This is a genomic window from Brucella sp. H1_1004, assembly GCF_047308065.1.
Lineage (GTDB): Bacteria > Pseudomonadota > Alphaproteobacteria > Rhizobiales > Rhizobiaceae > Brucella > Brucella pseudogrignonensis_B.
Genome location: NZ_JAYKZA010000001.1, coordinates 981,241 through 1,038,911 on the forward strand (window position 1 = coordinate 981,241; position 57,671 = coordinate 1,038,911).

Genomic DNA, 57,671 nt, shown 5'->3' on the forward strand with positions numbered 1-57,671 from the left:
AGACGGCAATTTATGATATTTCCGCCGCTATCGTCTATTTGCCCAATGGCGAAAAGCTCGAAGCTCACTCGGGTATCGGCTACATGCGCGATAATCCTAAATTTGTTGATCAGAAAATGCGCGGTGCAACGCCGCCAAGCACCTATAACCTGCGCATGCGGGAAAGCCTCTTTCACGGCGTGGAAGCTGTTCGGTTGCTCCCGGCCAATGGACGCAATCCCCACAATCGTGATGGTCTTCTGGCGCACACCTATATGCTTCGTCGTCCTGGTGATTCCAATGGCTGTGTCGTGTTTAAAGATTATGCGCGGTTCTTGAGGGCCTTTAAACGTGGTGAAATTGACAGAATGATCGTTGTGGAAAATAGTTCAAGTATTTCTAATAAAAGATATATGTAGTCTATTAACAATAATGATATTTTTAAAAATATATTGTTGATTTTTAAGTCTAGCTTCTGAAGTATTATTCAAATTCATATTTTGAAAATATTTCAGAAAGGTATCGTCTTGAGTATCACGAGAGAATATTTAGGGGTTTATGGTGCATTATCACGCCGCTCCTTTCTGAAGGCTAGTTGTGCCGTGCCCGTTGGTGGCGCGTTATTTGCGTGCGGTTGTGCGCCGCATCAAGTCTTTTCAGCAGAAGAGACGCAGTCTGAAGCTTTGACCACATTGGATAAAGCGATTGTCCCCGGCGAATATCTCACAAAGGGTAAACGTTACCGGCAGCTTGCCTATGATAATGGTTTGCCATTGATCGTGCGCGAAGATTTGGCGCCCGCACTCGACAAGCGCGACGCCAATCGAAAAGCGCTGGTGGCTTTTGCCCAAATTACTGACTTGCACATTATCGACGCATCCTCTCCCGCTCACGCCGCATTTATGCGGCAATATGGTGGACCAAACGCAAATCTTGATGGTGCGCCGTTGGCTAATGCTTGGCGACCGCAGGAAACACTCACCGTCCAAGTGCTAGATGCTATGATCAGGCGCATTAATCAAATAGGCGCTGGACCGATATCGAAGCGGAAATTCGACTTCGCAATATCGACAGGTGACAGCGCCGATACGCGAGCGATGCATGAACTGCTGTCTGTTCTGACGGTTTTGAACGGCGGTTCTGCGATAATGTCAGCCAGCGGTGCCGCCTACATCGGTGTTCAGGATAATAACGTTTTTTCTGAAGAGACGTATGATGCTTATTGGCATCCAGAGCCTCAAACGGGAAACGTAAAGGCGGATATTTGGAAGCGCGCTTATGGTTTTCCTGAGGTTGAAGGTTTTCTGTCATCTATTAGCCAGCCCATAAACGCTGAAGGCTTTAAAATGCCTTGGTATTCAGGCTTTGGAAACCACGACGTCCTTGATTATGGTGTCTTTGGTGGTGGTGGAATTTCTGAATTCATATCAACGATTAGTACGTCAAACCGGGTCTTGATGGGACTGCCGAAAGGAATGCAGCCTGAGATGTTCTTGGGGGCGGTGAGTAAAGTTTTACCGGGGCAAATGGCGCAAATGATGAACGAAGTTCCGAGCGTTCAAATTATGCCTTCCGAAATGCGTCGCCCTTTTTCAAAGATGGAATTTATTCAACAACACCTGGATGCCAAGGGTCCGTTTGGCCCAAATGGCCATGGCTTTACGCAGGAAAATGTTGAGCAGCAGAATGCTTATTATCAATTCCAAATGGCAGATGGGGTCGTCGGTATCATGCTGGATACGACCAATCCCAATGGTGGTCCGGATGGCTCCTTGGATGTCGATCAAGCCAATTGGCTTGAAAATCAGCTTCGGAATTACTCGTCATCCTATTATCTTGAGGATGGTTCGCTAATCCGAACCGATAATCGAGATGCTTTGATTACGATTTTCTCTCATCATAATTCTATTACCTTTGATAATATGAAGCGCGCGCCTGCGGGAATGCCCGATTTGGAGCGTTTAGGATCTGCCGCTTTTCTGGCGTTATTGGCGCGTTACCCAAACGTTGTGCTTTGGGTAAACGGGCATACGCACTGCAACCGTATATGGAGCCATTACGACCCTTTGAATAACGGTCACGGCTTTTGGGAGATTAATACCGCAGCTCATATCGATTATCCTCAACAATCCCGAACGATTGAAATTTTGGATAATCGCGATGGCACATTGTCCATCATTGCAGTCGTAATTGATCACTCATCCCCTGATGCGATCAAGCGTAGTGGGCTACAAACATCACAATCGCTTGCTGCATTAAGTCTGGAGCTCGCTCTGAATGATCCGGCGCTTGATCGGGCATACCGTCTGGGTGCTCCGGAAGATTTGAACGTAGAACTTATAATAAAGAAACCTTTTGCTTAAGGAAGGCTGGCTATTTGGTTCGATTGTTAAAAGCTGGTAACAAGAGATTTGTTGTGGCGGGGTTCTTTATGGTTATTAATTATCTGTGTAGCGATTTTACTTTTAGCAATCTCTGTAGCAGGTAAGAATGTTTGGTCTGAAAGTCAGTTTGAACCATCCGTATCTGGCCTATCGCGATAAAAGCTTTTATCAAAGCTCGCGCGAGGTTCCCGAAGAAATGCCAGTTGCAATGAGTTACAATGGCACCACTCATGCCGTAATGATGGCAACGCCTGCTGATCTGGAAGATTTTGCACTTGGATTCAGCTTAACGGAAGGCATTATTTCCAGCATTTCCGAAATTGAAGATTTAGGCATTGAGGTCTTTGAAAAAGGGATTGATATGCAAATGCGACTGTCTGCCGAGCCGGGGAATGCGCTGGCTGCACGGCGCAGATTTATGGCCGGTCCTGTTGGTTGCGGATTATGCGGCATCGATTCAATCGATCAAGCTTTGCGCCCGTTATCTGCGCTTTCTGCCGAGACGTTACGGTTTCAACATCGATCCATCATAGATGCCATGGATGCGTTGGCTGCAGCACAAAAGTTGAATGCAGAAACGAGGGCCGTCCATGGTGCAGGTTTCTTCATTCCGGGCGAGGGGCTTTTTGCAGTTCGCGAGGATGTCGGACGCCACAACGCTTTCGATAAGCTCATCGGTGCAATGGCACGCGCCGGAAAGGTCGCAGAGCAGGGCCTCGTTGCGATTACCAGCCGCGTGTCTGTTGAAATGGTGCAAAAAGCTGTGATTTTGCGCGTTCCATTGTTGGCCGCTATTTCTGCGCCTACGGCATTAGCGATCCGCACTGCAGATGAGGCGAGGCTGACGCTCGCAGCGCTCGTTCGGGGTAATGACTTCGATGTCTATTGCCATCCTGAGCGCATTCTCGGTGAGTAACCGACCTCGCTAAGGCAAGGTCGGTTATCTTGATTAAGCGTCGATCTTACCAAGCGCTTCGATGCGTGCGCGTTCGCTGACGATCTGCAGCGCGGCATGTGCAGCTTCCACACCCTTCACCTTGAAATGGTTGAAGAAGAATTCATGGTGCTCTTTGCTGTCATGGTAATGATGCGGAGTGAGCGACACGCTGAGCACCGGCACTTCGGTTTCAAGCTGCACTTGCATCATACCGTTGATAACGGCGGTAGCTACGAAATCGTGACGATAAATACCGCCGTCAATCACGAACGCCGCGCCAACAATTGCCGCATAGCGGCCTGTCTTTGCAAGCGTCTTGGCATGAAGCGGAATTTCATAAGCGCCGGGAACGTCGAAGACTTCAACTTCCACATTGGTCCCAGTTTTGGCAGCTAGTTCAGCAATGAAGCTTTTGCGCGCTTCGTCGACAATATCCGCGTGCCAGCGCGCCTGAATAAAGGCGATTTTAAAGGATGTCTTGTTCGGATAGCTCTGGTTCATAGGTTCCTCACGAAACTAGAATCAGGGCGCACAAAGGAACGCAACCCCGCACAAAGCCAGGTTAAACGCTCTTTCGCTCTCTTCCATCCGGACTTTAACCGTCGGCTCCGGCATCTCACCGGATCTGCTGACCCTTAAACAAATGGTCTAAATGACCTTTATTTAAGGCGCTCGCGGGCTCGAAGATCGCTCTTCATACCGCCGGTGGGGAATTTCACCCCGCCCCGAGAACAAACCCGCACACCATTGTGCGAGTGAGCGAAAACTAGGCTTTCCTTTGGCCGATGTCTAGTCACCACACGGGAAATTTATGCTGATCTGGCACTGGATGAGCGTTGAATTTTTCAGATATCCGCTAACGAGTAATATACCGCTATAAGAAATATTTTTTCGTACACTAAGATGCTCAAATTATTTCGTTTTTTGGATGATTTTCTCGCTTTAACGTTGCAGAGTTTGGGTCTCCGTGAGCTAACTGTATTGACACACATCAGGTTTCTCGGCCTATTCTAGGGGCACATCTTGTCTGAAATGAAAATGTTCAACGAAAAAAGACAACGTTGTCAATCGCAGGTGGAGCTGCGGTGGAATAATTGGGATGGAGGTCTCAAAGCAGATTGAATGCGCTTTTGGATGCGTGGGGCAACGACCTTATGACAGCATCCGACAAAGTTTTGTTTTGTAGCGTTCTACGGGAGGTAGACATATGCATAAATATTTTAAAATGGCCGCTATGGGTACGGCTGCATGTGCAATGCTTGCCACAATGGCGCCTGTTGCACATGCGCAGGATAAACAAAACGTAGAGGTTCTGCATTGGTGGACCGCCGGCGGCGAAGCCGCAGCGCTTGATGTTCTCAAAAAAGATCTGGAAGCTAAGGGGATTAGCTGGACAGACATGCCAGTTGCAGGCGGTGGCGGCACAGAAGCGATGACTGTCCTTCGCGCCCGCGTTACAGCTGGCAATGCTCCGACCGCCGTGCAGATGCTCGGTTTCGACATTCGAGACTGGTCTGAGCAAGGTTCGCTTGGCAATCTCGATGAGGTTGCGGGCAAGGAAGGCTGGGACAAGGTTATTCCAGCACCTTTGCAGGATTTTGCGAAGTATGATGGCCACTGGATCGCCGCACCTGTGAACATTCACTCCACCAACTGGATGTGGATCAACAAGGCAGCCCTCGACAAGGCCGGCGGCAAAGAGCCAACCAATTGGGATGAACTGGTTGCTCTTCTCGATAATTTCAAAGAACAGGGCATTACGCCAATCGCACATGGCGGCCAGCCATGGCAGGACGCAACAATTTTTGACGCGGTTGTCCTTTCCTTTGGCCCAGACTTTTACAAAAAGGCTTTCATCGATCTCGATCCGGAAGCACTTGGCAGCGATACGATGAAGCAGGCCTTTGACCGCATGACAAAGCTGCGTTCTTATGTGGATGATAACTTCTCTGGTCGTGACTGGAATCTTGCTTCAGCAATGGTCATCGAAGGCAAGGCTGGCGTTCAATTTATGGGTGATTGGGCTAAGGGCGAGTTCGTGAAGGCCGGTAAAAAGCCGGGCGAAGATTTTGTTTGTATGCGCTACCCGGAAACCCAGGGGGCGGTAACCTTCAACTCCGATATGTTCGCGATGTTCAAGGTTGCTGATGATAAGGTACCAGCACAGCTTGAAATGGCTTCTGCTATCGAAAGTCCAGCGTTTCAGTCGGCCTTTAACGTAGTCAAGGGCTCTGCTCCTGCCCGCACCGATGTTCCAGATACCGCTTTTGATGCTTGCGGCAAAAAGGCCATTGCTGATGTGAAAGAAGCCGCAGAAAAGGGCACGATGCTCGGCTCCATGGCGCATGGTTATGCAAACCCGGCTTCCGTAAAGAATGCGATTTACGACGTTGTAACTCGTCAGTTTAACGGCCAGCTTTCGTCGGATGACGCGGTCAAGGAGCTGGTTTCGGCCGTTGAAGGTGCGAAGTAGGCAGATCAAATGTGCCCGGATTTTTCCGGGCACATGCAGCTTATTCTTATAAATCTTTGAAATATTGGCGAGTATTTCGTCAGACACATACAAATTGCAATAAGCGGCCAATAATTTGCCGCGCAAACAACAGTCCGCATCTGAAACGCGCCGCATTGAACGACGGCCGCCGGATGCGCAGCGCAGAAATGGGTGGCGCACATATGAAGCGTAATAGCCGACTACAGGAACTGGTGCCGAAGCTGGTTCTTGCGCCCAGTTTTTTGATTGTCCTTGTCTTTGTATATGGATTTATCATTTACACTGGCGTTCTTTCCGTCACCAACAGCCGCATGTTGCCATCATATGGGTTTGTCGGGCTTTCGAATTACGAAAAATTGTGGGCCTTGCCGCATTGGTGGCGCGCTATCACCAATCTCGCGATTTTTGCATCGCTTTACATCATTATATGTTCGGTCATCGGCCTGTTTCTAGCCATTCTGCTTGATCAGAAAATCCGTGGTGAAGGCTTTTTGCGTCCGATTTATCTTTATCCGATGGCGCTGTCGTTCATCGTGACAGGGACGGCCTGGAAGTGGTTCCTTGATCCAGGTATTGGCCTTGAACATACGATGCGCGTTTGGGGGTGGGAAGGATTTACCTTTAACTGGATTAAGAGCAATACAATGGCAATTTATTGCCTTGTCATTGCAGCTGTCTGGCAGTCGTCCGGCTTTGTTATGGCGATGTTCCTTGCGGGCCTCCGTGGCGTAGACAATGAAATCATCAAAGCGGCGCAAATCGACGGTGCTTCCACGAGCACTATTTACCGCCGTATCATAATTCCTTTGATGCGTCCGGTATTCTTGTCGGCTTTTGTGGTTCTCGCGCATCTTGCGATCAAGGCTTATGATCTTGTGGTTGCTTTGACCGGCGGCGGACCGGGGCAGGCCACCGAACTCCCGGCAACATTCATGTATTCTTACACATTCACGCGCAATCAGATGGGCATTGGTGCCTCTTCCGCGATTATTATGCTCGTGATGATTTTCTCGATTATCATCCCCTACCTTTATTCGGAAATTCGCGGGGGAGCGCGGTCATGAGTGCTCCGACCCAGGAAAATGCAATCAACAGCGGCAAGCTAACCCGCGCCTTGATCTATTCGGCGTTGCTGCTATTTGCGATCTATTATTTGCTGCCGCTCTATGTAATGTTGGTAAATTCATTCAAGCCATTGGATGAAATCCGTCAGGGCGGCATGCTAAGCCTGCCACAGCAATGGACGATTGAGCCATGGCTTTCGGCATGGTCAACGGCGCAGATTGGCGTGCAGCCAACTGGCATCAAGCCATTCTTTATCAACTCAATCCTGATGGTTGTGCCTGCCGTTGCTATCTCAACAATCGTGGGCGCTCTAAACGGCTATGTGCTGACGAAATGGCGTTTTCGCGGCTCGAATATCTTCTTCGGCCTGCTATTATTATCATGTTTCATCCCGTTTCAGATCGTGCTGATCCCAATGGCGCGTGTGCTTGGTATGCTTGGCATTGCAGGTACAATCTGGGGGCTGATCCTTGTTCATGTGGTCTATGGTATCGGTTTCACGACGCTTTATTTCCGCAATTATTATGAGGCGTTTCCGACCGAACTGGTTCGCGCTGCACAGATTGACGGTGCAAGTTTCCTCCAGATTTTCCGGCGTATTCTTTTGCCATCATCAGGACCAATCATCGTTGTGTCGGTTATCTGGCAGTTTACCAATATTTGGAACGACTTCCTTTTTGGTGCTTCCTTCTCGGGTGCAAATTCAACGCCGATGACGGTTGCGCTCAATAATCTGGTTTCCTCCTCGACCGGGGTTAAGGAATACAACGTGCATTTCGCAGCTGCCATTCTCGCCGCTCTGCCTACGCTGATCGTCTACATCGTTTCCGGGCGCTATTTTGTACGCGGCCTGATGTCCGGTGCTGTTAAAGGATAAGTCTGTTATGTCATTTCTAAAAATCTCTAATCTTTACAAATCCTACGGCAGTGTCTCGGTTCTTAAAGATATCAATATCGAAATTGAAGAAGGTGGCTTTCTTGTTCTGGTTGGGCCGTCTGGTTGTGGCAAGTCTACGCTGCTCAATACCATTGCCGGACTTGAGCCGATTACATCGGGCGATATTTCTATCAATGGGCGCTCAGTATCGGGCCTTCATCCTTCTCAGCGTGATATTGCGATGGTGTTTCAGTCCTATGCACTCTATCCGAATATGACTGTTGCGGGGAATATCGCTTTCGGTATGGAAATTCGTAAGGTCCCAAAGCCAGAGCGCGATAAGGCTATTCAGGAAGTGGCCGACATTCTCCAGATCGGCCATCTTCTGGATCGCAAACCGAGTCAGCTTTCCGGTGGTCAGCGTCAGCGTGTTGCGATGGGGCGTGCGTTGGTTCGCAATCCGCAGGTGTTTTTATTCGACGAACCGCTTTCAAACCTTGATGCCAAGCTGCGTGTTGATATGCGCACCGAAATCAAGCGTCTGCATCATCGTATGAAAACGACGATTGTTTACGTGACGCACGACCAGATCGAAGCCATGACGCTCGCAACGAAGATCGCGGTTCTCAAAGACGGAATCTTGCAGCAGTTTGGCACGCCAGCGGAGATTTATAACAATCCAGCAAATATGTTTGTGGCCGATTTTATGGGTTCGCCAGCCATGAACCTTCTCACAGCCAGCGTTGAAAAGAATGGCGCCGATTTTTCTGTGCGGCTTGCGCAAGCGGAAGGCGAGGCCTTGAAACTTCCGCTCGTTAATGCACCGGAAGGGCTTGGCGATTATGTCGGTAAGGATATTATTTTTGGAATTCGTCCAGAAGCACTCACAGACCCGGATGGGGCAGATCGTAATGCGCAATCTATCATCGAGGGCGATTGCCTGATTGATGTGGTTGAGCCTGCGGGTTCAGACACATTCGCCGTTACGCGTATTGGTGGCAAACAGGTCGTAGCGCGTTTGCGTGCTGACGCGCGGATTGTTGCTGGCCAGCGTTCGCGCCTCGCATTCAATCTCGACAAAGCTGTATTTTTCGATCCCCAAAGTCAGGAACGTATTCGTTGAATACAAATGAAAAGAGCGCTCCAAATAACTCGGGAGCGCTCTTTTTCATGCTTGCCTGGAGGGCAAAATCAAACTGTTAGGGTCTCGCACTTAACGCAGGAAGTCTAACCCCAGAAGACCAATCGCCAGCGCCGTGTTCAGGGAAACGATCATCATTCCATAAACAAGTGCGGTTCTAGTAATGTCATTCATTTTCTACCTCCTTGAACCTCGACGCTGTTGCATCCGGTTCTAAAGCTCGAGAACATAACGAAATGTAACAGTCTGTTACGAGGGGCGCAACCCATTTCTCAGAAATGTGAACGATTGTAACGTCGCGTGAGGAAATATCTTTTCAGAAACGAAGAGCTGTTTGCGGCACTCACCGCATTGTGAGCCAAGTCTGTCTGGCAAATTATTGCCAGACGCTACATAAAAAGCGAGATATGATCGACGAGCTAAGTCGACAGTAATTGACTGCTTTTATTCGGAATTCCCGTGAACCGCATCGTTCCTCTCGTGTTGGCTATCGCTCTTTTCATGGAGCAGATGGACTCCAACGTCATTTCAACGTCGTTACCAGCAATTGCAGCTGACATCGGCACAAGCCCGATTGCCTTAAAACTCGCGCTGACTGCTTATCTGGTCTCACTCGCAGTTTTTATTCCGGTGAGCGGTTGGATGGCAGACCGATTCGGCGCAAAGAATGTATTTCGTGCTGCAATCGCGGTGTTTGTGGTGGGGTCGGTTGCTTGTGCTGCGTCGAACTCATTGACTGCTTTTGTTGTCGCGCGTTTCTTGCAGGGGATGGGCGGTGCAATGATGACGCCGGTTGGGCGCTTGGTGTTGATCCGCTCGACGCCGCGAAGTGAACTGGTGTCTGCAATGGCATGGCTGACTATACCAGCAATGGTTGGCCCGTTGGTTGGCCCGCCTGTCGGCGGGTTTATTACCACCTTCTTTTCATGGCACTGGATATTCCTCATTAACGTGCCGATCGGACTTCTGGGCATCTGGTTTGCAACACGTTTTCTGCCGGACACTGATGAGCGCATTCTCAAGCCGCTGGATTGGCCGGGATTCGTTCTGTCTGGCGTTGCGATGTCGGGCGTCGTATTCGGTTTGTCGGTCGTCAGTCTGCCGGCACTGCCGCCAATCATTGGTATTGTTATTGTGGCTGTCGGCTTGGTTTGTGCTGCTCTGTATATTCTACATGCGCGGCGCGTGACCGATCCGCTGCTCAATCTAAAGCTCTTCGATAATCAGGTTTTTCGTTCGGCGGTTTTTGGCGGCAGCGTGTTTCGTTTGGGCATTGGTGCAATTCCATTTCTATTGCCTTTAATGTTTCAGCTCGGCTTCGGCATGACGCCGTTCCAATCCGGCATGATGACGTTCGTTTCGGCAATTGGCGCAATCAGCATGAAGTTTGGTGCGAGGCAGGTGTTCAATCTGTTTGGCTTCCGCCGCACGCTTATGTATGGATCGCTAATTTCGGCTGGTTTCATTGCCGCCAATGGACTTTTTTTCCCCGAAACGCCTTATGGTGTTATTATCGGATTTTTGTTGATTGGTGGTTTTTTCCGCTCGCTGTTTTTCACAGGCGTGAATGCTTTGGCTTTCGCTGAGATACCGGATGCCAAGACGAGTCAGGCGACACCTATCACGGCGGTCGCGCAACAGGTCTCAATTGCATTGGGAGTGGCGCTTGCGGGTGGCATTCTTGAACTGAGCACGGCAATCCGGCAGGCACCGTTACAGCTGGCCGATTTCCATATCGGGTTCTTCGTGGTCGCGTTGGTATCAGCGACAGCAATTTTCTGGTTTGCTCGACTAGCCCCGGATGCTGGTCACGAGCTTTCAAGCTCAGCAAAGTTAAACCGTAAAGGCAATGCGGCTGGGGCTTTGGAAGAAGCAGGACTGTCTAATGGTAAATAAAAAGGCGGCTTTGAAAGCCGCCTTGATGGTCGTTTTTAGCCTTTAAAGTCACGTGCGAGCAAATAAAGCTCGACGGACTCAGCGCGCGATGCCGGTGGCTTGATGTGATGCACAGATTTGAATTTCTGTTTAAGCATCGCCAGCAGATCATTTTCTGTGCCGCCCTGAAATGTCTTTGTCAGGAAGTGGCCGCCGGGTTTAAGAACCGACACCGCAAAGTCCGCAGCAACTTCACAGAGATGCACGGTACGCAAGTGATCTGTGCGGCGATGGCCAGTCGTTGGTGCTGCCATATCTGAAATCACCAGATCAGGCTTGTCGCCAAGCGCTTCCATCAGTTTTTCGGGTGCTGCGTCATCAAGAAAGTCCATTTCCAGCAAAATAACGCCGGGAAGCGGATCAACATGCAGATAATCGATGCCAACAACCTGCGGGTCTTCATCTGTAGAGCCAACGATTTTAGCCGCAATTTGCGACCAGCCACCCGGCGCTGCACCGAGATCGATGATTTTCTGACCTTTTTTCAGGAGGTTATAGCGATCGTTGATTTCGATCAGCTTATAAGCTGCGCGCGAACGATAGCCATCCTTCTTCGATTGGTGGACATAGGGGTCGTTCAGATGGCGTAGCAGCCACCGGCGAGACGATTCCTTGATCGTTCCGGCTTTCTTCTTCACGCGAACGCGAAGATTGCTGGTTCCGGCGCCGCCGCGTCCGCCCGTTTTGGTGCCGCTCTTGTTTCCGCCTGCTTTGCTCATCTTAGTGCCTGTTTCTTACGTCGGTTTTGCCGCCAGCTTTGACGGTTGGCGCGCGGTTATGGCGCCAGGCACCGTCACGCGACATGAGTTCGGTCAATATGCCTTCGCGCAATCCGCGGTCGGCAACGAGAAGCTTTTCACTCGGCCACACATTGCGTATGGCATCAAGAATAGCACAGCCTGCAAGCACCAGATCAGCTCGATCGGCCCCAATGCAGGGATTGGCAACGCGCGCTTCAAAATCCCATGACAGCAGACGTTGCGTCATCTGCGTCACGTCTTCTGATCCCATCCACATACCATCGACGCGCCGCCGATCATAGCGTTCAAGTCCGAGATGAATACCAGCAAGCGTTGTCACCGTTCCAGATGTGCCCAACAGATGAAAGCGCGAGCTCGCCGTCAGGTTTCCGAGACAGTTGCGTTCTGCAAAACCGGAAAGCAAGTCTGTGACATGGCCTACCATTGCATCAAAGCTATCCTGCGTGACATTGCGACCACCGAAACGTTCGGCAAGCGTGACAACACCAACGGGCAGGGAGGTCCATGCCATGATGTGCTCAGCAAGTCTTGGAGAGCGACGCTGAGACACATCGATCAGTGCGATTTCCGACGAGCCGCCCCCGATGTCAAATAGCACGACCGCATCCGTTTCGCGTGTGACCAGCGTTCCGCAGCCAGATACAGCAAGGCGGGCTTCCGTCTGGCGGTCAACGATTTCGAGTTCAAGCCCGGTTTCTGTGCGAACGCGCTCGAGAAACTCTTCGCCATTGGCAGCTGAACGGCAAGCCTCGGTCGCAATCAAACGGGAACGTTTGATTTGACGGGATTGAAGCTTGTCATGGCAGATCTTCAAAGCTTCGATAGCACGTTGCATCGCGTGCTCGCTCAGCCGTCCGGTTGAACTCAGACCTTCGCCAAGTCGTACAATGCGCGAGAATGCATCCACAACACGAAATTGCCCGGGGCGCGTTGGTGATGCAATCAACAGGCGGCAATTGTTTGTGCCGAGATCAAGCGCCGCATAAAGCGGTGCTTCATGTGGTGCATGATTGCGCAGGCTATGCGTGTTGGCGGATTGGCGCTTTAATGGCTGTAAAGCGCTACCCGCCATTTCTGGTCGGGCGGCGGTGTTTTGCAGCTTTGCACCATTATCTGAATTTACCGGCGTGCTTCCCTGCTGGCGGGCCTGCTTCTTTTTACGGGCGCGCCTGCGACGATTCGATATTTTACCGCCGGGCTTTCCATCTGCCGATTTAGTATCTGCATTCGGTGTTTCAGCCATTGCTGGCTTTTGGCCGCGAGCATCCGCATTACCGGGAGATTTACCACGGTTGCGACGGCGCGCACGCTTGCGCTGGCTTTGCGAGCCCTTGTTTTCTGTGTCTGAGCGTCCTGAATCGGGGGCTTTCGCTGCCTTGCCGACTTCTGGAACGGCATGCTTACGCGATTTGCGCTTGCCGTTCTCGGACGGATTCCGAGCCTGCTGGTTGCCCGTTTGTCCGCCGGACGCCCCTTGTTGCGCCATTCCTGCGGGGCGCTCCTCGGGGTTTTTCAAGGTTTTTATCCTTATGGCGCCGCGCGAACCATTACAGGACGCAAGCAAGGCGCTTCAATTTTTACGTTGTCCTTAATGTAGCAGCGCTTTGGGTATTTACCAAGGGGCAGGCGAGGACCAGTCGTGGGAAATTGATAAAAGGACGCAGGAATCTGATATCACCCATATGAATAGGGGCTCTTGCTGTCTGCAAAAGCCCCATCATCAAAATCAAAAAAGTTTTTTAGTTCAAATGTCGTAGCTGTGCGCGGCATTGATTGTTGCCACGAACTGCTTGGTCCGTTCGCGCGCCGGTGTAACGAAAATATCATGTGCAGTGCCGGTTTCGACAATATTGCCAGCTTCCAAAAACACAACATTCTGCGCGATTTTTGAGGCAAGCCTCAGGTCATGAGTGGCAATGACCATGGTTGTTCCTTCCTGAGCAAGCTTGCTCAGTACGTCAACAACTTCCGATGCCAGTTCTGGATCGAGAGCAGATGTAGGCTCGTCGCAAAGCAGAACGCGCGGCGACGGCGCAAGTGCACGCGCGATAGCGATGCGCTGTTGCTGGCCACCAGAAAGTGTTGCAGGCCAAGCGTCAGCCTTGTGTGCCATGCCCACCTTTACAAGCAGTTCCATGGCGCGTTCCTGCGCCTTTGCCTTAGGCCATTTGAGAACGGTCACGAGACCTTCCATAACGTTCTGAATTGCTGTCTGATGGGGGAACAATTGGAAATTCTGAAACACCATTCCAGTCTGACGGCGGATCGACTGGATCGCCTGCCAGCTTGGCTTGCGGTCGGGATCAAGGGTTATGCTTTGGCCGCCCAGTGTTAATGTTCCGGAGGTCGGAATCTCCAGCAGATTGATGCAGCGCAGAAGCGTGCTTTTACCACCACCCGAAGGGCCAACGAGCGCTGTAACAGTCCCTTCGGCGATTTTGACGTTGATGTCATTAAGGATCACAACGTTATCAAAGCTTTTGAAGATGTTTTTCAACTCGATCATGAATTTGTCTCCAGCGTTCCGCCATAGCGTCTGAAACGCTTTTCAAGGCGTCCCTGAAGGTTGGACAGGATCGTGCTGAGCAGCAGATAAATGAGCGCAGCTTCGATATAAAGAACAAGCGGCTCATAAGTGGTGGCGACGATACGTTGTGCAGACTGGAACAGTTCCGGCACTGTTATCGCGGCAGCGAGTGATGTGTCTTTTACGAGCGAGATGAAGGTGTTTGATAATGGCGGAACGGCTGTGCGCGTGGCCTGTGGAAGAACTGTGCGTGTGAGCGCCTGGCGCCAACTCATCCCGATGGAATAAGCTGCTTCCCACTGACCTTTTGGAACTGCGGAAATAACGGCCCGAATGACTTCGGAACTATATGCGCCAACATTGAGTGAGAAGCCGATGACAGCTGCGGTGAAGGCATCGAGATAAATGCCAGCGCTTGGAAGCCCGTAGAAAATGACGAAGAGCTGCACCAACATTGGCGTGCCACGGAAAATCCAAACATAAAAACGCGCAACAAGAGATACCCATATGGGCGCAAACAAACGCACAAGCGCTGTAATCAATCCGAGAGACAGCCCGAAAATGAATGACAAAAGGGTCAGGGGGATGGTGAATTTGATACCGGCCCAAAGCAGGGTGGGCAGGGAATCCGCCATGAGTTGAAGCCAATCGGGCACGTGTCGAATTCCTTAGTTGTGATCGGTCCTGAACGCTGAATTATCAGGCTGTAACATATAGACCATAAAATAAAGCCGGAAACGGGTCCCGGCTTTATTTAAATGCACTATCCAGAGCTTACTTCGAAACGTCCTGGCCGAAATATTTCTGCGAAATCTTGTCGTAAGTGCCTTCAGCCTTGATGTCGTCCAGCGCCTTGTTGATTGCACCGACCAGATCGTCATCCCCCTTGCGAACGATGATGCCGGAAGCCGTCGCGTTTTCCTGTTCAGCAACGACTTTTACAGGAGCTTTCGGCTGCTGCTTCTTAAAGTCAAGGTAGGAAAGGCTGTCATTGAGCGTTGCATCCGCGCGGCCCGTCACAACAAGCTGGATCGACTGGTCAAAACCGTCTGTGGCGACGAGTTCAGCACCGGCTTCGGTTGCAAGTTTACCATAGTTGCTTGTCAGAGACTGGGCAGCTTTCTTACCCTTGAGGTCAGCAAAGTCCTTAATGGTATCGTTCTTATCATTAACAATGAGGACGACCTTGGAAACGATGTAAGGATTGGAGAAGTTGAACTTCTTCTGGCGTTCTTCGGTGATGCCGACCTGATTGATAACGGCGTCATAACGATTTGCATCGAGACCAGCAATGAGACCATCCCATTTGCCTTCCACGAATTCGGGTTTCACGCCGAGCTTAGCGGCGACAGCTTCACCAATTTCAACATCGAAGCCTACGAGCTTGTTGTCTTTATCGTGGAATGTGAATGGCGCATAGGTGCCTTCTGTGCCGATTTTGAGAACGCCCGCCGCCTTGATGGCGTCGAGATTCTCACCTGCCATAGCGGTCGAGAACAGTGCTGCCTGGAGGACGCCGACTGTTGCGAGGATTTTTGCGAACTTCATTTTAAGGTCACCTGTAAAAATATTCGATGTGATTAAAATACAGGAATTATTTTCTAATGATGCGTCGAAAATGACCCAAAAGATGCATCGAATAAAAAATATTTCTATTTTATATGCTCTATAAGCAATATGAATCCATATATAGATGAATTGTAATTTTTGGTTCTATTCCATTTTAGAGATAATAGACGGCGATACGATTTCCGCCAACAGTTTCGACGGCAATTTCCATTTCGTAAATATCGCGCAGAATATCTGGTTGAATGAGCTGTTCCGGCGTCCCCTGATGCGCCACCTTACCTTTGCGCATGGCAACGATATGGTCGGAATAACAGGAGGCGAAATTGATGTCGTGCAGCACCAGAACTACAGTTTTGCCCAGATCATCCGCTGCACGCCGCAAAAGCTTCATCATCGACGCTGAGTGTTTCATGTCGAGATTGTTGAGTGGCTCATCCAGGAGAACATAGTCTGTGTTCTGGCAGAGAACCATCGCCACGAATGCGCGCTGGCGCTGGCCGCCCGAAAGTTCGTCGAGAAAGCGGTTGCCCAGCTCTGCCAGTTCGAGATAACCGATTGCTTGATCGACGTGAACAAGATCTTCACGGGTTGGACGTCCCTTGGAATGCGGATAACGTCCGAAAGTTACCAGATCGCGCACTGTGAGGCGCGCGTTAATGGCATTGTCCTGCCTTAGGATTGACAGCCTTTTTGCCAGTACGTCGCCGGGTGTGGTCGATACATCCAGCCCATCGATGGTCACGCGGCCTTTACACATGGGAAGAAGGCGGCTGACCATGGAGAGCAGGGTGGATTTTCCGGCTCCGTTTGGTCCGATAATCGAGGTAATACCGCGTGCGGGCAATCGCAGCGTTACATCATCAACGACGATTGTATCGCGGTAGGATTTACTGGCCTGGCTTATTTCGATCAACGTGCGTTTCCCCTGACGAGTAGGATGATAAAGACGAGCCCGCCCAGGAACTCGAAAATGACACTAAGCGCGGTATTAAACGCGAAGACACGCTCTAGAATGGTCTGTCCGCCGACGATGCAAAGGATTGCCAGCAATACGGCGATGGGCAGGACGATACGATGTCTGGATGAACCTGTGATCATGTAAGCCAGATTGGCAACCAGCAGTCCGAAGAAGGTGATGGGGCCGACAAGGGCTGTGGAAACCGCAACGAGGATTGTGACGATCAGCAGAATGCGGTGCACAACGCGACGATGATCGATGCCGAGATTGATAGCTGCATCGCGTCCAAGCGAGAGCACATCGAAGACATTGATAAAACGTAGCCCGTAAAGCGTCACCACCGCCACGATAATCGCAGCCAGCAATAGAATGTCGCCATTAACGCTATTGAAATTCGCAAAGAAGCGGTCCTGAAGCACGGCAAATTCATTCGGGTCAATCATGCGCTGCATGAGGTTTGATGCACTTCGAAAGAAGACACCGAATACGATGCCGACAAGCATAACCAGATGCAGACTGCGCGCCCCTCCTGAAAACAGCCATGCATAAAGCGTGCTGGCAAAAACAACCATGATTGCCGTTTCGGCAAAAAAGCGGCCATTAGGGCCGATCCCGTTGACATGGATAGCGCCAAACGCGAAGACCGCGAATGTCTGAATCAGGATATAAAGCGCATCGAAACCCATGATTGAGGGTGTCAGAATGCGGTTGTTGGTGACTGTTTGAAAGAGAACAGTAGAGACAGCAATCGAGTAGGCGACGAGTATCATTGCGGCGAGCTTGGTGCCTCGGAAGCTGAGGATGAACGACCAGCTGCCCTTTGCGCCCAGCGTCATGAAGGCTGCGCAGGAAAGAATGACGAGGATTGAAAGAAGAGTGATGATGAAGCCAGAACGTTTAAGCAAGACGTGATCCCCGACGCAACAGCAAGTAGAGGAAGATGGCGCTGCCAACGACGCCCATCATCGTACCAATAGGGATCTCATAGGGAAAGCGGATGAGCCGCCCGATAATATCGCAGGCAAGCACCAGTCCCGCGCCAAGCACGGCAACCCACGGCACAGCACGGCGCATATTATCGCCAATAAACATGCTGACCACATTCGGAACAATCAACCCCAGAAACGGGATCATACCCACCGTTACCACGACACTGGCGCTAACCATCGATACGATGATCAACCCCAGCGTTACGACACGGCGATAGTTGAGGCCGAGATTGGTGGTGAAATCTTCGCCCATACCCGCCACTGTGAAACGATCAGCCGCAATATAGGCGATGACGGTGAGGGCGAATGAAAGATAAAGCAACTCATAACGACCGCGCAGCACGCCTGAGAAATCGCCCGTCGTCCACGAATTCAGGGATTGGAGGAGATCAAAGCGATAGGCGATGAAAGTCGTGACTGCACTGATCACACCACCTAGCATAATGCCGACAAGTGGCACCACGAGTACCGAACGTAATGGAATGCTGCGCAGGATGCGCAGAAAAAGGGCTGTACCAGCAAGGGCCGTAACGGAGGCGACCAGCATCTTGCCGAAAACCGATGTTTCAGGCGCAAACAGGATGACGAGCAGGATGCCGAGGCTTGCAGATTCAACGGTCCCGGCTGTCGAGGGTTCAACAAAACGGTTGCGGGTCAACATCTGCATGATCATGCCGGCAACGGCCATCGACATGCCTGCAAGGATAATCGCAAGCGTGCGTGGTATGCGGCTGATCAGTAGCACTTCCGTCGCGCGATCTGTGCTGTTTGCGCCAAACAGCGTGTTAAGCGACACATCGCTGACGCCGATGAAGAGGCTGATAAAGGCCAGGACCACGACCAAAATTATAGCTAGGGCGAGTGCCTTCACGCTAAATTCCTGTTCTCTTGCCTTGTCATGAAGTCGGGCCATGACTGCGCGGCCCGACCTGACTGGGTTAGAAAATGTTACTGGGCCTTGCTAAAGGCATCCGAAAGCTGCTGGATCGTGCTGTGCAGCGCACCAAGCCCGCCACCGACGAGATACCAGTTCTGGGCGTTCAAATAGACGACCTGATCATTTTTCCAGGCATTTGTCTGGCGCACGAGTTCATTATCGAGCAACTGCTTGGCGGACGTGCCTTCACGGCCAATAGCTGCGTCACGATCAATTACGAAAAGCCAATCCGGATTGGTCTCAAGGATAAATTCGGAGCTTATGGGCTGCCCATGATTGCCAACAGAAAGATCAGGCGCCGCTGGTTCGATACCGAAACTGTCATGCAATACGCCGAAACGCGAACCCGGACCATAGGCACTGATCTTGCCGCCTGAGGTCAGGATCATCAGGCCCTTGCCTTTGCCTTTTGTTCTTTCGTTTAGCGCGGCGAGTTCGCTGTTGAGCTTATCTACTTCAGCTTTGGCTTCCGCTTCCTTGCCAAAAATCTGGCCCAGCTTTTCGATATTGGCTTCGGTGCCCGAAATGAATTCCTTGGCTGGAACAGTCAGATCGATGGTCGGTGCAATTTTTGCGAGCTCACCATACTTTGCAGCCGAGCGACCACCGACAATAATGAGATCCGGTTCTGCTGCATTGACCGCCTCATAGTCCGGCTCAAACAATGTGCCGACTTTTTCGTAATCGGCACCGTCATATTTCTTGAGATATTCCGGGTAAGCAATGCTGCCGGGCACGCCGATAACTTTCACGCTGAGACGATCAAGATTGTCGAGGGTTGCAAAATCAAACACCACGACTTTCTCTGGATTGGCCTTAACCGATGTCTCGCCTTGCGCGTGTTTTACCGCGACATCAGCCGCATGTGCACCAGAAGCAAGTGCCGTCGCAACAAGTGCTGCGCCGAGCAGACGGGAAAAATGTTGGCCGAATTTCAGCATGGCGTTCAATCCTTTCGTCAATCCTGTGTTTTATAGTCCGGTTTTCCGCGAGTGAAATCAGGAAGATGATAATTCAGTGTTTTTCGGCGCTTGGCTTTTCATCAAGCAGGATAAATCTCAAACTGTCTTCAACAGTCAGTGGTATCATCGATCCGTGGCTTTCATTCTCGAAGCGACGATAGGCAACCTCAAATCCCGGGAGTTGTTTCAACTCAGTCTGAATGTCTGCACCCGATGGCCCGCCGCGCAGCTTCTTCAAGCGCTCCATGTCTTCCTTTGACTGGCCGGGACGTTCGCCGCGCTTTCCAGAGTTTTCAATCAACAGACGGATGGGGCTTGGGTTAGCCTTAAATGCTTCTACGAACTTGTTCTTGTCAGCGAGAATGGAACGTCCATTCCACCAGATCGATGGGTCGGCAGATGCATAGGTCTGGAAAGAGCCTGTGTGGTTAAAGAGCGCATAAAGCGTGAAAAGACCACCAAGTGAATGTCCAAACAGGGCCTGTTTGCCCTTGTCGATGATAAAACGCTTTTCAATTTCCGCTTTCACCTGATGATTGATGAATTCGAAGAAAGCATCACGTCCGCCGGTGTTTGGAATATTCGTTTGAACAGGAATGAGTTCATCAGGCGTTGGTGGCGTAAGATCGAAATAGCGCAGGCGGACGATTTCGTCTTTGTCTTCAGTCGGATAACCAATGCCGACATAAACCGAATTAAGCTTAGGATCTTTCTCCATAAGCTTTGCAGCAATCGGCAGCATGCGATTGCCGTCCGTCATATAGACGACAGGAAACCCTTCTGCAGGGGCTTTTTCAACAGGAGCTGCCACAAAAATTCGATAATCAATACCGTTCGCTTGCAAGTCAAATGAACTGACTTGTGGTGTTTGAGCATGCGCGGATGCGCTCACGAGGATGCTTCCGAACATGAGACAGACCTTTAGAATGATATTCTTCATTTTGCTCATGAGAGCATCCAATTCATAAAAATGACGCCAGCCAAAATCGGCTGGCGTCTTTGCGTATTCTAGAAGCGCGATGTCATGCCGAGCCAGAGACGACGGCCTTCGACCACGTTGTTGGTTTCATCCACAGTGACCTTCTTGTCGAAGATATTGTAGACAGCCGCATTCAGCGTCACGTTTTCACTGAATTCATACGAGCCACCGAAATCAAGCGTGGCATATCCCTTGTATTTGCGCGCAATGACTTGTCCGCGGCTGTTGTAGGCATAGGGTTCGCCGACTGTGCCGATACGAAGACCGGCATTGATTTCTGAACCGTGATAGTTCGCAGCCGTCCAAGCCGTTAAGCCATCTACGGGGGTGTCCCAATCCGCGCGGATGCTACCCATGTGCTTTGGTGTGCGGGCCAACGGTAGGCCTGCATATTCACCAGTTTTCTGTTCCGAATGGGTGTAAGTATAATTTGCGCGCAGCTTGATCGTGTCGGTCGCTTCCCAGTCAGCCGTCAATTCGACGCCCTGAATGACAGCTTCGTCAATGTTATAGCTGTAATAAAGGACATAGTTCGGGTCTTGAGCCCAGCGAAGTGGCTGACCAGTGATTGGATCGTACTGGATGTTGCTGGCGATCTTATCTTTGAAATCAGTGTAAAAATAAGTTGCGCCGAGACGCAGACCCTGCTGATTGTCCCAGAGTGCACTGGCTTCATAGCTTGTGCTTTTTTCTGGCTGGAGATTCGGATCGCCAATGATGACGCCGCAGTTTCCAGTTGGACCATAGGTACAATTGCCGCCGCCGGTGGTATAAGCATAGCCCGGCGCAATGGTGCGCAGTTCAGGTGCACGGAAACCCGTTGAAATGCCACCCTTGATAGTCAGCTGATCGGTTGCATGCCAAACGGCATAGCCTCGTGGGCTCCAATGCGAACCGTAGATTTCATGGTGATCCATACGCAGACCGCCGGTGAGGGCGAAATCTGGTGTGATCCACCATTCATCCTCAGCAAAGAGCGCCCACTGCTTAATCGTGAACTGTTCGTCTAATCCGGTACGACGACCAGGGTTCTGATCTGTCAGGGTGCCTTCGATGAATTGGCTGCCCGTTACGAGCGTATGGTTGCCATAAAGCTCGAAGGGCGTCGTAAACTTACCATCAAGTGTTGAATTGCGGATGTGCGGTGAACGCAGGTTTTCCACGAATTCGCTGCGCGTATTATTCCAGCTGAAATTCGTTCTTTCAGCCGTTTCCTGCATGAAGGAGAATTCGGAAGTCGTTGGACCCCAACGGCCAGTATGACTGATAGACCAATGGTTGCGGTCATTAAGATTGTAAGCATCAACAGGCGCAGTGCTGTTGGTGGAGACTGGATTGATCGTGTTTCCAACCGAAGAGTCACGGCGTAAGCGTGTCTTGCCTGCTTCAAAGACAATGTCGTGATCCGCATTTGGTGTGATGGTTACACGACCTGTAATGTCGATGTCTTTTTGCTCAGGCGTACCACTGATGATCTGGTCTTCCTGACGCTTCATACCACGTCCCCAGAGCTGCACACCAACGAGGTTGGGTACGAGCGGGCCAGTTATGTAATATGAACCCTGATAGGAATTACCGTACTTGGAATGCTGCTGGACTGTCGTGTCGACACTGAGCGAGCCGCTCCACTTGTCTGCAACTTTTTTGGTAATGACGTTGATAACGCCGCCCATCGCGTCTGAACCATAAAGCGATGACATTGGACCGCGAATGACTTCAATACGCTCAATAGCATTGGCTGGCGGCAGGAAACTTTGCTCAAAGCCGGAATTGCCGTTGGTACGCGCATCGCGTGTGCTTTGGCGCTTTCCATCGACGAGTATAAGCGTGTAGGTGCCGGGAAGACCGCGAATGAAGATATCACGTTCAGCAGCGGCACCAGTTACGGCAACGCCTTGCACATCACGCAGTGCATCGCCAAGATCACGATAAGCACGTTTTTCGAGTTCTTCACCTGGAATGACTGAAATGCTGGCTGGTGCATCAGTGATGTTTTGTTCAAAACCTGTTGCCGATACAACGATCTGATTAAGTGTAATGCCACCCCCAGCATTCACCTGTTCAGCCGCTTGCGCCTCAGCCTGTTTCTTTTTGGCAGCTTCTTCCTCTGCCTTGGTTAAGGTCTGTGCGAAGGAAACGGTGCCGGTCAAAACAAGTGCAGTGGAAAGACAGGTGCCCGCAAGAACAGCTTTTGCAAAAAGCGATTTGCTGGCCAAGTGCCTGTTCTGCGAGCCAGTGGCGCGTGATCCCCGAAACAAGCTGATCATAAATGTCACCCTTTAAGTTGAGTTTTCGGCTCTCCTTATGTATGGCAATAAGATGACGTCAACGGTCATCTTTTATAACAATTCCAAGTTTCGAAAAACGCAACTGATCGGATAAGACAGCAATGGCTGGCAAGCGCATGAAAACACAGACAGAGCCAGAGGCTGCCGCAGGCGAAAGCCTGAAGTTGGGTGAGCTTCGCTTGTTGATTGCGCTTGATGCACTTCTTGTGGAAGGCAGTGTCGGTGGTGCCGCTCGGCAAATGGGCTTGAGCATGGCAGCCATGAGTCGATTGCTTGGACAGATACGCGAAAAATTTGACGATCCGATTTTCATTCGTTCAGGCCGCAATATGATTGCAACGCCGAAGGCGGAGGCATTGCGGGGACGACTTCGCAGACTTGCCAATGAAACGGAAGCGTTGATGAATTTTGACGGCAAAAATGCTGCTGAAGTGCATTGCGAACGACGGGGATGGGAAAAGACAAGCATGATTGTTGCCCCACCACCGCTTGGCATCCGCAAGGTGGTGCAGCTTGAGAACCACCCGACGCCAGAACAGCTTGCTGCGCAATTTGCCAATGTTCAGGATGAAAATGATCCGTCCCTGCGCTTGGCAAAATATATAGCGATTATTGGCCGTAAGATTGGCTATACGCGTCCGCTTGAAATGCATGAGGCGGAAGACGCCTTCACCACGATTTTTGCTGGTGAGGCAGACCCTATGCAAATCAGTGCTTTGTTGCGTCTGATCCATTACCGTGGAGAAACTGCGCCGGAGTTAGCCGGAATGGCCCGCGCAGCGCATCGCTATTATACGCTTGATGCAAATATCGGGACGCCTGCGCTCGACTGGCCAGCCTATCTGTCGCCCAATTCCAATCAATCGCCCTGGTTTATGCTGGCGGCCATTCTCGTTTCGCGAGCCGGGTATCCGGTGGTGTTGCACGGCAACTGCGGTATGGGCGAATTGTCAGGAAAGCTTGAACTTGCAGCGCAGGCCATAAATATTCCGATTGCCACGTCGCTGGCGCTTGGAAAAAGTGCTTTGAACGCTCATGGTATTTGCTTCATGCCGCTTGCAGGCTTTGCACCTCAGGTTCATTCTCTACTGGCTCTCTATCCGTTGTTTAATTCGCGCTCATCGATAAACAGCCTTGCGCATCTGCTAAATCCCTTGAGGCTTTCAGCGTCTTTTGTGGGCGTGACACAGCCTGCTTACCGCGAACTGCATCGCGATGCAGGGGCACTTTTGAATATGAAGTCCGTCTCCGCTGTTTCGACAAGCCGCGATGTTGCAGAGCTGGTTCCGCATCATACACACACGGTTTACCGATGGCTTGGTTCGCAGAAAATCGACATCAATCTGCCGACCTTATCAAAGGCCGCAACAGATCGTCATGCCAGCCAAAGCACGTTTGAATATTGGCTCGCAGTTTGGTCTGGCGCGGCTATTGATGAGCGCGCTGAACTCACGGTCATTGCATCAACTGCGATGGCATTGATGACTGCTCTTGCTGCCGATAACGATAGTTATGGACATTTCTATGCGCAGGCGCAGGCGCTTTGGCAAGCGCGTCATCAACGCTAATTTGCTAAACATAAACCCATTCCTTGACGGTTAATATTTGTATTTGTTTTTCACCCGTCAAGGAACAGGTTCGGGGGTACAAAGCTATAATGTGCCGATCAATTGACGAAAAATAGCTGGTAGATATAGCAATAAAAAACGCCGGATAGCCGGCGTTTTTTTATTTTATTATAGTCTTTATAATCAGCCGCTTATGAGCTTTACTTCCATAAAGTCTTCAAGGCCCCATTTGCCGCCTTCACGGCCATTGCCAGATTGCTTATAGCCACCAAACGGACTGCCCGGTGCGCGTGAAGTTCCGTTGATCTGGATCATGCCAGCACGAAGCTTGCGGGCGACGCGCTTAGCCCGCTCCGGGTTTCCCGTCTGAATATAAGCAGCCAAACCATAGGGCGTGTCATTGGCGATAGCGATGGCTTCTTCTTCCGTATCGAAGGGGATCATTGCCAGCACAGGGCCGAAGATTTCCTCACGAGCAATGGTCATTTCGTTGTTCACGTCGGCGAAGATGGTCGGCTTGACGAAGTCGCCTTCTGAAATGCCGTCAGGGCGTCCGGTACCCCCAGCAATCAGACGTGCACCTTCATCGATCCCTTTCTGAATAAGAGCTTGCACCTTGTCGAACTGGATTGAGGAGGAAAGCGGGCCGATATGTTCGCCTTCTTTGGATGGATCATCGACAATGGTTTTCGATGCCGACTTTTTTGCAAACTCAACCGCCTGATCATAAACTGAGCGTTCGACCAGCATGCGGGTTGGTGCGTTGCAGGATTGACCGGTGTTTTCAAAGCAATGGTTCACACCGCGTTCAATCGCTTTTTCGAGATCGCTGTCGGCAAACACGATGTTTGGCGACTTTCCGCCGAGTTCAAGCGAAACACGTTTAACGGTCGCGGCTGCAGCCCGCGAAACTGCAGTTCCGGCGCGGGTTGAACCGGTGAACGACATCATGTCGATATCAGGATGTTGTGACATCGCTTCGCCGACAACTGGACCTTCGCCGTTAACAAGGTTGAAAACGCCTTTTGGCAAGCCGGCTTCATCGACAAATTCAGCGAAGAGCATCGCCGACATGGGAGCAATTTCGGATGGCTTGAGTATGACTGTGCAACCCACGGCAAGGGCAGGGATGACCTTGAGTGCGATCTGGTTCATTGGCCAGTTCCACGGCGTAATCAAGCCGCAAACACCGATCGGTTCACGCACAATAGCCTGATTGGAATGCTTTGGTGAAAGAATTTCATCGAATTCGAAATTCTCGAATGCTGCAATAAAAGCTTTTGTGTGCGAGATGCCTGCTGCGGCCTGCGATTCACGCGCAAGCTTGATTGGCGCACCCATTTCCTTGGAAATAGCCTGCGCCATTTCTTCAAGACGGCGTTCGTAGATTTCTACGATACGGCGGAGATAGCCAATGCGTTCTTCAGCAGGTGTTTCACTCCAGGAAGGAAATGCCTTTTTTGCCGCAGCGACAGCCAGATCAATATCGGCAGACGAGCCAGCAGAAATCACTGCATAAGGCTTTTCATTGGCTGGATTGATGACTTCAATCGTCTTTGCTTCGAGTGGTGCGCGCCATGCGCCATCAATGTAGAAATCTGTTTTCTGATCCAGATTTTTCTGAAGCATGATGAAATCCTCCAATGCTTTGCTTTTTGTTTCCCGTGTCGAAGCGCAGACTACGCGCCAGCTGTGACGGCGTCAAAACAGAACGATCAATGGAAACATCAATTTTTCTTATTCGTTATCGTAGGCTTCAAAATCTATGCCGAGCGTTTCAAGGCCTTCTTCGATATAATCACCAAGAAGCGGGATACCGAGAAGATATTTCGCTTCCCGGCCATTGTGGCGGTCACTAGCGGTCGAAAGAGCATCACCCCACTCTTCCGCGCTGAAATCCCCGCGGCCGACCCACACCAGGGCCAGCAATTCGATCTTCTCATCTTCGTTGAGAGAGCGAATTGCGGCGACCAGTTCTCGGCGTGTCGGGTTGGTGATGGAAGAATCAAGAATGTCAACGTCGCCATCATCCGATGCATTAGAGCCGGAATCTTCGTCCACGGCGGGAACCTGAACATCATATTCTCGCGCCTTGGCGATAATAAACTCAATGTTTTCGATATTGTTGACCAGCTCGACCATTATATTTGCCTCCGTAACGTCGCTGTTTATCGAACGCAGTGAGAGGTCTGTGGTTCCGTTAGAAACGGTTCGTCAGAAATTCTGTGCTGCGGCTCTATAAAAGATATAGAGCCGTTACGAAGGTTTATTAGGCTTGTTGCAAAAATATTGATTTTGGGTGGGGGTCTGCGGTTTTAAATTTCAAAGCGTAAAAAACGGGATCACCCAATCTGCTATGAGCTTGATCGACAGCCCAAAAAGCGTGAGCTGTACGAGCAGGAAAAACGGACCATCCGGCATGATACGGGTGAGCTTGGCACCAACGAACGTGCCGATAATCGCGGCAGGCAAAAGCCAAAGGCCAAGCGACCAGTCAAGATTGGAAAACTGCTGCAACTGCCAATAGGGGATCAGCTTAACCGCATTGACGATCGCAAAAAGAATGGTCGATGTGCCAGCAAATACCAGCTTTTCCAGATGCTGTGGCAGTACATACATCTGAAAGGGTGGTGCGCCGGAGTGTGAAACGAAACTTGTGAGGCCGGTTATAATTCCCCAAAAGGTTCCACCTGGGATATCTGCCTTACGCGCCGCGCGTCGGTATTTTGCACCGACCCAGACGTTGAAGCAGAAGAATAGCCCCACAAGTCCGACCATCATGCCGATGAATGTGCTGGAAAGATGCGAGCTGAAAAACCAGCCCAATCCGATCCCTACAATGGCAGCTGGCGTAAGAATTGCCAGATTTCGTGCTGAGAAGTGGTGGCGATAGAGGTAAAGCCCGAACATATCGCTGACAACATAGATTGGCAGCAACAGGGCTGCTGCCGTTACAGGCGAGATAACCAGAGCCATCAACGGCACTGATAACGTGCCTACGGACGGCAAACCACCTTTGGACAAGCCGACCAAAAAGGCTGCAATAACAGCTACTGTCATAAATAAGGGGGTATGCTCAAGCATTCACGCAGCAACCGTTATTGGGGTCAAATTTAGAGGATAAGCCGTTTTTCTCAGCTGTGCGCCCATTCCCAGTAAAGCGAACGTGCACGCTTTGTAACAGCACCGTATTCCAGCCTGCGGTCGTCAAAGCCGATAACTGGAACGACCTTGCTTAAATTACCTGTAGAGAAGATTTCATCTGCTTCACGAAAATCTTCAAGCGTGAGAGAAATTTCGTGAACGCTCACTCCGGCCTCGCGCAAAAGTCCGATCACGCGCTGGCGTGTGATGCCGTTCAGGAATGTACCATTAGGAACCGGCGTGAAAACTTCTCCACCGCGAACCATGAAGACATTCGATGTTGCCGTTTCTGCAACATTGCCGAGAACGTCTGTAACGAGCGCATTATGGAAGCCCTTGGCTTTCGCTTCACGCAGCATCCTTCCATTGTTCGGATAAAGGCATGCAGCCTTGGCATTCACGGGCATGACCTGCAGATAAGGACGATGAAACGAAGTTGTCGTAACGGTAAAGCCCTTTGGCTCGACCATTGGGATTTCTTCAAGACAAAGGGCAAAATCGGTTGATTCCGGCGCTGCCGCAACCGTGGTGCTATCGCCGTCTTCGGCCCAATACATCGGGCGGATATAGACATCTGTCCCCGGCGCGAACTTCTTCAAACCTTCGCGGGCAAGCGTTTCAATATCGCTGCCGCTCAGCATAGGTGCCAGTCCAAGCGCGCGTGCAGAGTCGTTTGCGCGTGCAGAGTGCCGATCAAGATCAGGCGTTACGCCTTCAAAAAGACGCGCACCGTCGAAAACGAGAGAGCCAAGCCATGTCGCATGTGAAGCTGCGCCGAGAATGCGTACATCGCCTTGATGCCACTCACCTTTGTAATAGGTCCAAGTTGCTCGCTTCTCAGCCATAGTTTTTATCCTTGATCGATTGCATTTCGTACCAAATCCCGCGCGAAGCGCTTTCAGTTCTAAATAGAATTGCTGGAAAGAGCTGGGGTAGGATATGAATCTGCGCTTTTATAGCATCAAGCCCGAAACTGGAAACCAGTTTCGGGTTTTATAGCATCTTATATTGATCGGGCTTACGAGAGAGCGGGTCTATTTTTCTTCCGCCAAAGCAGGTGATGGATCCGATGTTGCAACGGCGGCTGGACCCGCAACACCGCGCTGACGCTCACGCACGAAGGTGAAAAGGCCGGAAATCGTGATTAGAACGATGCCGATAAGCATCGGAAGATCAATATGATCATGGAAAACGAAATATCCGAAGAGAATGGCCCAGATCATCTGGCTATATTGCGGGGACGCGATAGCACTGGCTGGCGCGCGCTGGGCTGCAAGCATGAGAAGAATGTTGGCGAATGCCGCAAGCAGGCCGTAGCCTGCGAGGTATCCCCATTGAATGGCGGACGGTGTCTGATAGCTTGGAATCATCAATGCGCCACAGATGAGGATGGGGCCGATAAGTCCCGCAGTATAAAGCGAGATACGCTTTTCCTTTTTACCCATTGCGCGAAAGATCACGATGCTGAAAGCTCCGCCCAGTCCACCGCCAAGCGCGCCAAGATGACCGATGGACAGCTCGCGAAAGCCGGGGCGCAGCACCACAAGCACGCCAATAAAGCCGATGATAACTGCCGACCAGCGACGCCAGCCAACCTGCTCTTTAAGAAAAAGAACCGACAGGATTGTTACAAATGCTGGAAGCAGGAAAATCAGTGCAAAGGCTTCAGCCATTGATAGATGTGTGAAGGCGACAACGCTGCCAATCACCCCCATTGCTGCCGTGACTGTTCGAAGTAACCAGAGTTTTATATTTGTGGTTCGAAACATATCGAGCCACTGATCTTCCGGTTTCTTCGTGAATGGGATGGCAAGAATACCGAGTACGGCACCAAAAAACGCGATCTCATAGGGTGATAATGTACCGTCAATAAACTTGACGCATGCATCGCTGACAGCGAATGCAGCATAGGACGCAAACGCGAGGAAAATACCGTAAAGCATAGTGGTGTCCGCAAAAGCTAGAGATAAACTCCTCCGCCAAACGGCTTAATCGATTAAGACCAGTTTAGCAAAAGGCAAATTCTCTCAAAATCAAAAAAAAGATCGTCCGCTATGCCCTATGGGGTAGGCGATTGCGGCGTTTTCAAGAGCGCGAGCTCTAGCGAAAACGCATGCCTCATTTGCAATCATATCCGTGGTGGAAATTTGTGCAAAAGACTATTTATGAGGCATCCAACGAGGAGATAGAAAATGAACATTCGTCAGAAATTCCAGCAGTACGTTTCCCGTCGTCGTGCAATTCGTGAACTCGGTGCAATGGACGATCATCTTCTTGCCGATATCGGCGTATCGCGTTCGCAGATTCAGAGCGCAGTGTTCGGTAAGTAATCACTGATGGTGCGGCTGATAACTAATCGCCCCGTAAGTGAAACAAAATTGATATGACAAAGCGTCGGTGCTCCAGTCCCGGCGCTTTTGTTTTATAATTACTACTATAAATCAATAGGAATAGTATATATCTATTATCCTAAGTAAAAATATGATAAAATTAGTAATGATAATCGTCTTCCAATTTTGAGACGTTTTCCATGTTCATTTGAGACGTATAACGCTTGTGAACATTAACCCTTGCAGTATTATTGATTTCGCGGGGGGCTGGCGATGAAGATCTGTCTCTGTGGAGGGAGTTAAGTTGTCTGCAACCTTCATCGCCGCCAAATTTACAGGTTTTATTCCGTAGATATTTTCTGCGCATGCATATCTAATATTTGTGCAAGTAGTATATTATCTGGAGTTAACCCAATAGATTATTAGGTCTTGCGTATTAGGCAGCCACAAGGTTATGTGGCTGCCTAATACTTTCAGGATCTAGACATGCTTGAGCTTATAATAAAAGGAATTTTGATCGGACTCGGGGCAACGGTCGTTATGGACCTTTGGGCATTGGTTCTTGCCCAATTTCCGGGTCAATCGCGCCCGAATTGGGGATTGGTCGGACGCTGGTTTTGGCATTTGCGACAGGGTCAGATATTTCACGACGATATTGCTGCCACTAAGCCGTATATACATGAAGTCGCGTTAGGCTGGGTTGGCCATTATGCGGTCGGTATTCTTTATGGTGTCATTTTTGCGCTTTATGGTGGCTTTGCCTGGTTTGCGAATCCCCTTTTTCTTCCTGCTTGGATATTTGGTATTATGACGGTGGCTGCTGGATGGTTTTTATTACAGCCTGGTCTGGGAATCGGTTGGGCCGCTTCGCGTTTACCGAATGCGGGAAACGTTCGCGTTCTCAACCTCATTGCGCATACATTTTTTGCTTTCGGTCTGTATGGCACAGGAATTTTACTTAAAACTGTATTTTAATCAGTGTGATAGCGGCAGAGACGCGAACTTAGCCTATTGCCAATTTTGAAGCACTTTCAAAAATATACATTTGAATAGCTGGCTAGCGTTATCGTTTGAGTCAGACCAAACTAAATCACGTTAATAAACAGACATTCTTGCGGCAGAACTGTGTTTTTTGTCGACTTGGGTGTATGGGGAACAAATCCGCTCGCTAACAGGCGGCTGCGGCTAACAAATACGGCAATCGCAATAGATTGCACCGATTTTCATCATCCAATCGCAAGCAATTGCTTTTGGCGGATTATGGGTGCTTTTGAATGCGCGCTTTTTGCCCTGGAGGGATCATGCTGGAAAAGCTGTTCAAATTGCAGGAACACGGAACATCGGTGAGAACGGAAGTGATCGCTGGTCTGACAACCTTCCTGACGATGTCTTACATCATCTTCGTCAATCCTGATATTCTGTCCAGCACGGGCATGGATCGAAATGCGGTTTTCGTCGCGACCTGTCTTGCGGCGGCACTCGGTTCGATCGTTATGGCGCTGGTCGCCAACTGGCCGATTGGTATGGCTCCGGGCATGGGCCTGAATGCCTTCTTCGCCTTCACCGTTGTTGGTGCTATGGGCTTTTCATGGCAGCAGGCGCTGGGTGCGGTGTTCATCTCTGGCATTATATTCCTGCTCCTCACCGTGACAGGTATTCGCCGGTGGCTTGTTGAAGGAATTCCACAATCCCTGCGAAGTGCCATTGCTGCCGGTATCGGCATGTTTCTGGCGCTGATCGGTCTCAAGAATGCCGGTATTGTTGTTGATAATCCTGCAACACTTGTTGGGCTTGGCGATCTACATGGTGCTGGTCCGCTTCTCGCAATTGCTGGCTTTTTCATCATCGCCGCGCTTGATGCCCTCAAAATACGTGGTGCAATTCTGATTGGTATTCTGGTTGTTACCATCGCATCGATTGCGCTTGGTATCACCGAGTTTAACGGCGTATTCGATACACCTCCAAGCCTGATGCCGACGTTCCTTCAGCTTGATATCATGGGCGCTTTGCACACCGGTATTCTGCATGTAATTCTGGTTTTCGTGCTTGTCGAAGTTTTTGACGCGACTGGAACGCTGATTGGTGTTGCAAAACGCGGCGGGCTGATCGAACCGGGTAAGCCCAACCGTCTCGGTAAAGCCTTGTTTGCTGATAGTACTGCCATCCTCGGCGGCTCTCTGCTCGGTACTTCGTCCACGACCGCTTATGTGGAAAGCGCATCCGGTGTACAGGCTGGTGGCCGTACAGGTTTGACAGCACTTGTTGTCGCGGTTCTTTTCCTTGCTGCACTCTTTATTTCGCCGCTTGCGGGTTCTGTTCCTGCCTATGCCACAGCGCCTGCGCTTGTATATGTCGCTTGCCTGATGATGCGTGAATTGTCGGAAATCAAGTGGGATGAGATCACGGAAGCAGCGCCTGCGGCTTTGACTGCGCTTGCAATCCCGTTCACCTATTCGATTGCGAACGGTCTTGCCTTTGGTTTTATCACATATGTTGTGCTCAAAGCAGTGACTGGCAAGGCGCGCGAGGTTCATCTGGCAACCTGGATCGTGGCAGCATTGTTTGTGATCCGCTTCGCATTCTTTCCAGAATAAACTTTAACGCCGGGGCAATGCCCCGGCGTTTTTCTTTCTGATTTGTATGGGAGTTGATTATGTCCTCAGATGAATTCAAGCTGCTCGAGAAGTTGATTGATGTCATTGAACACGACATCATACCTCTGACTGAACAAGGGGTTTCGGAAGGCAACAAGGTTTTTGGCGCAGCTCTTCTGAACAAGTCTGATTTGTCTCTGGTGCTGGCCGAAACAAACAATGAGACAGAAAATCCACTGTGGCATGGCGAAGTCCATACGATAAAACGCTTCTATGAAATGTCTGAGCAAGGGCGTCCTGAAACGAAGGACATGATTTTCCTCTCAACGCACGAGCCATGCTCCATGTGCCTGTCCGCGATAACCTGGAGTGGTTTTGATAATTTCTACTATCTGTTCAGCCATGAAGATTCACGCGACGCATTTTCGATCCCGCATGATCTGAAAATTCTCAAGGAGGTCTTTACGCTTGAGCCGGGCGGTTACAACCACGACAATAGTTTCTGGCATAGCCATTCGATCCCGAAAATGGTGGCGGCACTGCCTGAGCCAGATCGCGCTCGTTTCCAAAAGCGGCTTGATGTCATCAGAGCTAAATATGACGCGATGTCGAATGCTTATCAGAGTTCTAAAGATGGAAATGCTATTCCGCTGAATTAATAAAAAGGCCGCATATGTTTAATATGCGGCCTTCTCAGTTTTAAATCTTGTCGAGAAGATTGCGCTTTTGCAAGTTTTGGATCAGCGCACGAATGCCGAACGTCCATTCAGCACATTTGTCGGTCCGGTCGACCCAATTGACGAGGCGTCCGAGTTTCGGCGTCGAAATTTCAACCTTATCGCCGATTTCGTGCGTAAAGCCCTGGCCTGCGCCGCGACGGTCCTTCACTGGTGCAAACATTGTGCCGAGGAAAAGAACAGCGCCATCCGGGTATTGATGATTGCGATTCATCATTTGTCCGGCAAGATTTTCAGGGTCGCGACTGATTGCTTCCATCGGGCTTTCACCAGTCATTTCAAAGCCGTCCGTTCCGGTAACATGCAACGAAAGCTTAAGCTTACGCAGAACGTCCATGGTGAATTCACCGTCGAAGAGACGGATGAACGGACCAATGGCGCAGGATGCATTATTGTCTTTGGCCTTGCCGAGCAGAAGGGCCGAGCGACCTTCAACGTCTCTCAGATTGACGTCATTGCCAAGCGTTGCGCCGACAATACGACCATCAGAGGCGACAGCCAGTACAACTTCCGGCTCCGGATTGTTCCATTGTGAAATCGGCAGGATGCCAACAGTATCGCCACAACCCATCGAAGACATTGGCTGCGACTTTGTGAAAATTTCCGCATCGGGTCCAATACCGACTTCGAGATATTGCGACCAGAGACCCATATCCTGAAGCAGCGCTTTAACTTGTGCCGCCTTTTCGGAGCCAGCGGCCACGCCACGTAGGCTGTCGCCAATTACTGGCGCCAAACGTTTGCGCACTTCCAACGCACGGGTAGGGTCTCCCTTTGCTTGTTCTTCGATCACGCGTTCAAGCATACTGTCTGCGAAAGTAACGCCCGCTGCCTTGATAGACTGAAGATCAATCGGCGCAAGCAATTCACCTTTTTCGCCAGAAAGATAGTCATCGAGCGCGCCAAGATCAGCAAAGCGGCTCACATCTTTTAACTCTTCAACCAGCTGCTTGCGTTCCAGAAGCCCTGAGACGGTTGCCGAAATGCTGGATAGATTGTGAACATGACCGTTTGCGACGAGTACAGGGCATGGGCCATTTTCTTCCTTGGACCATACGCGTCCGATGAGGACTGCTGAAGCGCTGTCTTCAGGTAAAATCACAGATGAGTTCAGAGTATGCTTGTCTTGCACAGGTTTTTCCTCCCGGTGTGCTCTGTTCATGATGCAAATTTAAGTCGTAGAGCAGATAGAAGAGATACCGCAACATTCAACAGACCCGCATGTGGTACTGCAAACGGCATCACAACGGAACTCCTCTAAATTATATTGTTGGGTTGTCTGATAACTGTATATTCGATGTTTGAAAACTAGTTTATGTGTAGCTTGCCATGAAACATGATCATTTCATGGGGTACGCTTACGCAATTTGGCGCATCAAAACGTTAAACAGATCTGGCCGTCAGCTTTCGCTTGACTTGATAAAAAACTGACGACAAATCAATGGCACAGAATATAGGGGAAGCAGCATACGATGTTCGGTGAAATCAGGCGTAACGAACAGCTTCCAGCTCGGATTGCTTCTGAAATTGTCCGCCAAATTAGCGAGGGCAGTTGGTTGCCGGGGCATAAATTGCCGACTGAACATAATCTTGCGCAAAGCTTCGGTGTTAGCCGTTCTGTCATCCGTGAGGCGATTGCTCAATTGCGCAACGAAGGGCTTATCGAAACGCGGCAGGGTGTCGGTGCCTTTGTCACCGAGCCTGATCGCCGCCATGCTATTCGGATCGAGCCTGAAACACTTGCTGACCGTGACCATTTTCGCAGCCTTTTTCAATTGCGCATGGCGCTTGAAATCGAAGCTGCGGGTCTTGCTGCGGTGCATCATACCGCTGACGATTTGCACAAGCTGGATGCTGCATTGGCTAAGATGACAGGTGGTGAAAAATGGTCTGATGACGGCATTGCTGCGGATCTTACATTTCATCGTGTGCTTGCGAGCGCTACGCACAATGAGTATTTTCCCTTGGTGCTTGGATTTATTGCAGAGCGTATCAGTCAGGCCATCCGCGCAGCACGCGCGCGTGCCGTTCTTGAAGAGATTGTAGAGATTACGATCGCCGAGCATGTTGCCATTCGCGATGCGATTGCAACGCGCGATCCGCTGAAAGCACGTGACGTTATGCGCAACCATGTCGTGGGTGCTGCAAACCGCGTTAATCTTCAGCTGGAAACATTTTGAGGATCAGGAACATGCATATTATTGTGATGGGTGTCTCCGGTTCTGGAAAATCGACTGTTGGCGAAAAGCTCGCTGAGGCGCTCAACCTGCCTTTTCTGGAAGGTGATAGCCTGCATCCTCAATCCAATGTCGATAAAATGGTGGCTGGAATTCCGTTGCAGGATGAAGACCGTTGGCCGTGGCTGGAACAGATCGGTGAACGCCTCGCCGCTGAGCATGATGGTATCGTGGTATCATGCTCATCGTTAAAGAAAAGCTATCGCGACCGGATGCGTGCTGCGTCTGGCGGACCGCTGATGTTTGTCTTTCTCGATGGGAGTTTTGACATTTTACATCAGCATATGGGGCAAAGAACGGGCCACTTCATGCCCGTAAAAATGCTGGAAAGCCAGCTTGCAACGCTTGAAAGCCCCGTTGGTGAAGCACTGGTTTTTCGTGCCGATGTAGCTGACCCAATCGAGAAAATCGTTGCGGAAAGTCTCGACTGGATTCGTTCTGTAAAGGACGGGCTATCGTAAAGGCCAGAAGAACATCAGTGCTGGTACAGTCACCAGTGCGATGATGATCGACAAAGGCAGTCCAAGTCTCGGATAGTCGCTGAACTTATAGCCACCCGGTCCCATCACGAGTGTATTGCATTGATGTCCGATTGGTGTGAGGAAATCGCAGCCTGCTCCAATTGCGACTGCCATCAGAAATGCTTCGGGCTTGAAACCAAGACCGGATGCAAAGCTGGTTGCAATTGGCGCCATGACAAGGACGGTTGCCGCGTTATTAAGAAATGGCGTTACCATCATGGCTGTGACCAGAATAAGCGCCAGCGCGCCATAGGGCGGCAATTGGTGGCCTATTCCTGAAAGCCATTGCGCTATCAGTTCAGTTCCGCCGGATGTGCGCAGCGCGTCTGATACGGGTATGAGTGCCGCAAGCATGACCAGAATGGGTCCATCAATTTCGTCATAGACCTCGTTGATCGGGATGACTTTAAACAGCAGCATCGCAACTGCCGCGGCGAAGAACGCAATAGCCACAGGGACAATGCTGAACGCCGTGGCCCCAATCGCTGCGATCAGTATCGAAAGAGGAATGAGTGCGCGTCGGACACTGCCGAGCATCAGCTTGCGACGAGCCAGTGGCAGTAATTCAAATTCTGTCAAAAAGCTCGAAAGATTCGCTTGCCTGCCTTGCAAGACGATCACATCACCAAAGCTTAACCGCACTTCGCTCAGCCGTTCAGAAATGCGCTGTCCGGGACGACTGACGGCCAGCAGATTGACCTCGTAGCGCGCATAGAGATCGAGCTGTTGAGCATTCAGACCTACAAGACGGGAATTGGTTCCAATAACCGCTTCGACCGTTTCGATCTGGGTCGAACCGCTTGTCTCTGATGGGTTGCGATTTTTCGACAGCGTGAGCTTGCCGGAGCTGACAACCGTATCCAGAGCTTTTGGATCGCCTTCGAGAAGCACGATGTCATTTTCGGCAAGGACGGTATCGGGCAGGGGCGTGATGCGGCTTTTCTTACGAATGATCGACGTCACCATAGCCTCACCTTCAGCAGGCTTTATGAGGTCGCTGATACGCTTTCCCAAGACTGAAGAATTTGCAGAGACACTGGCTTCGGATGCGTAGTTTTTAATCTTGATGGCATCGTCCAGTGATACGCTTTCACGCGTACGCTGTGGCACGAGCCAATAGAATGTGACCAGATAAATAAGGCCAACAACTGCCAGAACAGCACCGACGGGGGTGAAGTCGAACATCGTGAAAGGCTCGCCAACCATTTCACCGCGAATGCGCGACACAACGATGTTAGGTGAGGTGCCGACCTGTGTCATCAGTCCGCCAATCAACGCACCGAATGCCATCGGCATCAGAAAAGTCGAAGGCGATACATTGGAACGTCGGGCGAACTGAAACGCGACCGGAATCATGATTGCCAATGCACCGACATTTTTAACAAAGGCGGATAAAACCGTGACGATTGCGACAAGAACCGCAAGCTGTAATCTTACGCTGTTCAGATCGGGAAGAAAACGCTGAACTGCTTCCTGCATGAGGCCGGAGCGTGCTACACCCGCGCTTACAATCAGGGCGCTACCGACAATAATAACGATGTCATCGCTGAAGCCTGTAAAGGCCTGATCATATGGAACGACACCAACTGCTACGGCCAGTAGCAGCGAGCATAGAGCGACAATATCGTAGCGGAATCTGCCCCAGATAAATGCCCCCATCATGAGAATTATCACAGCGAAGGACAGTATCTGCTGATGGGTCATGTAATGCGCATTCCTCAGAAAGAGAAAAATATTCTACGGTTGTGTAGCGCATAAATTCTAAAACGAAAACGGCTAATAAGCGGACTTATTATGTTTCGGGCGCTCAGTTTCCTGAACGCCCGAGATTGAAATTAGTTGCTTGCGCGGCGACCGTCAGCGCCAAAAATATGCACGTCTTTTGCAGACGCACCAATTTTCACAACTTCATCCACCGAATGTTCAGAACGGCCCGGAACGCGGAAGATCAGTGGCTTGCCATCAGTGAGCGAGCCATGGATATAGCTTTCAGCACCGACCAACTCGATTGCTTCAATACGAACTTCGGTATTGAAACCATCAGCTTCTGCTTCACCATTTTCAATGATGCGAATGTCTTCCGGACGCACACCAAAGGTGTATTTGTCTGACGGAAGCGCTACGGCTTGACCCGGTTGCCAGACATTGTTTTCGCCGCTGTCCAGCAGGTTCATCGATGGTGATCCGATGAAGGTCGCAACGAATGTCGAAGCTGGCTTTTCATAAAGCTCGATAGGTGTTCCGACCTGCTCGATATTACCGGCATTCAACACCACAAGACGATCGGCCATGGTCATGGCTTCCATCTGGTCATGTGTCACGTAAACGCTTGTTGTTCCAAGCGCACGCTGAAGACGCTTGATTTCAACGCGCATCTGTACGCGCAGTTTCGCATCGAGATTCGATAACGGTTCATCGAAAAGGAATGCGGATGGTTCACGAACAATAGCGCGACCCATCGCGACGCGTTGGCGCTGACCACCGGAAAGCTGACGCGGCTTGCGATCAAGGAACTGCTCGATTTCAAGCGCTTTCGCAGCTTTAGCAATACGGCGCTCGATTTCGTCCTTTGGTGTTTTACGATTTTTCAGGCCATAGGCGAGGTTTTCGCGCACCGTCATATGCGGATAAAGCGCATAGTTCTGGAACACCATTGCAATATCGCGCTCGGCGGGTTCCACATCGTTGACGACGCGATCACCGATGGAAATTGTGCCCCCGGTAATGCCTTCAAGACCTGCAATCATGCGCAGAAGCGTGGACTTGCCGCAGCCCGACGGGCCGACGAGCACGACAAATTCTCCGTCCTGAATATCCAGCGAAACGCCTTTGATGACTTCAATGCCGCCGCCATAGCTCTTGCGGACATTCTCAAGAATGATCTTGCTCATTATTTTTCCGTTTCCACGAGACCTTTGACGAACCAGCGCTGCATGAGAACAACAACGAGGATCGGTGGTATGATAGCCAGAATGGCTGTAACCATGACGTAGTTCCACGGTGTGGAAGCATCAGCGAAATCGACCATACGACGCAGGCCAATGATGATCGTGTTCATTTTCGCATCATTGGTGACGAGCAGTGGCCACAGATACTGGGTCCAGCCATAAATGAAGAGAATGACGAAGAGGGCCGCAATGTTGGTCTTCGACAGTGGCAGCAGAATGTCGCGCATGAAGCGGAATGGTCCTGCATTATCAATGCGAGCCGCTTCTACCAATTCACCGGGAATTGTGAGGAAGAATTGGCGGAACAGGAAAGTTGCCGTTGCAGACGCCATCAACGGCAGTGTCAGACCTGCATATGTGTCGATCATGCCAAGATCTACAATGACCTTATAAGTTGGCAGAATACGCACTTCGACTGGCAGCATCAGTGTGACGAAGATCATCCAGAAGAAGAACATGCGGCAGGGAAAGCGGAAGAACACAATCGCGAAGGCTGACATGAACGAGATGATGATCTTGCCGACTGCTATGAGCATTGCCACCACAAACGAGTTCCAAAGAAGGCGTTCAAGACTGACGCCGACGACACGCTCGACGCCGCCGAAGATGGCTTCATTGTAGTTTTCCAGCATGTGTCCACCGGGAACAAGCTGGATGGGGGGACGAAGAATGTCACCTGACGTGAGTGTCGATGCGACAAATGTATAGTAGATCGGAAAGGCGACAACGATGATCCCGATGATCAGGATCAGATGACCTAACAGATTTGAGACTGGTCGTTTTTCTATCATGGTCGCCTCACTCACGAATAATGCACGCGCTTCTCAATGAAGCGGAACTGGAATGCGGTCAGGGCGATTACGATAATCATCAGAATAACCGACTGCGCAGAGGATGAGCCGAGGTTAAGATTGACGAAGCCGTCGTTATAAACCTTGTAGACCAGTGTTTCTGTTGCCTTGGCTGGGCCGCCACCCGTGACGGCATGGATGATGCCAAACGTGTCGAAGAAGGCGTAAACCGTATTGACCACCAACAGGAAGAAAGTCGTCGGTGCCAGAAGAGGGAAAACGATTGACCAGAAACGCCGTGCGCCACGTGCGCCATCGATGGCCGCAGCTTCAATCAGCGATTTTGGGATAGCCTGAAGGCCCGCTACAAAGAACAGGAAATTATAGGAAATCTGTTTCCATGCGGCTGCACCGACGATCATCGCCATGGCCTGATTGCCATTGAGTAGCGGATCCCATGCGAAACCTGCACTACGCAGCATATAAGCCAGCGTACCCATTGCAGGGTTAAACATGAACAGCCAGAGCATACCAGCGACAGCGGGTGCCACTGCATAAGGCCAGATCAGAAGTGTTCGATAGAAGGTCTTACCGCGAATAACCTTGTCGGCAGCGGTTGCAAGCAACAAAGCTGCGCCCATAGCAACCAATGCGGTCAGGAGATTGAAGACAATCGTCACCTGAACAGAATGAAGATAGTTCGGATCAGACAGAACATTGGTGAAATTGGCTAATCCAACAAATGTGGATTTCAACCCAAAAGCGTCTTCACGCATGAAGGACTGATAAATAGCCTGACTTGCTGGCCAGAAAAAGAAGATCACAGTCAATATGATCTGCGGAGCCAGCAGCAAATAGGGTAAGATTTTGTTTGGAAACGTGACATTTTGCACGGGGAGTTTCCTTGCGGATAGCAATGCCGCCAAACCCTTTGAGGTTAGGCGGCACGCTTTCGTTCATCACATTATTGTGCGGCTGCGATCGCGTCGTTTGAACGTTTAACAGCATTGTCGAGAGCAGTTTTTGCGTCCTGCTTACCGCCAAGCATCGCTTCATATTCTTCGTTCAGAATATCGCGAACCTGTGGCAGGTTGACGAGGCGAACGCCCTTTGAGTTCTCGGTTGGCGCTTTGCCCATCATCTGAAGGATTGGCGTTTCACGACCCGGGTTCTTTTCATAGAAGTCCGAGTTTTTCGTTGCTTCATAAGCAGCCATCGTCACAGGCAGATAGCCTGATTTTTCATGCAGCTTCTTCTGGATGTTGGTCTGCGAAAGGAAGTTGAAGAACTGTGCGATGCCCTTGTACTGGTCGTCGCTAAGGCCTGCAAAAACCCAGAGACTCGCGCCGCCAGGAATGGTGTTCTGCGGGCCATGACCTTCGTAATAAGGTAGCTGGCCGATACCGTAGTTCATACCGGACTTGACGATGTCACCAAGACCACCCGACGATTCGGTCAGGATTGCGCACTCGCCAGACGTAAAGAGCTGCTTGGCTTCCGAAGTACGACCGCCGTAACGGAAGGTGCCGTCTTTAGCGAGGTCAGCAATAGCCTGGAAATGCTCAACGAAAAGTGGCTCATTGATTTTGAGTTCAACGTTGGTGCCGCCAAGACCATTTTCATTGGTGCCAAAGGAAACGTTGTTCCATGCGGAGAAGTTTTCAGTCTGAATCCATGTCAGCCATGTTGACGTGAAACCACAAGGAGCGGCGCCGCTCGCCTTGATCTTCTTGGCAGCTTCGAAAACTTCCGGCCATGTCTTAGGCGGGTTGTTTTCATCAAGGCCAGCTTTCTTGAAAGCGTCCTTGTTATAATAAAGGATTGGCGATGAGGAATTGTAAGGGAAAGACAGCATCGTGCCGTCTGGCTTGGAGTAATAAGCGACGATGCCCGGCAGATATTGTGACTTGTCGAACTTGTAGCCGCCTTTTTCCAGAACTTCTGCTGCAGGCACAACAGCGCCCTCAGCTGCCATCATCACGCCGCTACCCGCGTCGAAGACCTGTATGATCGCAGGTGGCTGCTTGGAACGGAACGCGGCAATACCAGCATTCAACGTTTCAGGGTAGCTGCCCTTATAGACTGGAACGATCTTGTATTCGCTCTGGCTTTCATTGAACTCTTTCGAAAGCTCATTGATCATTTCGTTGTTGGCGCCAGTCATGCCGTGCCACCAGCTCAGCTCTGTCTGTGCGAAAGCCTGTGAGCCAAGAGTTAGGGCAAGGGCGCCAGTCAGCGCGGAAGTTGTGATCAGACGGGTAAGCATATTTCCTCCTCGGAAATGAGGTTTCGTCAACTTTAAGAACGGATTCGTTCCACTCTCAAGGTCCCGATACCTGCATTATGGTTATTACACTTATATGACTGCAAATTCGCTATAGGGCAACTTTTCTCTCCCTTAATAGAATAAAACCGAAAACGTTAACGGGTGAAAGGAAAAAAAACGAAAAAGAAACGATAATTTTGTGCAGAAGATGTGGATAGTGTTCTGAATCAGCCTTCCATCAAGCTCGTATTCTTGGCTTTGGGGTTAGCCTCCAGTTTTCACGATTGTCGAAAAAATATTTATGCCCCTTATAAAGGCTAATAAACAATAATCTGCAAACCCATGGGCTTGCGCCAAAATTCGACCCCCAATGAAGTGATATTCTTCAAAAATGCTAATCAGTTTTTGCTCATTTTTAAGTAGTTTTGAATAAGCACTGTTTTCACATGCGGACAGTTCATTGTCCGAGAATGCTTGATGGAGATTTTATGCCCCCCCATGCCGACTGGAATGCAGCCTCGTTGTCTGCCAAGCATTATTCCAGAACATGGTGTAAGGATGAGCCGGGCGGGGTCATCATTGGCTTTGATCTTGATGGGGTGAAATTTGCTTATGCCGGAGGGCTTGAGAGCCTTTCGACAGGTATTCCTTTCACGGCAAATACTGTTATCCGATATGCGTCCATCACCAAGCATATTTTTTGCACGATGCTGTTGCGCCATTCCGACTTGATTGCCCTTGATGATCGCCTTGGTGAGCACATTCCAGAGTTGCAGATGCCACTCGCTGATGTGACCGTCGCCCGTGCATTGGATATGACGGGCGGCTTACCGGATGCGCGTGAGTGCCTGACGCTATTGGGACTATCCGTATATTCTCATACGAATGCAGCAAGCCTGATGGAGTTTCTTGCCAGTTTAGAGCGGCTTAATTTTCCCGCAGGCACGGAATTATCATATTCCAATACCGGGTATCGACTGGTTGAATCGGCATTCGAGCGCAGAGGTGTTTTGTTAAAAGACTATGTGCGCTCTGGAATAAATCAGCCCCTTAATATCTGTATGGAAGCTCCAGATGAGTGGGCTGATCCCGTCAAAGGTCTTGTCCCTGGGTACTTTAAAGCCAATGGGAAATGGCAGCAAAGCAGCGCGGGTTTACATCTTTCCGCATCGGGTAGCGTGGCGGGTAGCGGTATGGCGCTCACAAAATGGCTGCAAGCCCTTTTGGCCGGTGACGGCGCATCGAACGGATTGCTCTCGACACTCTCAGCGGAGCATTTTCTAAGTGACGGTCGTCCGACAGGTTACGGTTTAGGTCTGCGCTGGGATGATATTGACGGGAAGCGGGTCATTGGTCATGGCGGCTCGCATCCGGGCTATAAAAGTTATTTCTTGCTAGATACGATCGATAAAACCGGCATAGTCGTTGTCTGTAATCGAGAAGATGCCGACACACATACAATCGCACGTGACTGCATGGCGGCACTTTATGGGCTATCTCTGCCTGAAAAGACGTCCACGATTCCGGATGGTTTGTATGTTGCCGACACTGGCCCATTCTGGCTTGAGATGCGTGACGGCTTTGCAAATTATCTCGGCGCCGAAGACAGACTTTACGATGTTGGGGACGGTTGGACTTCCTCCTTGTCTGCCTCATCACCGATGAAATTGCGCTGGGATGGTGACTTTCTGCAAGGGGAAATTGGCCATGTGAGGCGTAAATTGCGGCCAGTGCATCCAAAGCCAGTCGCAAAAGAATTTGACGGACGCTGGAATGCTCCGATTTATGGAGCGTCATTCACCGTGGATAATGGCCACATTATTATGGGGATCGGCCCGACGCGTCAGATCATGCCGCTTGAAGATTTGGGCCATGGTCGCGCCTTGTTTGCGTTGCAGGATGGGCCTTGGAGCAAGCGCATCTGCATACATCTCATTGGTGAAAACAGGCTTGAATTGGTTCTCAATCGGAGCCGAGTCATCGAATATCAGCGTTGAAGTTGCTTCATTGTGTTACTTTCGGGAAATTGATTCCGAAAATGATTTGAATGGAGTGAGCCAATGCTGGAACAGATGATCGATCAGGGTGCCGGTCGTGAGCCCGCCGATATCGTGTTGAAAGGTGGTCGCTTCTTTGATCTGGTAACTGGTGAACTGGTTGAGAGCGACATTGCGATTTGTGGTGATCGCATTGTTGGGACATTCGGCACATATCATGGCAAACAAGAGATCGATATAAGCGGGCGTATTGTTGTTCCGGGCTTTATCGATACGCATCTCCATATTGAATCATCACACATTACACCGCATGAGTTTGATCGTTGCGTGCTGCCGCAGGGTGTTACAACTGTCGTTTGCGATCCGCATGAGATCGCCAATGTGCTGGGTGCTGAAGGTTTAAAATATTTCCTTGATAGTTCGCTTGAGACTATCATGGATATTCGCGTGCAGCTTTCAAGCTGTGTGCCCGCGACCCACATGGAAACTTCGGGCTCCGAACTCCTGATCGATGATCTTTTGCCGTTTGCTGACCACCCAAAAGTAATCGGTCTTGCCGAATTCATGAACTTCCCCGGTGTTCTTTCAAAAGACCCTGAATGTATGGCTAAGCTCAAAGCCTTTCAGGGACGTCACATTGATGGTCATGCGCCGCTTCTGCGTGGATTCGACCTGAATGGTTACATTGCTGCTGGTATTCGCACAGAGCATGAAGCGACCAGCGCGGAAGAGGCGCTGGAAAAAATGCGTAAGGGCATGCATGTGCTGGTGCGCGAGGGTTCGGTCTCGAAAGACCTGCACGCTTTGATGCCGATCATCACTGAACGTCATTCGCCGTTCTTGTCGCTTTGCACCGATGATCGCAATCCGCTCGATATCGCTGATCAGGGACATCTCGATTATCTTATTCGCACGGCCATTGCCGGTGGCGTAGAGCCGTTGGCAATCTACCGCGCTGCAAGTGTCTCGGCTGCGCGTGCTTTTGGGATGCATGATCGCGGTCTGGTGGCGCCGGGACAGCGCGCCGATCTTGTGATCATTGATAGTCTTGAAAGCTGTCACGCAGAAATCGTGCTTTCTGCGGGAAGGGTGGTTTCGAAAGAGTTGTTCGCAACCCGCAAAACGGTCGCCGAAGTTGGTCGTAACAGCGTTAAGGCGCAAAAGGTCAGCGCAACGAATTTCCGGTCGCAATCTAACAGCGGTAAAACCCGTGCCATCGGCATTGTTCCGGGTAAGATCATCACCGAAAGCCTCGAATTTGATCTGAAAGTCGGTCCGCATGGCGTTGAACCTGATCTTGAGCGCGATGTGGTCAAAATTGCGGTGGTTGAGCGTCATGGCAAGAACGGCAATATTGCTACCGGATTTGTTCATGGATTTGGCTTAAAAGCTGGCGCTATTGCATCGACTGTGAGCCACGACAGTCATAATATCTGTGTGGTCGGGGTTTCCGATGAGGACATCGCGGCTGCGACGAACCGTCTGGGCGAAATCGAAGGTGGCTTTGTTGTTGTGCGAGATGGCAAAGTACTCGCAGAAATGCCTTTGCCGATCGCAGGGTTAATGAGTGTTGAACCTTACGAAACCGTGCGCGAGCAGCTCCGCACGCTGCGCCATGCCGCAGAAGAACTGGGCTCCACACTGGAAGAACCGTTCCTCCAGTTGGCCTTTGTCGCTCTGCCCGTTATTCCGCACCTCAAGATCACGGATCGGGGGCTTGTCGATGTTGATAAGTTTGAGTTTGTCGGGAATTAGTATTGTGTCATAAATGCTTTAAAATTTCTTGTTAAGGCGCTGGCAAAAATAGGATTTTTGACCATGCAATTTTTGAATACTTTCAACTTTTTTCCGTTTCTCGATACGGCAGTGAGTTACACTGCCGCTTTCATCTTTGGTACATTGATCGGTGCGGAGCGTCAGTATCGTCAGCGAACAGCTGGCTTGCGAACCAATGCGCTCGTTGCGCTTGGCGCTGCTGCGTTCGTCGATCTTGCTGCGCGTCTTGCGGGCAATGCTGAAGCTTTGCGCGTGATCGCATATGTGGTTTCCGGGGTTGGCTTCCTCGGTGCCGGTGTCATCATGAAGGAAGGCATGAATGTCCGCGGCCTTAATACGGCTGCGACGCTGTGGTGCTCTGCAGCGGTCGGTGCCTGCGCCGGCACGGATATGCTGGCGGAAGCAGCATTGTTGACCGTTTACGTTTTGCTTGGAAACACGCTGCTCCGTCCGCTCGTCAATCTCATTAACCGTATTCCCGTTGATCAGCAGGCGCTCGAACAAACCTATGAGGTTCGGGTTATCGCCTCTCACAACGCTATGGAAGAAATGCGAGAATTGCTCGTTGAAAAGCTGGCACAGGCCAAATATCCGGTGGGTGACGTGGAGATTTCCGATCGGAATGCCGAGACGGTTGAGATTCTCGCAACACTTGTAAATACGTCAATTGACCCCGAAGAAATCGACGCAGTCACGCAGTTTATGGAAAAACATCCGGGCGTATTTTATGCAGGATGGGAAGGCAGTTCCAAAGATTGATTACCGATCAATCCGCGTCGACAAAATGATCGAGGACATGGTGCGTTCAACGCCTTCGAGCGCACCAATCGTGTCGAGGACAATATCCAGCTCTTGGATCGACGGCGCTTCGACCACTACAATCATATCGAAATGACCGCTAACGGAGTGCAATGTGCGCACAGCCATGATACCGCGCAGCGCGGTTTCAACTTTTGGTGCAAATTTCGGCAGCGCCGTCACAAGCACATGCGCACGCACGAGATCGCGCTCAAATTCGGGAGCGATTCGAACGGTATAGCCTTCGATGACGCCGCGCTTTTCCAGCTTTTCCAGCCTGCTTTGCACAGTCGTGCGTGATACACCGAGCTTCCGTGCAAGGTCGGCGGTTGAGGCGCGTGCGTTTTCACGCAACAGCGCGATAAGGGCAAGATCGGCATTTGTCGTCATAATGCATATTATTTACGTCAAATTGCACAAACAAACAACGTGAAATCGTCAGTTTATACGCTTCTTTTCGCCGAAAAATATGAGATTCTTAGCGCATCGAAATTGAAATACCCAAACAGATTTACAGGGGAATACACATGAAAGAGATCGTTGTTGTTGGTGCGGGCAAAATCGGCGCAACCATTGCCGATCTTCTGGCTTCGACTGGTGACTATGCTGTAACGGTTATCGACCGTTCGCAGGCACAGCTTGATGCACTGGACACGGGTGCGGAAGTTAAGACGCAAGCGCTTGACATTGCTGACGCCAAAGCGCTTGAAGCTGTTTTGACCGGCAAGTTTGCGGTTCTGAGTGCTGCTCCATTCCAGCTCACCACACTGATCGCAGAGGCAGCAGCCAAGACCGGCGTGCATTATCTTGATCTGACCGAAGACGTTGCAAGCACCAAGCGTGTCATGGAACTGGCGAAGGATGCAAACACTGCATTCATTCCACAGTGCGGTTTGGCTCCGGGCTTCATCTCGATCGTTGCTTATGATCTTGCAAAGCGCTTTGACACTTTGGAAAATGTGCGTATGCGCGTTGGTGCTCTGCCAGAATTCCCCTCGAATGCTCTTAACTACAATCTCACATGGAGCACCGACGGTCTGATCAACGAATATATCGAACCATGCGAAGCTATCGTCAACGGCCAGCTCACCAAGGTTCCAGCTCTTGAAGAGCGTGAAGAGTTCTCGCTCGACGGCGTAACTTACGAAGCGTTCAACACATCTGGCGGCCTCGGCACGCTTTGCGATACGCTTGAAGGCAAAGTGCGCACGCTCAACTACCGCACCATCCGTTATCCAGGTCACGTTGCGCTGATGAAGGCGCTGCTGAACGATCTTGGCTTGCGTCATCGCCGTGAAGTGCTGAAAGACATTTTCGAAAATGCGCTGCCAAGCACACTTCAGGACGTTATTGTGATTTTCGTAACGGTTTCGGGCACCAAGAACGGTCGTCTGGTTCAGGAAACCTATGCCAACAAAGTCTATGCCAATCAGGTTGGCAAGATCGTTCGTTCCGGCATCCAGATCACGACAGCATCGGCAATTTGTGCAGTGCTCGACATGCTTGCCAAGGGTGAAATTGCGCAGAAGGGCTTTGTTCGTCAGGAAGACATCACGCTTGATGCATTCCTCGCAAACCGCTTTGGTAAAGCCTATGCTCAGGAAGATCACGCAACGCGTTTGGTTGCCTGAAAGCACCATTAAAGCCATATCGGACCCGTTGCGTTTTACACGCAGCGGGTCATTTTGCATTTGAATATGATCAAAGTTGCAATTGAATGTGTTCGGCTTTGCGGGCAATCCGGATACAGAAATTAAACTGCCCGAGACTAAAAAATGGAATAGGGAAGCGATGTTTAAAACAATTTTGCTGGCCGGTCTGGCCTCTGTTGTTCTTGCCCTGCCTGTGCAGGCGAAGGAATGGAAAGAAATCCGTATCGCCAGTGAGGGCGCTTATCCGCCCTTCAATTATATGTCGCCGGATGGCAAGCTTATTGGCTTTGATATCGATATTGCCAATGCGCTTTGCGAAGCGATGGAAGCCAAGTGTGAAATCGTAGCCAACGATTGGGACGGCATGATCCCGGGTCTTCAGGCCAAAAAATTTGATGCCGTCATTGCTTCTATGGCAATTACGCCTGAGCGCGAAAAGCAGGTTGCTTTTTCTGAACGCTATTACACAACGCCGCTGGCTGTCGTGGTTCCGAAAGACACCGATATTACCTCGCTTGAGCCGTCTGCTTTTAACGGTAAGACCGTCGGCGCCCAGGCTGGCACGACACAGGGCAATTATGCCGATGATGTCTATGGCAAGGCTGGTGCAGATGTTAAGCTTTATCCGACAGCGGACGAAGCCAATGCCGATCTTGAGAATGGACGTATTGATGCCATTGCCGCCGACAAGTTTCTTGCAGCTGACTGGCTGAAGAAGCAGGGCGCTGATTGCTGCAAGTTCCTCGGCGATATTCCTGGCTCGGAAACCAAGATTTCGGTCGCTCTGCGTCAGGGGGACGACGATCTGCGTGAGCAATTCAATGCGGCCATCAAAAAAATCCGTGAAGATGGCACCTACGAAACAATTCGCAAGAAGTATTTCGACTTCGATATCTATTGATAGAATTTATGAGCGCCGCCAAATGTTTAACTTGAAACTGGCGGCGCTCGGTGCTTCATTGAGAACATAATATAGCGGGTGAAGAGCCCGCAAAACATAGCCATAACAAAGCCTAAGGGGAATATTATGTTGAAATCAATCCTGTTTGCAGGCGTCGCTTCCATTATCGCTGCACTTCCAGCACAAGCCAAAGAATGGAAGGAAATCAAGATTGCGACGGAAGGGGCTTATCCGCCGTTTAATTTCGTTGCAGCCGATGGCTCATTGCAAGGTCTCGATGTTGATATTGCCAATGCCCTATGCAAGGCAATGGATGCGAAATGCACCATCGTTGCAAATGATTGGGACGGCATGATCCCCGGTCTCCAGACCGACAAGTTTGACGCTGTTATTGCGTCGATGAGTGTGACGGAAGAGCGTCAAAAGCAGGTTTCGTTTACCGACAAATATTATTCTACGCCACTGTCTGTGGCAGTGCCTAAAGACAGCCCGATCACGTCGCTTGATGCAGAAGCTTTCAAGGGGAAAACTGTCGGTGCACAGGGATCGACTACGCAGGGCACCTATGCGGAAGACGTCTATGGCAAAGCTGGCGCGGACGTAAAATTGTATCCAACTGCCGATGAAGCCAATGCCGATCTTAAAAGCGGTCGTCTTGATGCTGTGGTTTCCGACAAATTCCCGATTTCTGACTGGATTAAGGCTGATGGGGCGGATTGCTGCAAATTGATTGGCGATGTGCCCGGCACGCAGACTGATACGGCTATTGCGGTACGTCAGGGTGATAATGATTTGCGCGAACAGTTCAATGTTGCCATCAAGAAAATTCGCGATGACGGCACTTATGCAACCATCGTGAAGAAGTATTTCGACTTTGACATTTATTGATCGAAGATAAGTGACTTGTAAAAGTTACGCGAGTTTGATGTATGAGTGCGCGCACTGACAAACACTCGGTGCGCGCATTCATTTCATGCAATGGGTTGGGGATACCATGCTGCAACAAGATGTCATCGTTCTGGGCGCAGGTATCGTCGGTGTTTCGGCAGCACTTCATTTGCAAGCGCGCGGACGTTCGGTCACGCTGATTGATCGAGGCGAGCCGGGGCAGGGCACAAGCTTTGGCAATGCAGGGCTCATTGAGCGCTCAAGTGTCATTCCCTATTCGTTTCCGCAAGGGTTTGGCACGCTGCTGCGTTATGGGCTAAACCGCCGTTCCGATGTGCGTTACGATCCGTTTTATGTGTCACGCATTGCGCGCTGGCTGTTCCAATATTGGCGTGAATCCTCGCCAGAACGTCTCAAGATCGCAACTGCTGCGATGTTGCCATTGGTCGAAGCGAGTGTGCGTGAGCATGATGCGCTGATCACGCAGGCGGGTTGTGAACGCCTTGTGCGCTCGCAGGGCTGGATTGAAGTCTTCCGGAGTGAGCCTGCTTTTCAGGCGGCAGTTCAGCGCTTGCCGCAGTTGCAGCGCTTTAATCTTGCTTATGATGTTCTTGATGCGCAAGCGCTGAAACAGCGAGAAACCACGCTGGGCGATGTTGCTGGTGGTATCCATTGGCTCGATCCTAAAACCATTGTCAATCCGGGCGGTCTGGTTCAGGCCTATGCGGATTTATTCCGGTCAAATGGTGGCCGGTTTGTTCATGGTGATGCGGCAACGCTTTCGGAAAGCATGAATGGTTGGCAAGTGACGACCGAGGAAGGGCCAACATTTGCGCGTGAGGTTGTGGTGGCTCTTGGTCCGCAATCGGGCCTGATTTTCCAGAAGTTTGGTTATACAATTCCGCTTGGCATAAAGCGTGGTCATCATATGCATTTTGAAATGCTGGATGGCGAGCGGCTTGGCCATACGGTTGTTGATGAAGAGGCGGGCTATGTGCTTGCGCCAATGGTGCAGGGCGTTCGTCTTTCGACAGGCATCGAGTTCGCGTCACCTGATGCTCCGGCTAATTTCATTCAGCTCAAACGGGCTGAAAAGATTGCGCGTCGGCTTCTACCGCAGCTGGGTGCGCCCGTTGAAACTAAGCCGTGGCTTGGCTTGCGGCCATGTCTGCCAGATATGCGCCCGGTGATTGGCCCTGCGCCGCGCCACAAGGGGCTTTGGTTTGATTTCGGTCATGCGCATCATGGCTTGACGCTGGGCCCTGCAAGTGGCCGTCTGTTGGCCGAGATGATGACAGGCGAGAAAACATTTACTGATCCGGCACCGTATTCAGCAAGTCGATTTCTGTAATCGTCTTCAAATTTTGCGGAGCGGTCTTGTCAGCCGCGACAAAGCGGGGTTATCAATTGACCCCCGTCACATCCGCGCTCTGCGGGCAAATCGATCCGGAAAAATCTCGTGAAAATGAAACCTTTGGGCCGCACAGGCCTCAATGTTACCGATATCTGCCTCGGCACCATGACCTGGGGCGTTCAGAATACTGAAAACGACGCGCATGAACAGCTTGATTTTGCTGTCGATGCAGGTGTCAATTTTATCGATACGGCTGAAGGCTATGCCATTCCGATGACCCCGGAAAGCTATGGCAAAACCGAAACCTACATTGGCAACTGGTTCAAGAAATCTGGTAAGCGAGATCGCATCATTCTCGCCAGCAAGATAGCTGGTGGTGGTCGTCAGGAATGGATTCGCGGCGGCGCAAAGCCGAGCCGTGCAAGCGTTGCTGAAGCCGTTAATGACAGCCTGAAGCGCCTGCAGACTGACTATATTGATCTTTATCAGATCCATTGGCCATCGCGCCCACATTATCACTTCGGTCAGGGCTGGGATTTTAATCCATCCAATGTAGACCCGAAAGCTGAACGCGAACAAATCCATGATGTTCTGCTCGGTCTTGAAGATGCGGTTCGTGCAGGCAAAATCCGTCACGTCGGCCTTTCCAACGAAACGGCTTGGGGCACAATGCAGTGGCTCAAGATTGCAGAAGAACACAATCTGCCGCGTATGGCGTCGATCCAGAACGAATATGGTCTTTTGCAGCGTGAGTTTGATCACGATATGGCAGAGGTATCGCTCTTCGAAGACGTTGGTTTGCTTGCTTATTCCACGCTTGCTGCCGGTGTGCTGACGGGTAAATATCTTGATGGAAAAATCCCCGAAGGTTCACGCGCATCTGTGATGGATGGTGGCATGTGGCGGGATAATTCCTATTCTGAGCCAGCTATTCGTGCTTATATCGACGTCGCTGAAAAGCATGGTCTTGATATTGCACAGATGGCGATTGCTTTCTCTGCTTCAAGGCCGTTTATGACATCGGTAATCATTGGCGCTACGACTATCGATCAGCTTAAGACCAATATTGCTGCGGGTGCGCTACAGCTTTCCGATGAAGTTCTGGTAGACATCGAAAAAGTCTATCGTTCTTATCCGCGGCCTCTCTGACTACGAGCCGGCCAGCCGCAGATATGCGGCTGGCTTCAGCCTCTGAGATAGATTTCGTGTTTGACGATCCAATCGTCGATTGGCGTATCGCTTGATGAACTCACAATCACCAACCGGTCAAACCGAAGCTTTCGGCCTGAAAGCTCCTTGGAGAGCCGTTGCATCTCAGCTCTCTTCAGAATTGTGTCTTCAATACCATAGGCCAGTGAGACATGCGGCATAAAGCTTTGCAAGCTCGCATCACTGGATATTTCAAGGGAGTCCTGTTTGAGGCGCATCAATGTAGGCGCCTTTTCAAGGGCGGCATAGAAAGAGCGAAAATAGGCGTCGCTTCCCGTGACGTCTTCAATTAGCAGCTCCAGCGGTTTGCGACCTATTGCGAGACTCAACACGTGTGGCAGAAGGTCTTCTGCCGACAGTTTCATATCTGGTACGAGCGTTGCATGTGGCTCAAATACTGGTGAGTTAAAGCGCTGAGCCAGTTCTCTGACGATTTTCTCGAGGAAAACGAGATCATCATGCGCGGGCCGTAGCCAGATAGAATGATCGGACATCAGGATTGGCTTCCACTTGAAGAGTTTTCCGTTTTGAGCGGGCGTACGCTGCCACGCAGGATCAGTGGCGTGTCAATCATCACCATCTGCGGAGGCGCATTGGGCGCGCTTTGCCGCTCATCAAGCATTCGGATAATTTCCGCTGAGAGACGCTCGGCATTCTGGTCGAATGTGGTGAGACGATAAGCTCCCCAGCGCGCTTCGGTTACATTATCGAAACCGATGACGGAGAGGTCTTTCGGGATGGAGAGGTTAAATACGTCACGCGCACAATCGATCAGTCCAAATGCCATCAGATCATTGACGCAAAATACCGCTTCGACATGATCTCGTTCGCTCAGCAGAAGGGACGCTGCCGCAAAGCCGCCATCATAATCCGTGAATTCTCCGCGCTGTACGCTGACACTGAGACCTAAGTTTTTAGCCCGAGCGATATAGGCCTCTTCGCGTTCCAGCAGATTGGGACTGCGAACATTGGAAGTAACCAACCCCAGCCGCTTCATCCCGCGCGCAGCAAACACATCCACAGCAGTTTCTGCGGCCTGTTTGTTATTGATCCGTATGTGGTCGGGACCATCTTCGTTGCGTCCTACAACGATCAGCGTATGGCCGTTGCGCTGCGCCAGTTCAACAAAAGACGATGACGGCATGCCGGAGAGAACGACTGTCGCCTCGGCTCTATAGCGCAACAAGGTCTGGTGTGCGGCAGAAAGATTTTCACCATGTTGCCCGGTCGGGATGAGAACGGGAACGCTTCCACGTGCCGTTAAACGACGGGATAAGGCTGCGATCTGGCGCGAGCGGAAAGGACTTGCCGGATCGGCTGCGATCATGCCGACGATGCGACTGCGGTTGGCAAGCAAGCCACGCGCCAGATCGTTGACCTGATAGCCAAGCTTTTCGGCCGCTTTGATCACTTTCTCACGCGTTGAGGGTGAGACACTGGCTCCAGGTGTGAAAGTGCGAGAGACCGCCGAGCGCGATACGCCAGCCTCCACTGCAACTTCGTGTGCGCTGATAAAACGCGGCTGGTTTTCGGGAGTCTCGTCCTGAAAACGATCTTTGTCGGTCATAATTATCGACCCACTTTCGAGAGGACATCGGCACGCAGGAAGCGCTCAACCACAAACATAAACGCAATGGACGGCACCAGTAGGATCAGCGCACTGATTGACGCGATCTGATAGTTGCCACCCGAGCTTGCTGTATAGAGCATCAGCGGCAATGTTGTAATGTCAGGCGCGCCCACAAAATATGTCCCGGTGAATTCATCCAGTGATTCAAGGAACACAAAGATTGCACTGGCAAGCAGGCCGGGTGCGGCGATTGGCAATGTGATGTGGAAGAAGGTCTTTAAGGCGGATGCGCCCATGGAGCGTGCGGCTTCTTCCAACTCGCGATCAATCGCAGAGAAGGCGGCTGTTGCGATCCACACCGCATAGACCAGACCATGCGTTACATGCACCAAAACAACGCCGGTAATCGTGCCGTTCAAACGCAGAGAATAGAACATCTGCGCAATATTGACGTAGATTGGCAGGTTTGGAAATGCTTGCGGGATCAGCAGGATAAGCAATACAAGCCCACGAAACGGCAATTTCAGGCGTGCCAGTGCATAGCCCGCGGGAATGGCAAGGCCAAGCGAAACTACCACTGTCAGGCTTGCGATGATGACGCTAGTGCCGAGCGACGACAGGGCATTGCCGCGTGGTGAAAATACATTCGCCCAGAAGGAGAAGCCATATTGAATGGGCAATGTGTGCGGGAAATACCAGCGTTCAGCCACAGCCCAGAGAAGAAGGTTCGCCAGCGGACCAAAGATTGCAAAAGCCAGCAAACCAAGCACGATGCCACGCGGTATCCAGCGCCAGTCAAAGACGTTGCTCATTAGCCATGCTCCTTCATGGTTTGTCTAAGATAAACCCATGCAACCAGACTGGTCATCAGCAGCGAGATCGTGCCAAGCGCATTGGCAACACCATAGTCGCCATAGGCATTGATGCGGAACGCCATATTTGCGGTGATCATAGTTGGCGATTGGGCATTGATCATTAGCGGCACTGAAAGCACTGACATCATCGTGACGAAGCTCAGGATCAAACCAACAAGCAATGTCGGACGCACTTGCGGAAGCACGATTTCAATGAGGATGCGCAGGCGTCCGGCACCAAGGTTACGCGCTGATTCAATCGTACTGCGATCAATCGATGCCATGGCACCAGCAAGAAGTAGTGTTACGAAGGGAGTTTGTTTCCAGACAAAAGCAATGACGATACCGCGCCAGTCGAGGAAGCTCATTGCCTGAAGCGGTGTGAGAATACCACTCTCGATCAGAAGGCTGTTCATCAGGCCGTTTTTGGCGAGAAAAGTGCGTAATATCTGACCAACCACAATGAAAGGAATGAACAGTGGCCAGCGATAAAGCCAGCGCAGTACCGTAACGGCACGCTGATTGGAGCCAAGCGTCAGATAGCCACCGATAGCGATTGCGAGAAGGGCAATCAGTGCTGAGGAAAGTGTGACGATTACAAGCGTGAATAGCATGTCGCTGGAATAAAGCTCGAAAGCCTTAGTGAAATTGCCGAAGCCCCAATCTTCGCCAACGTGAAACGCTCCGGTTATCGCGCCAAACAGCGGCACGATGAACAGAAACAACACGATTGCCAGCGCGGGTGCAACCAGCAGAAAACCCGTCATTCTCTGCGACATGGATATTCCTTAAATACTGGTGAGGAGACCGGGTGCGCTGACGCACCCGGCTTAGGTTAAACTTAATTGCCGACCTGACGCTCGTATGCTTCCAGAATGGCCTTGTTGTATGGGGCGATAGGGAAAGGCTTGCCGTAGTTTGCAAGTTCTTCAGGCGAGATATCTGTAAAGAGCTTGTTCCACGTATCGGCATTGAGTTCTGCTTTGACGTGGTCAGCATCAATGCCTGGATACCAGTTGAAGCGTTCAACGATGCCTTCAGCCTGAACCTTCGGGCTGGTTGCAAGTGCTACAAACTTTTCAGCGAGTTCCTTATTCGCGCTTTTCTCCGGAATGACATAATGCATCGGCTGACCCGGCATGCCCGGCGAAGGGAGAACGAGCTTCATTTCCGGAGGGAGCTGGCCATTGGCCTTCCAAGAGTAGAACATATCAACCCAGACCGGGCCCATTGCAATTTCACCACGGCTCAGCATGTCGAGTGTTCCGGCATTGCCGGGCGTCAATGTTGCGTTAGTGGTAAAATCTTTGAGCGAGGCAAAAGCCTTGTCCCAGTTTTTCGCTTCGCCTTCTTCAAACGGGCCCTTCATCAGCTTTTCAGAATCGCCGCCGTAAGCATAGATCCAGCCCATAACGAAGCTCACGCCCGATGCACCGCCCTTGATGCCATTATAGCCGAACTGCTTAGGGTTTTCCTTGGCCCACGTGATCAGCTCGTCATAGCTCTTGGGTGGATTAGCAACGAGCGCCGGGTTGTAGGCAAGGGCCGTCTGGCTGTTGAACATTGGCATAACATAGCCATCAACATTGGTGCCGAGCGCCATTTTAGCATTATCGCGTGTAACGAGCTTGCCGCTGTCGATCTTGCTGCGATAGTTTTCGAGAAATTTCTTTTCGACCATTGGACCAGCGAATTTCTCATGGACGACAGCAACGTCTGCGTCCCACTTTTCAACGCCAGCTTTTGACTGTGCTTCGAAGCGTTCTAGAATCTTCTGTGAACCAGCATCGCCCGGACCTGTGCCAACAACACGAACCGTTGTGCCCGGATTTTCTTTCTCGAACAATGGTCCGAGATATTCGTTCACATAGTCGACCATATTCTGATCGCCTGCAGTTAGAACCGTGAGTTCTTGGGCAGCGGCAGGTGATGCCGTGAGGCCAAGGATGAGCGCTGTTTTAAAGATCGTTTTCATCGAATAAATCCTGCTTTTTATCCGCTTAGCGGAAGGTTTCGACGGTTAAATGTTGTGTACCAGTGGATGCGTGATCGGGAATTTTTGAGCGTTTAAGGGCATTTGACAGCCCGCAATTCTGTGTTGATCTGCTATACCTGCTGCGATTGGCTTGCATTGAGATGCACAGCTGTGCATAGAAAAATGAAAGCCGATTGAGGTAAGCAGATTATTTGTCGAACAGGAAAAGTGACTGTTCTGGAATGCGTATTTCAACCTGAGATCCGGGTTGGTGGCTTTCGTGTGTATCGACCAAAAGATGTTTTCCGCCGACATTCACCATGTGACGCCAGAGGCCACCGGGATAGCTTGTCTGGTCGACTGTTCCTGACAGAATAAGTTCTGGCACCGTACCTGAAATGGGCGTGCCGGGATTGGTCAGCTTTGCAGCTTCACTACGAAAGCGCGCAGTAGCGATGCCATCTGACAGATTGCGACGGCCAGCGGGAATTGTGCTTGCTTTGTTATGTGGTCCGGCTGCAATTTCAATTCGATCAGCTGTCACACTTATCGGCAACTCAACGTTGTTTTCGGCGCCCATAAAAGCTGCAACAAAGTCAGATGCCGGATGATTATAGACTTCTTCGGGTGCGCCAGCTTGGGCGACTTCACCATTGTTGAGGATCACGATGCGATCAGCCATGACCATGGCTTCTTCTCTGTCATGGGTGACATGAACCGCCGTGATGCCAAGGCGGCGTTGCAACGCGCTAATTTCGTGCCGAACAGAGAGACGAATG

The 57,671-nt window shown here is 50.8% G+C and carries 53 protein-coding genes and 1 riboswitch (2 of these 54 only partly in view); of the genes, 23 read left to right on the top strand and 30 right to left on the bottom strand.

Going from position 1 to position 57,671, the window contains the following annotated elements:
* The 3 genes from U2P60_RS04820 to fdhD all read left to right on the top strand — a co-directional run.
* Positions 1-398: the 3' end of a DUF2778 domain-containing protein gene (locus U2P60_RS04820; RefSeq protein ID WP_413571576.1), read on the top strand. The gene continues 793 nt to the left of window position 1, outside the view; only the last 398 of its 1,191 coding nucleotides appear in the window; its start codon lies off the left edge, out of view; it ends in the stop codon at positions 396-398.
* Positions 399-506: 108 nt separating this feature from the next.
* Positions 507-2,342, top strand: a complete 1,836-nt coding sequence (locus U2P60_RS04825; protein WP_413571577.1) for a TIGR03767 family metallophosphoesterase — start codon at positions 507-509, stop codon at positions 2,340-2,342.
* A 127-nt stretch (positions 2,343-2,469) separates the two neighbouring features.
* Complete coding sequence (gene fdhD, locus U2P60_RS04830; protein WP_413571579.1) at positions 2,470-3,279, top strand: formate dehydrogenase accessory sulfurtransferase FdhD; 810 nt, start codon at positions 2,470-2,472, stop codon at positions 3,277-3,279.
* A gap of 33 nt (positions 3,280-3,312) precedes the next feature.
* Here fdhD and U2P60_RS04835 read toward each other — a convergent pair whose 3' ends face one another.
* Positions 3,313-3,801, bottom strand: coding sequence for a 6,7-dimethyl-8-ribityllumazine synthase (locus tag U2P60_RS04835; RefSeq protein ID WP_313829463.1), 489 nt, complete (start codon positions 3,799-3,801; stop codon positions 3,313-3,315).
* Positions 3,802-3,872: 71 nt separating this feature from the next.
* Positions 3,873-4,037: riboswitch (FMN riboswitch) on the bottom strand.
* A gap of 470 nt (positions 4,038-4,507) precedes the next feature.
* Between U2P60_RS04835 and U2P60_RS04840 the strand changes: the two genes are divergently transcribed.
* The 5 genes from U2P60_RS04840 (at position 4,508) to U2P60_RS04860 (ending at position 10,773) form a co-directional block, all read left to right on the top strand.
* Positions 4,508-5,773, top strand: coding sequence for an ABC transporter substrate-binding protein (locus U2P60_RS04840; protein WP_313829464.1), 1,266 nt, complete (start codon positions 4,508-4,510; stop codon positions 5,771-5,773).
* Between the two features lie 203 nt (positions 5,774-5,976).
* Complete coding sequence (locus U2P60_RS04845; RefSeq protein WP_413571581.1) at positions 5,977-6,858, top strand: carbohydrate ABC transporter permease; 882 nt, start codon at positions 5,977-5,979, stop codon at positions 6,856-6,858.
* Positions 6,855-7,736, top strand: coding sequence for a carbohydrate ABC transporter permease (locus tag U2P60_RS04850; RefSeq protein WP_313829466.1), 882 nt, complete (start codon positions 6,855-6,857; stop codon positions 7,734-7,736). Before U2P60_RS04845 ends, U2P60_RS04850 begins: the two co-directional genes overlap by 4 nt.
* 7 nt (positions 7,737-7,743) lie before the next feature.
* Entirely contained in the window at positions 7,744-8,859 is a 1,116-nt protein-coding gene (locus U2P60_RS04855) for an ABC transporter ATP-binding protein (protein ID WP_413571582.1), read from the top strand.
* A gap of 477 nt (positions 8,860-9,336) precedes the next feature.
* Entirely contained in the window at positions 9,337-10,773 is a 1,437-nt protein-coding gene (locus U2P60_RS04860; protein WP_413571583.1) for an MFS transporter, read from the top strand.
* 35 nt (positions 10,774-10,808) lie between these two features.
* On the opposite strand, the gene U2P60_RS04865 is transcribed toward U2P60_RS04860, so the two are convergent.
* From U2P60_RS04865 to U2P60_RS04915, 11 genes are all read right to left on the bottom strand, one after another.
* Positions 10,809-11,531 (bottom strand): RlmE family RNA methyltransferase, encoded by a 723-nt coding sequence (locus U2P60_RS04865; protein WP_250042273.1) that lies wholly within the window; start codon positions 11,529-11,531, stop codon positions 10,809-10,811.
* A gap of 1 nt (position 11,532) precedes the next feature.
* Positions 11,533-13,089, bottom strand: a complete 1,557-nt coding sequence (locus U2P60_RS04870; protein WP_413571584.1) for a Ppx/GppA phosphatase family protein — start codon at positions 13,087-13,089, stop codon at positions 11,533-11,535.
* A 228-nt stretch (positions 13,090-13,317) separates the two neighbouring features.
* Positions 13,318-14,079: an amino acid ABC transporter ATP-binding protein gene (locus tag U2P60_RS04875; RefSeq protein WP_313829470.1), complete on the bottom strand. Its 762-nt coding sequence runs from the start codon at positions 14,077-14,079 to the stop codon at positions 13,318-13,320.
* Positions 14,076-14,756 (bottom strand): amino acid ABC transporter permease, encoded by a 681-nt coding sequence (locus tag U2P60_RS04880; RefSeq protein ID WP_313829471.1) that lies wholly within the window; start codon positions 14,754-14,756, stop codon positions 14,076-14,078. Before U2P60_RS04880 ends, U2P60_RS04875 begins: the two co-directional genes overlap by 4 nt.
* Before the next feature lie 118 nt (positions 14,757-14,874).
* On the bottom strand, positions 14,875-15,648 hold the full coding sequence (locus tag U2P60_RS04885; protein WP_413571585.1) for an amino acid ABC transporter substrate-binding protein: 774 nt from the start codon (positions 15,646-15,648) through the stop codon (positions 14,875-14,877).
* A 175-nt stretch (positions 15,649-15,823) separates the two neighbouring features.
* The gene (locus tag U2P60_RS04890; protein WP_413571586.1) at positions 15,824-16,582 is read right to left on the bottom strand and encodes an ABC transporter ATP-binding protein; all 759 of its coding nucleotides are present in this window, start codon (positions 16,580-16,582) and stop codon (positions 15,824-15,826) included.
* Positions 16,579-17,463, bottom strand: coding sequence for an iron chelate uptake ABC transporter family permease subunit (locus tag U2P60_RS04895; protein WP_413571995.1), 885 nt, complete (start codon positions 17,461-17,463; stop codon positions 16,579-16,581). Before U2P60_RS04895 ends, U2P60_RS04890 begins: the two co-directional genes overlap by 4 nt.
* A gap of 61 nt (positions 17,464-17,524) precedes the next feature.
* Positions 17,525-18,487 carry an ABC transporter permease gene (locus tag U2P60_RS04900; RefSeq protein WP_413571997.1) on the bottom strand — a complete coding sequence of 321 codons (963 nt, stop codon included), beginning with the start codon at positions 18,485-18,487 and terminating at the stop codon, positions 17,525-17,527.
* A 77-nt stretch (positions 18,488-18,564) separates the two neighbouring features.
* Positions 18,565-19,494 carry a siderophore ABC transporter substrate-binding protein gene (locus U2P60_RS04905; protein WP_413571587.1) on the bottom strand — a complete coding sequence of 310 codons (930 nt, stop codon included), beginning with the start codon at positions 19,492-19,494 and terminating at the stop codon, positions 18,565-18,567.
* A 73-nt stretch (positions 19,495-19,567) separates the two neighbouring features.
* Positions 19,568-20,464, bottom strand: a complete 897-nt coding sequence (locus U2P60_RS04910; protein ID WP_413571588.1) for an alpha/beta hydrolase — start codon at positions 20,462-20,464, stop codon at positions 19,568-19,570.
* A gap of 59 nt (positions 20,465-20,523) precedes the next feature.
* Positions 20,524-22,761 (bottom strand): TonB-dependent receptor domain-containing protein, encoded by a 2,238-nt coding sequence (locus U2P60_RS04915; RefSeq protein ID WP_413571590.1) that lies wholly within the window; start codon positions 22,759-22,761, stop codon positions 20,524-20,526.
* 137 nt (positions 22,762-22,898) lie between these two features.
* Here U2P60_RS04915 and U2P60_RS04920 point away from each other — a divergent pair, with 137 nt between their 5' ends.
* On the top strand, positions 22,899-24,350 hold the full coding sequence (locus U2P60_RS04920; RefSeq protein ID WP_413571592.1) for a glycosyl transferase family protein: 1,452 nt from the start codon (positions 22,899-22,901) through the stop codon (positions 24,348-24,350).
* Between the two features lie 183 nt (positions 24,351-24,533).
* On the opposite strand, the gene U2P60_RS04925 is transcribed toward U2P60_RS04920, so the two are convergent.
* From U2P60_RS04925 to U2P60_RS04945, 5 genes are all read right to left on the bottom strand, one after another.
* Positions 24,534-25,979 carry an aldehyde dehydrogenase family protein gene (locus tag U2P60_RS04925; RefSeq protein WP_313829481.1) on the bottom strand — a complete coding sequence of 482 codons (1,446 nt, stop codon included), beginning with the start codon at positions 25,977-25,979 and terminating at the stop codon, positions 24,534-24,536.
* A 108-nt stretch (positions 25,980-26,087) separates the two neighbouring features.
* Positions 26,088-26,492 (bottom strand): DUF3775 domain-containing protein, encoded by a 405-nt coding sequence (locus U2P60_RS04930; RefSeq protein ID WP_413571593.1) that lies wholly within the window; start codon positions 26,490-26,492, stop codon positions 26,088-26,090.
* A 180-nt stretch (positions 26,493-26,672) separates the two neighbouring features.
* Entirely contained in the window at positions 26,673-27,434 is a 762-nt protein-coding gene (locus U2P60_RS04935) for a sulfite exporter TauE/SafE family protein (protein ID WP_313829483.1), read from the bottom strand.
* A 50-nt stretch (positions 27,435-27,484) separates the two neighbouring features.
* Positions 27,485-28,339, bottom strand: coding sequence for a branched-chain amino acid aminotransferase (locus U2P60_RS04940; protein ID WP_313829485.1), 855 nt, complete (start codon positions 28,337-28,339; stop codon positions 27,485-27,487).
* Between the two features lie 189 nt (positions 28,340-28,528).
* Entirely contained in the window at positions 28,529-29,437 is a 909-nt protein-coding gene (locus tag U2P60_RS04945) for a DMT family transporter (RefSeq protein ID WP_313829487.1), read from the bottom strand.
* A 249-nt stretch (positions 29,438-29,686) separates the two neighbouring features.
* On the opposite strand from U2P60_RS04945, the gene U2P60_RS04950 reads away from it, so the two are divergent.
* From U2P60_RS04950 to U2P60_RS04965, 4 genes are all read left to right on the top strand, one after another.
* Positions 29,687-29,824, top strand: a complete 138-nt coding sequence (locus tag U2P60_RS04950) for a DUF1127 domain-containing protein (RefSeq protein ID WP_007879385.1) — start codon at positions 29,687-29,689, stop codon at positions 29,822-29,824.
* A 486-nt stretch (positions 29,825-30,310) separates the two neighbouring features.
* Complete coding sequence (locus tag U2P60_RS04955; RefSeq protein WP_413571595.1) at positions 30,311-30,799, top strand: DUF2938 domain-containing protein; 489 nt, start codon at positions 30,311-30,313, stop codon at positions 30,797-30,799.
* A gap of 326 nt (positions 30,800-31,125) precedes the next feature.
* Positions 31,126-32,418, top strand: a complete 1,293-nt coding sequence (locus U2P60_RS04960; protein ID WP_313829490.1) for an NCS2 family permease — start codon at positions 31,126-31,128, stop codon at positions 32,416-32,418.
* Positions 32,419-32,477: 59 nt separating this feature from the next.
* The gene (locus U2P60_RS04965; protein WP_413571596.1) at positions 32,478-33,077 is read left to right on the top strand and encodes a deaminase; all 600 of its coding nucleotides are present in this window, start codon (positions 32,478-32,480) and stop codon (positions 33,075-33,077) included.
* 40 nt (positions 33,078-33,117) lie between these two features.
* Here the strand turns inward: U2P60_RS04965 and U2P60_RS04970 are convergent, their stop codons facing one another.
* Positions 33,118-34,317, bottom strand: a complete 1,200-nt coding sequence (locus U2P60_RS04970) for a fumarylacetoacetate hydrolase family protein (protein WP_413571598.1) — start codon at positions 34,315-34,317, stop codon at positions 33,118-33,120.
* Positions 34,318-34,627: 310 nt separating this feature from the next.
* Here U2P60_RS04970 and U2P60_RS04975 point away from each other — a divergent pair, with 310 nt between their 5' ends.
* Together U2P60_RS04975 and U2P60_RS04980 are read left to right on the top strand one after the other, a co-directional pair.
* The gene (locus U2P60_RS04975) at positions 34,628-35,335 is read left to right on the top strand and encodes a FadR/GntR family transcriptional regulator (RefSeq protein ID WP_313829493.1); all 708 of its coding nucleotides are present in this window, start codon (positions 34,628-34,630) and stop codon (positions 35,333-35,335) included.
* A gap of 11 nt (positions 35,336-35,346) precedes the next feature.
* Positions 35,347-35,853 (top strand): gluconokinase, encoded by a 507-nt coding sequence (locus U2P60_RS04980; RefSeq protein ID WP_313829494.1) that lies wholly within the window; start codon positions 35,347-35,349, stop codon positions 35,851-35,853.
* Here the strand turns inward: U2P60_RS04980 and U2P60_RS04985 are convergent.
* From U2P60_RS04985 to ugpB, 5 genes are all read right to left on the bottom strand, one after another.
* On the bottom strand, positions 35,845-37,617 hold the full coding sequence (locus tag U2P60_RS04985) for an SLC13 family permease (RefSeq protein ID WP_313829495.1): 1,773 nt from the start codon (positions 37,615-37,617) through the stop codon (positions 35,845-35,847). The genes U2P60_RS04980 and U2P60_RS04985 overlap by 9 nt on opposite strands.
* 131 nt (positions 37,618-37,748) lie before the next feature.
* Positions 37,749-38,804, bottom strand: coding sequence for a sn-glycerol-3-phosphate import ATP-binding protein UgpC (locus U2P60_RS04990; RefSeq protein ID WP_413571599.1), 1,056 nt, complete (start codon positions 38,802-38,804; stop codon positions 37,749-37,751).
* Positions 38,804-39,652 carry a sn-glycerol-3-phosphate ABC transporter permease UgpE gene (gene ugpE / locus U2P60_RS04995; RefSeq protein WP_310012031.1) on the bottom strand — a complete coding sequence of 283 codons (849 nt, stop codon included), beginning with the start codon at positions 39,650-39,652 and terminating at the stop codon, positions 38,804-38,806. Before ugpE ends, U2P60_RS04990 begins: the two co-directional genes overlap by 1 nt.
* 11 nt (positions 39,653-39,663) lie before the next feature.
* The gene (ugpA, locus tag U2P60_RS05000) at positions 39,664-40,545 is read right to left on the bottom strand and encodes a sn-glycerol-3-phosphate ABC transporter permease UgpA (RefSeq protein WP_313829497.1); all 882 of its coding nucleotides are present in this window, start codon (positions 40,543-40,545) and stop codon (positions 39,664-39,666) included.
* A gap of 71 nt (positions 40,546-40,616) precedes the next feature.
* Positions 40,617-41,918 (bottom strand): sn-glycerol-3-phosphate ABC transporter substrate-binding protein UgpB, encoded by a 1,302-nt coding sequence (gene ugpB, locus U2P60_RS05005; RefSeq protein ID WP_413571600.1) that lies wholly within the window; start codon positions 41,916-41,918, stop codon positions 40,617-40,619.
* Between the two features lie 488 nt (positions 41,919-42,406).
* Here ugpB and U2P60_RS05010 point away from each other — a divergent pair, with 488 nt between their 5' ends.
* The 3 genes from U2P60_RS05010 to U2P60_RS05020 all read left to right on the top strand — a co-directional run bounded on the left by U2P60_RS05010 (position 42,407) and on the right by U2P60_RS05020 (position 46,450).
* Positions 42,407-43,915: a serine hydrolase domain-containing protein gene (locus U2P60_RS05010; protein ID WP_413571602.1), complete on the top strand. Its 1,509-nt coding sequence runs from the start codon at positions 42,407-42,409 to the stop codon at positions 43,913-43,915.
* A gap of 63 nt (positions 43,916-43,978) precedes the next feature.
* Positions 43,979-45,670 (top strand): adenine deaminase, encoded by a 1,692-nt coding sequence (gene ade, locus U2P60_RS05015; protein WP_413571603.1) that lies wholly within the window; start codon positions 43,979-43,981, stop codon positions 45,668-45,670.
* A gap of 63 nt (positions 45,671-45,733) precedes the next feature.
* A complete protein-coding gene (locus tag U2P60_RS05020) occupies positions 45,734-46,450 on the top strand; it encodes an MgtC/SapB family protein (RefSeq protein ID WP_313829500.1) in 717 nt (238 codons plus the stop codon).
* Here the strand turns inward: U2P60_RS05020 and U2P60_RS05025 are convergent, their stop codons facing one another.
* Entirely contained in the window at positions 46,451-46,879 is a 429-nt protein-coding gene (locus U2P60_RS05025; protein WP_313829501.1) for an Lrp/AsnC family transcriptional regulator, read from the bottom strand. It abuts the gene before it with no gap.
* 119 nt (positions 46,880-46,998) lie between these two features.
* Between U2P60_RS05025 and U2P60_RS05030 the strand changes: the two genes are divergently transcribed.
* From U2P60_RS05030 to U2P60_RS05050, 5 genes are all read left to right on the top strand, one after another.
* Positions 46,999-48,120, top strand: a complete 1,122-nt coding sequence (locus U2P60_RS05030; protein ID WP_413571998.1) for a saccharopine dehydrogenase C-terminal domain-containing protein — start codon at positions 46,999-47,001, stop codon at positions 48,118-48,120.
* Between the two features lie 160 nt (positions 48,121-48,280).
* Entirely contained in the window at positions 48,281-49,042 is a 762-nt protein-coding gene (locus tag U2P60_RS05035; RefSeq protein WP_413571605.1) for an ABC transporter substrate-binding protein, read from the top strand.
* A gap of 126 nt (positions 49,043-49,168) precedes the next feature.
* Positions 49,169-49,930 carry an ABC transporter substrate-binding protein gene (locus U2P60_RS05040; protein ID WP_313829502.1) on the top strand — a complete coding sequence of 254 codons (762 nt, stop codon included), beginning with the start codon at positions 49,169-49,171 and terminating at the stop codon, positions 49,928-49,930.
* Between the two features lie 106 nt (positions 49,931-50,036).
* Complete coding sequence (locus U2P60_RS05045) at positions 50,037-51,281, top strand: NAD(P)/FAD-dependent oxidoreductase (RefSeq protein WP_413571606.1); 1,245 nt, start codon at positions 50,037-50,039, stop codon at positions 51,279-51,281.
* Positions 51,282-51,395: 114 nt separating this feature from the next.
* On the top strand, positions 51,396-52,433 hold the full coding sequence (locus tag U2P60_RS05050) for an aldo/keto reductase (protein WP_413571999.1): 1,038 nt from the start codon (positions 51,396-51,398) through the stop codon (positions 52,431-52,433).
* A gap of 35 nt (positions 52,434-52,468) precedes the next feature.
* Here the strand turns inward: U2P60_RS05050 and U2P60_RS05055 are convergent, their stop codons facing one another.
* The 6 genes from U2P60_RS05055 to U2P60_RS05080 form a co-directional block, all read right to left on the bottom strand.
* Positions 52,469-52,987 carry a haloacid dehalogenase gene (locus U2P60_RS05055; RefSeq protein WP_413571608.1) on the bottom strand — a complete coding sequence of 173 codons (519 nt, stop codon included), beginning with the start codon at positions 52,985-52,987 and terminating at the stop codon, positions 52,469-52,471.
* Positions 52,987-54,060: a LacI family DNA-binding transcriptional regulator gene (locus tag U2P60_RS05060; RefSeq protein WP_413571610.1), complete on the bottom strand. Its 1,074-nt coding sequence runs from the start codon at positions 54,058-54,060 to the stop codon at positions 52,987-52,989. The genes U2P60_RS05055 and U2P60_RS05060 overlap by 1 nt, the downstream gene beginning before the upstream one ends.
* A gap of 2 nt (positions 54,061-54,062) precedes the next feature.
* On the bottom strand, positions 54,063-54,875 hold the full coding sequence (locus U2P60_RS05065; protein WP_413571612.1) for an ABC transporter permease: 813 nt from the start codon (positions 54,873-54,875) through the stop codon (positions 54,063-54,065).
* Positions 54,875-55,696: an ABC transporter permease gene (locus tag U2P60_RS05070; protein WP_413571613.1), complete on the bottom strand. Its 822-nt coding sequence runs from the start codon at positions 55,694-55,696 to the stop codon at positions 54,875-54,877. Before U2P60_RS05070 ends, U2P60_RS05065 begins: the two co-directional genes overlap by 1 nt.
* Before the next feature lie 62 nt (positions 55,697-55,758).
* On the bottom strand, positions 55,759-56,892 hold the full coding sequence (locus tag U2P60_RS05075; protein ID WP_413571615.1) for an extracellular solute-binding protein: 1,134 nt from the start codon (positions 56,890-56,892) through the stop codon (positions 55,759-55,761).
* A gap of 208 nt (positions 56,893-57,100) precedes the next feature.
* Positions 57,101-57,671, bottom strand: the 3' portion of a protein-coding gene (locus tag U2P60_RS05080) for an ABC transporter ATP-binding protein (protein WP_413571616.1). Its footprint extends 503 nt past the window's final position; 571 of the gene's 1,074 nt are visible here — the last part of the coding sequence; its start codon lies off the right edge, out of view — the gene reads right to left on this strand; the stop codon is at positions 57,101-57,103.

Excerpts from the sequence above, each read along its gene's own strand:
- fdhD (WP_413571579.1), top strand. The coding sequence starts at position 2,470 with ATGTTTGGTCTGAAAGTCAGTTTGAACCATCCGTATCTGGCCTATCGC.
- U2P60_RS04835 (WP_313829463.1), bottom strand. The coding sequence starts at position 3,801 with ATGAACCAGAGCTATCCGAACAAGACATCCTTTAAAATCGCCTTTATT.
- U2P60_RS04840 (WP_313829464.1), top strand. The coding sequence starts at position 4,508 with ATGCATAAATATTTTAAAATGGCCGCTATGGGTACGGCTGCATGTGCA.
- U2P60_RS04845 (WP_413571581.1), top strand. The coding sequence starts at position 5,977 with ATGAAGCGTAATAGCCGACTACAGGAACTGGTGCCGAAGCTGGTTCTT.
- U2P60_RS04850 (WP_313829466.1), top strand. The coding sequence starts at position 6,855 with ATGAGTGCTCCGACCCAGGAAAATGCAATCAACAGCGGCAAGCTAACC.
- U2P60_RS04855 (WP_413571582.1), top strand. The coding sequence starts at position 7,744 with ATGTCATTTCTAAAAATCTCTAATCTTTACAAATCCTACGGCAGTGTC.
- U2P60_RS04865 (WP_250042273.1), bottom strand. The coding sequence starts at position 11,531 with ATGAGCAAAGCAGGCGGAAACAAGAGCGGCACCAAAACGGGCGGACGC.
- U2P60_RS04875 (WP_313829470.1), bottom strand. The coding sequence starts at position 14,079 with ATGATCGAGTTGAAAAACATCTTCAAAAGCTTTGATAACGTTGTGATC.
- U2P60_RS04885 (WP_413571585.1), bottom strand. The coding sequence starts at position 15,648 with ATGAAGTTCGCAAAAATCCTCGCAACAGTCGGCGTCCTCCAGGCAGCA.
- U2P60_RS04895 (WP_413571995.1), bottom strand. The coding sequence starts at position 17,463 with ATGACGCTGGGCGCAAAGGGCAGCTGGTCGTTCATCCTCAGCTTCCGA.
- U2P60_RS04905 (WP_413571587.1), bottom strand. The coding sequence starts at position 19,494 with ATGCTGAAATTCGGCCAACATTTTTCCCGTCTGCTCGGCGCAGCACTT.
- U2P60_RS04910 (WP_413571588.1), bottom strand. The coding sequence starts at position 20,464 with ATGAGCAAAATGAAGAATATCATTCTAAAGGTCTGTCTCATGTTCGGA.
- U2P60_RS04915 (WP_413571590.1), bottom strand. The coding sequence starts at position 22,761 with ATGATCAGCTTGTTTCGGGGATCACGCGCCACTGGCTCGCAGAACAGG.
- U2P60_RS04920 (WP_413571592.1), top strand. The coding sequence starts at position 22,899 with ATGAAAACACAGACAGAGCCAGAGGCTGCCGCAGGCGAAAGCCTGAAG.
- U2P60_RS04925 (WP_313829481.1), bottom strand. The coding sequence starts at position 25,979 with ATGCTTCAGAAAAATCTGGATCAGAAAACAGATTTCTACATTGATGGC.
- U2P60_RS04930 (WP_413571593.1), bottom strand. The coding sequence starts at position 26,492 with ATGGTCGAGCTGGTCAACAATATCGAAAACATTGAGTTTATTATCGCC.
- U2P60_RS04935 (WP_313829483.1), bottom strand. The coding sequence starts at position 27,434 with ATGCTTGAGCATACCCCCTTATTTATGACAGTAGCTGTTATTGCAGCC.
- U2P60_RS04940 (WP_313829485.1), bottom strand. The coding sequence starts at position 28,339 with ATGGCTGAGAAGCGAGCAACTTGGACCTATTACAAAGGTGAGTGGCAT.
- U2P60_RS04945 (WP_313829487.1), bottom strand. The coding sequence starts at position 29,437 with ATGCTTTACGGTATTTTCCTCGCGTTTGCGTCCTATGCTGCATTCGCT.
- U2P60_RS04950 (WP_007879385.1), top strand. The coding sequence starts at position 29,687 with ATGAACATTCGTCAGAAATTCCAGCAGTACGTTTCCCGTCGTCGTGCA.
- U2P60_RS04955 (WP_413571595.1), top strand. The coding sequence starts at position 30,311 with ATGCTTGAGCTTATAATAAAAGGAATTTTGATCGGACTCGGGGCAACG.
- U2P60_RS04960 (WP_313829490.1), top strand. The coding sequence starts at position 31,126 with ATGCTGGAAAAGCTGTTCAAATTGCAGGAACACGGAACATCGGTGAGA.
- U2P60_RS04965 (WP_413571596.1), top strand. The coding sequence starts at position 32,478 with ATGTCCTCAGATGAATTCAAGCTGCTCGAGAAGTTGATTGATGTCATT.
- U2P60_RS04970 (WP_413571598.1), bottom strand. The coding sequence starts at position 34,317 with ATGAACAGAGCACACCGGGAGGAAAAACCTGTGCAAGACAAGCATACT.
- U2P60_RS04975 (WP_313829493.1), top strand. The coding sequence starts at position 34,628 with ATGTTCGGTGAAATCAGGCGTAACGAACAGCTTCCAGCTCGGATTGCT.
- U2P60_RS04980 (WP_313829494.1), top strand. The coding sequence starts at position 35,347 with ATGCATATTATTGTGATGGGTGTCTCCGGTTCTGGAAAATCGACTGTT.
- U2P60_RS04985 (WP_313829495.1), bottom strand. The coding sequence starts at position 37,617 with ATGACCCATCAGCAGATACTGTCCTTCGCTGTGATAATTCTCATGATG.
- U2P60_RS04990 (WP_413571599.1), bottom strand. The coding sequence starts at position 38,804 with ATGAGCAAGATCATTCTTGAGAATGTCCGCAAGAGCTATGGCGGCGGC.
- ugpE (WP_310012031.1), bottom strand. The coding sequence starts at position 39,652 with ATGATAGAAAAACGACCAGTCTCAAATCTGTTAGGTCATCTGATCCTG.
- ugpB (WP_413571600.1), bottom strand. The coding sequence starts at position 41,918 with ATGCTTACCCGTCTGATCACAACTTCCGCGCTGACTGGCGCCCTTGCC.
- U2P60_RS05010 (WP_413571602.1), top strand. The coding sequence starts at position 42,407 with ATGCCCCCCCATGCCGACTGGAATGCAGCCTCGTTGTCTGCCAAGCAT.
- ade (WP_413571603.1), top strand. The coding sequence starts at position 43,979 with ATGCTGGAACAGATGATCGATCAGGGTGCCGGTCGTGAGCCCGCCGAT.
- U2P60_RS05020 (WP_313829500.1), top strand. The coding sequence starts at position 45,734 with ATGCAATTTTTGAATACTTTCAACTTTTTTCCGTTTCTCGATACGGCA.
- U2P60_RS05025 (WP_313829501.1), bottom strand. The coding sequence starts at position 46,879 with ATGACGACAAATGCCGATCTTGCCCTTATCGCGCTGTTGCGTGAAAAC.
- U2P60_RS05035 (WP_413571605.1), top strand. The coding sequence starts at position 48,281 with ATGTTTAAAACAATTTTGCTGGCCGGTCTGGCCTCTGTTGTTCTTGCC.
- U2P60_RS05040 (WP_313829502.1), top strand. The coding sequence starts at position 49,169 with ATGTTGAAATCAATCCTGTTTGCAGGCGTCGCTTCCATTATCGCTGCA.
- U2P60_RS05045 (WP_413571606.1), top strand. The coding sequence starts at position 50,037 with ATGCTGCAACAAGATGTCATCGTTCTGGGCGCAGGTATCGTCGGTGTT.
- U2P60_RS05050 (WP_413571999.1), top strand. The coding sequence starts at position 51,396 with ATGAAACCTTTGGGCCGCACAGGCCTCAATGTTACCGATATCTGCCTC.
- U2P60_RS05055 (WP_413571608.1), bottom strand. The coding sequence starts at position 52,987 with ATGTCCGATCATTCTATCTGGCTACGGCCCGCGCATGATGATCTCGTT.
- U2P60_RS05060 (WP_413571610.1), bottom strand. The coding sequence starts at position 54,060 with ATGACCGACAAAGATCGTTTTCAGGACGAGACTCCCGAAAACCAGCCG.
- U2P60_RS05065 (WP_413571612.1), bottom strand. The coding sequence starts at position 54,875 with ATGAGCAACGTCTTTGACTGGCGCTGGATACCGCGTGGCATCGTGCTT.
- U2P60_RS05070 (WP_413571613.1), bottom strand. The coding sequence starts at position 55,696 with ATGTCGCAGAGAATGACGGGTTTTCTGCTGGTTGCACCCGCGCTGGCA.
- U2P60_RS05075 (WP_413571615.1), bottom strand. The coding sequence starts at position 56,892 with ATGAAAACGATCTTTAAAACAGCGCTCATCCTTGGCCTCACGGCATCA.